Source organism: Methanogenium cariaci JCM 10550, from assembly GCF_001315945.1.
GTDB classification, from domain to species: Archaea; Halobacteriota; Methanomicrobia; order Methanomicrobiales; family Methanomicrobiaceae; genus Methanogenium; species Methanogenium cariaci.
The window spans coordinates 1-45,332 of the sequence record NZ_BBBG01000023.1 but is presented as its reverse complement, the minus strand read 5'-3'; the positions used below and the strand labels follow the sequence as shown (position 1 = coordinate 45,332).

The window sequence follows — 45,332 nt, the reverse complement described above, 5'->3', positions numbered from 1 at the left end:
ATTTTTTAGCATCTGCGGACATGAACCAGATGAATAACAATGCCATACAGGTGAATCTGGATGACGGGCTCCTGAGCGCAATACTTTCAGTTATAGATCTGAAGTATTATCTGATCGCACAGAGTTCTGTGCCGATGGAGGCACTAAATACTCTGCCGGCAACCAATTTTGCGTATGATGAAAATAGTGATCAGTATTTCCAGCTTTATGTTCCGGAGGAAAAGGAGCACCTCTGGATCGATCTCAACTGGGCGGGCAGGGATGTAGCATACAAACTGACAGTATTTTCCCCCCGGATGCAGTTATGGGACCGTTTGAGGATTCTGCTGACGGAAGGATGGATCAGCGAATATATCTGGACATCTCTGCTTCAAAGTACCTGACAGCAGGCATGTGGTATTATCAGGTTACCAACCTGAACGGTGGATATAACAATATTAATTTCACCAATTATTATTGAGTGTGTAAAGGAGGGTTGATATGAGGAAGATCGGATATATTGTGTTGGTCATTGCTGTTCTGGGTCTCTTTTCACCCGGAGTATCAGCCAATCATTATTTTGTTCACTCAGGATATGACCATCCTGCTGAAGGGTCGCCCGTATATCCCCCCCAACCGGTATCGTTCTGGGACTTACCCCCCCTCTGGATCATTATCCTACAGTTCGCCTGTCTGCCCGCAGAGATATTTGCAGTGATGAAATGGTGGGCATTCCTCGGCATCAATCGTGTCAGCGGGGGGGGCAATGTCTTTGAAAATGATACACGCCAAAAAATCTATGAGTGCATCAGGAAGAATCCCGGCATACACCTGCGTGGCATTGTAAAGGAGACGAATGTCAGCCTGGGCACCCTTCGCTATCATATCAATCAGCTGTGTAAGAACCATAACCTTGCGATACTGGAGGGGGGGAAGGGGCATACCCACTATTTCGAAAACAGCGGAACATATTCTGTGTCACAGCAGAACGTGCTTAAGCATATGAGAAATGCAACTACGCGAAATATTCTTGAAGTTCTGGCCGCAAACCCATCTGCCACCCGGAAGGATATCGCAGAATCACTTGGTATTGCCGGTTCCACCATAACATGGCATATGAAACGTCTTGAGGAGGACGGTGTGATTGCTATCCGGAATGAAGGCCGTTTTGTGCAGTATCATATCAGTGAGAGTGCAGTAGTGGCGATGGCAAAAACCCGCCACCCTACCAGCGTTTAGCGAGTAGTAAATTTATGTTATATGGTGTGCAATGGAGATCAATTCGTGATTTGCCATTAAAACATGCGATAAAATAAGTGCTGTTGCATTATGCAGTCGTATCTGTTCCGGTGCGTTTCGGAAAGATATTTTATTTGTTTCATTTTTCCTCCTATCTGATATCCATCCGCATAAACCGCACGTAAGCAAGGCCGAGGAAGAGTGCAGGGAAGGCAATCATTGCGATGATATTTTTCAGAATATCTCCGAATATGTCTGTTACCGTCACTTCAGGCCTGTTGTATCTACCGGGATAATATTTACCTAGACAAATCATTTTGTCTGACACCATCCGCAAATTCTTTGGGGGTGAGAACAGTGTGATTATATCCGATACTGACTGCCGTTTGTTTTGGTATTCATCTGATTTTCTGTTATATTCTTCCCAGATCTTGTAATCTCGTTCCTCAATTACTTTGATGCTGTTTAAATCCGAACCTAAGAGAAGTTCATCCTCCGGTTGTGCAGGCGGATCACCTATAATCTGGTTTATTATCTCTCCCTGTGCCATTCCCATGCATATAATGACGACAAAAATGATCAATGAATAGACAAGGGCAGTGCCGCTATCATTTGCTATGGTGGACATAAAAAGTGATAATGCAAAATAAGAGAGTATCATCAGGAATGTTGCACCCTCATACACAAGAATCTTTAATAGTTCATCACCTTCCGGGACAATTCCTGAGATTATGAGGATGGCAAAGGTGACAATAAACACAATGCCAATTACGATAGCAAGCGCCATAACACCGCCAATAGCTTTTCCGTTTATGACTTCGTCACGATATATTGGATTCGACAGCAACATCTTTAGAGATTTTGTCTCTTTTTCTTTTGATATCAGGTCAAATCCCATTGCAATCCCAAGAATTGCCCCCCCGAAAATGATTGTGATCAGGCTACTGAGTCCCATATAGACTGTCATTATGGAGGGTTTTTGCCATCCACACCTTACTTCTGATTCGTCCTCGTCAATGACGGACTGACGTTCATTATATTTCTGCAGGTCTTTGTTGTAATGTGCTACACCGGTGACCATTCCGAGGACTGTTATGATCAGGAATATGCCGAAAATCAGCAGAAATTTTCTGCTCCTGAAGTGATCTCTGAGTTCTTTTTGTGCGATCACCCACAGTCCGTCTGACTTCACGGTTGTTCATCCCCCCCGGTGTTGTAATATGAGAGAACGTTCTCTTTTTGTGTTGAGAGGCCGGGTGTGACGTGGTGGATATAGCAATTTCAATTTCACCAATTATTATTATTATTATTATCACCATTATTATTTATGATTGCCGTGTAAAGGATTATATAAATATTTTCAGGATAAAATCAGAGTTATCAGTGATATGTATCTGATACCATTCTGAGAGCTATCGGTTGTATATTATGATCCCGGTTCATCTCTGCTTTCGATCCGTTTTATTGCCCAATCAGCTTTTTCACCAATATCAGGATCCGCCAGATATTCTTTCAGCACTTTGAGGACTTCTTCTCCTCCAAACGTCACCAGTGCACCCACCGCTTCGACTTTAACGGTAATCTCTTTGTCATTTAAGCATCGGATGATAGGCCCTCTCGCACGCTCATCCCCGATTAGCACCAGTGCTTTTATGGCAGCAATTCTGACTTTTGTTTTATCGTCTTCCAACAGTCCGATAAGTGGAACAACGGCCCTTGTATCTTTAAGCATCCCGAGACCTGTTGCCGCCCCCTTTTCTCAGCCACTGCTCCTCACTGTCGAGGCAGTCTATCAGCGGTAGGGTTGCCCTCTTGTCACCAAGTTTCCCCAGTGATTTGGCAGCGATCCAGCTTACATCGACATATTCATCCAAAAGGGCTTTGATTAGAGGTTCTAATGCCTCTTTGGCGTGCATATTTCCTAATATTTCAGCTGCTTTCCATCTGGATGTAAGATTGTCACTTTCAAGGAATATGATGAGCTTATGTATGTTATCTTGTCTTTTTTTTCATAATCTTCTTTTGAAAGATCATCTTCTTCAGTGGCTTTAACGGGATGTTGCATCTTGGACCACAACGCCATTATGGTACATGAATATTTAAATATGATCCTAAAACGAGAGAATGATTCAGCTCGGTAAAAATCCGAACATTTTTTTAGAACTCTGTGAATCCGGCAGGGGGGGTGCAAAAAAGGAATAATTGAAAATTACTCCAGCCTGCATGCGGCAACCTCCTTTTTGAAGAGCCAGTTCCTGAAGGCGATCGGTGTTATGACCGTTGTCAGAATACTCATCACAACTATTGACGCATATATATCCTGGCCAATGAGCGAGAGGTTCAGACCAAGGAGTGCGACAATCATTGCCACCTCACCCCCCCTCGGTGACATCCCAAATCCTATTGCAAGAGAATCTCTTTTGGAATAGCCGAGCAGCCGTGCCGGAATACCACAGCCGATCACTTTCGTTCCTATCGCGATCACCGTGATTACGACGATGAACAGAAGCACCGGAACGGTCAGGGCGGTTAAATCGACAAGTACCCCCCCAGCGATACGAAGAAGACTGAAGCAAATATGATATAGAGATATTCCGCACCCTCCGCGATGTCCCGGCTGTGTATCAGATTGATGCCATTAAAGGAAACACCTGCAATGAACGCCCCCCCAATAATGGCAGAAATCCCGATAAACTCTGACATCGCCGCAAAGAGAAATGCAATCATCACTGCAAATATGAACACAAACTCGGGGGGGTAGCGTTTTGCAATCGAACTCCTGTCCATTTTGACGATCATTTTTGAAATGACAAAGAGGCCAATCAGGGCGATTAGAATCAGGAACCCAACCTGTTTTATGACGATAAAGGCAAGGCCCTCTATTGAAAAGCTACCGGATGCAACATCAGCCGTTATTGAAAGTGCAAGAAGGCTGAGGATATCATCAATAACCGCTGTACCGATTATCGCCTTTGCAAATTCGGTGTCCAGAATACACATCTCCTTTAAGACGTTGGCTGTTATTGCAATGGACGTTGCAGTAAGTGCCGTCCCGATAAAAAGAGCGCTTTCATGGCTGAACCCAAAGGCAAGAGAGGCAAAATAACCACCAATCCACGGGACAATGATCCCGATAATGCCGATAATTCCGTACTTCACATTCGTCAGATCCTCGATCTCAAACTCAAACCCAATCACAAACATGAGGATTACCGCACCGAGTCCGGCAATAGCCTGCACGAATTCGGTATAGGTAATCAGTCCGAGAACAGAAGGACCGACGATAAGGCCAAGCAAAATCTCACCCACAACTGCAGACTGGTTGATCTTTGACGCAAGAAGATATCCTGCAAGAGCAAAGAACAGCAGGAGAGTCATCTGAAGTTCCACAGGTGGTAATATCCCGGCACTCATCTCAGTTCATAGGTCAATCTGACATATCAGGTTATGGATAAAAAATCCCCCCCGGAACAGGGAATTGAAAACCGGGTCAATAAATCGGGATGAGATATAACCATACCCAAGATATGGGAAAATACTCACCAGGTTCCCATATAATCCATCAGAATATGATACTCAATATCTACAAATTACCATTTGTTTCACAATCAAATCAAAAAACTCATATATGAGAGAGTATTTAACCAATTAACAGATATAAACAATACCAAAATTTTCAAAAGATTTATCATAACGGCCACAATAATACCCATCCGGAACATGGCAGAAACTGATCTCAACACCAGTATTCACCGCGTCCTCTATGTAGATGACGAAGAAGCCCTGTTATACGTCACGCAACTCTATTTTCAACGAGAGGGGGGCTGTAGCATTGATACTGCCGGTTCTGCAGAGGAAGGCTTCAGAAAAATAGAGGCAGGCCACTACGACGCCATTATCTCTGACTTTGAAATGCCTGATATGAATGGCATTGAATTCCTTTCTGCCCTGCGTTCCACTGGGAATGACACTCCGTTCATTATTTTCACCGGAAAGGGCCGGGAAGAGGTAGTGATTGACGCATTCAATATCGGGGGGGCAGATTATTATCTCCAGAAGGGCGGCCATCCAAAAGCACAGTTTGCCAGACTGCATACTATCATCCAGGAAGCAATTGAAAACAGAAGGGCAGAATCCGAAATTCAGCGAAAAAACGCAGAGATAGAAGCGGTGAACAGGGAACTCACGAAAAAAAGTGAAGAACTTCACCGCAATCTGAATGAACTCATCGAAAGCAGAAACCAATTGCAGGAGAGTGAGCAGCGGGTACGTTCCCTTCTTGATTCCTCTCCCTCAACAACCGTCCTCCTTGACAGTAATGGCATGGTATTGGATTCAAATGAGAGTTACCCTGCCCGCTTCGGGAAAAAACGCGAAGATCTTATCGGGACATCCGTATGGAATCTCTTCCCGGCAGATATCGTAAAAAAACGAAGTCTCTGGCTTGAACAGGTATTTACTACCAAGAAGGCCTTCAAAGAAGAAGTCTCATGGGAAGGAATCTGGGATTACTCCATTGATCCGGTGTTTGATGCAGACGGCGACGTGAAGAGTGTGACTGTACATGCAACCGATATCACCCGGCGCAAACAGATGGAGGATGAAATCCGGACCAGTGAAAACCTCTACCGGACTGTGGTGGAAGACCAGACTGAATTTGTCTGCCGGTTTCTGCCGGATGGCACACACCTATTCGTAAATGATGCATACTGCCATTATTTTAGAAAAAAACGCCAGGAACTTACCAACGTAAGATTCAGACCTGACATCCCGAAAGAAGACAGTCTGCGTATAACAGAGATGCTACAGTCCCTTACCCCGGAACATCCGGTCGCGACCATCAAGCACAGATGCGTGATGCCTGATGGTGACATCCGGTGGCAGCGGTGGAGTGACCGGGCGATATTTGACGAGAAAGGCATAGTAACGGAATACCAGTCTGTAGGCAGGGATATTACCGAGATCAAACATGCAGAGGATGCCATCATAGAAGCAAACAACAAACTCACCCTCCTCCATTCCATCACCCGGCATGATATCCTCAATCAGTTGACCGCCCTTCTTATGCTGGAGGAATTCCTGAAAGAAGACATCACAGAAGGGCAACCGTCGGTCTATGTCGATGCGATAATCGATGTTACCAATAAGATTGAGGAACAGATACAGTTCACCCGTTACTATCAGGAACTGGGAGAGGTTCAGCCTGCATGGCAAAACCTCCGGAAGGTCACAGATACCGCATTTACGCAGTCACCGGCAGGGAAAATCGAGACACATACCGATGTTGCAGACACCTGTGTATATGCAGATCCTATGCTTGAGAAGGTATTCCGGAATCTCTACGACAATGTCGTCCGACATGGTAAATCAGCAACTCAGATCCTTGTATCATTCCGGAAAGAAGAGAATAACGGGATAATAACTGTCAAAGATGACGGCATTGGGGTGCCTGCAGATATGAAGGACAAGATATTTGACCGGCACGTAGGATCAAATACCGGACTGGGACTCTTCCTTGTCTCAGAGATTCTCAAAATAACCGGGATCACAATCCGGGAAACCGGGGGGGTGCCGGGCGAAGGGTGCTGTTTTGAAATATCCGTACCGGAAGGGAACTGGAGACGGGAAACCAAAACTGCTCCTGACCTGCCACACCAGCATTCCTGAACTGACCGCTCCGCTTCAGTATCTGCAAATAAAATCCTCATAATTGCGAAAAAACTGTCCGGATGCACAAATATTCCCGGAAACAAAGGGGGGGGAAATTCACGGATTCACATTTCATCACAGAGCACGGAGTAAACAAATAAATACTGTTCTGTCGATTAGACCACCCATGAGTAACATCACTGTCAGCCCGGACGACTGCACGAGATGCGGGGGGGTGTGCGTGAAGATCTGCCCGGTGTCGATCATCTCAATGAAAGAGGATAAACTGCCAAAGATTGCAAAAGACCTTGAGGACAAGTGCATCAAATGCGGACACTGCGAAAACTTTTGCCTGTTTAATGCCCTGAAAACAAATTTTGAAGGGGATTACCCGTTATCCATGAACGAACGGGCTGCTGATATCAAACCAGAACAGCTCGCAAAGTTTGTTCAGACCCGCAGGTCAATCCGCCACTACCGCAAAAAACCTCTTAACCGTAAACTTATTGAACAGATGCTGGATGTCATCCGCTACAGCCCGACCGCAGCAAACAGCCAGAAGGTGAAATGGATTGTCGTCCATGACCCGGAGAAGGTACAGGAGATAGCTGCTCTTACCGTAGACTGGATGAAGACAGAGGTGGAGAAGAGACCAAACCATCCCTATTCCCTCCAGTACAACGGTATCATCCGAAGATGGGGGGACTGGGCGAGGATGCGGTCTGTCATAACGCACCCCACCTCCTTATCGCCACAATACCGGAAGGGAGCACCTGGGCAAAGGCCGACCCCCATCATTGCACTTGCCTACTTTGAACTGGTTGCAAAGGGATATGGAATCGCGTCCTGCTGGAACGGATTTTTGAAGATCGCAATGGAGGAGTTCGCCCCCATGCGGGAAGAGATGGAAATCCCCGAAGGCTACATGCCCTCATATGCTCTCACCTTCGGATACCCGAAACAGCGGAGCACGGGGGGGGCACCCAAAAGAGATCCGCTGAGCATTAAATGGGTCTGAATATATCTTTTTCTTCACGGAATGGAGAAAAATAAACCCATTTTTAACAAATACTGATGAATTTCCACAATCAGGAGACTGTTTCGGTTATTCCTGAATGCTGCAGCCCATGGGAGAGACAGTTATCAGGATTGTCAAAGGAAATAATCCTGATAAAATAGACCATGCACACGTTTTGAAACGTCCGTTTCAGGATAATTCTTCCAAAAAAGGAAATTAGTTCCGGGATTCTTCCATTCTCCGTTCAGTCTCATCAAAGACCTTCATGACAGAATCACCGGGAGGCGGGGTCATCTTACTGACCACATAAATTGCCAGAATGGAGAAAATAAACCCGGGGGGGATGATCTCATAAATACCGAAGAGCCCCCCCACCTGTTTCCAGATCAGAACAGTCAGGCCACCGACAATAATGCCCGCGAGGGCACCCTGCCGTGTCGTTCTCTTCCAGAAGAGAGCCATCAAAAGGAGCGGGCCAAACGTTGCCCCCCCAAACCCTGCCCAGGCATAGGAGACGATGTTAAAGACAAAACTCTCCGGGTCCAGCCCGAGAAGAATCGCAAGCACCGCTACCACAAGAACGGAGATCCGACTGATCCATATCAGTTCACGGTCGCTTGCCTCCTTTTTGAAAAAGGAGGTATACAGATCCTGTGAGACAGCAGATGCACTCACCAGAAGCTGGGATGAAGCGGTACTCATGATTGCGGCGAGAATTCCGCAGAAGACAATGCCTGCAAGGAACGGGAATAATACCTCACCGGTCATCAGCATGAAAACCGTCTCTGAGTCTGCACCCACCAGAGGCTGACTCAAAAAGACCCGCCCGATAATACCGATTGCAACAGCAGCACACAGTGAGATGATAACCCACACCATTGCAACCTTTCTTGCCTCACTCACCTGTTCTGCCTTCTCGATTGCCATGAATCGCACAAGAATATGAGGCTGGCCAAAATAGCCCAGCCCCCCAGGCAAGCATCGAGACAATCGCAATGATTGTCAGGGGGGGATTTCCATCCGTATCAAGGAACGGATTAAAAAGCGCAGGATTAATATTGCTGATACCAGTCGTAACAATTTCAGGGCCGCCGAGAATCGCAAGGGCAGCCATCGGGACAATCAGCAGTGCAAAGAACATCAGAATACCCTGGATAAAATCCGTCAGGCAGACCGCCTTGAACCCACCGGTAAAAGTATATGCAACGACAATCGCAGACCCAAGGATAAGGCTGTCGTATAGTCAAGGCCAAATACCGTATTGAAGAGTTTGCCGCCTGCCACAAACTGGGCAGAGGTGTATATGAGGAAGAATATCAGGATAAAAACCGCAGATATTCCGCCGATGATGTCTGACTTATCTTCAAACCGGTTTCTGAAAAAATCCGGAAGTGTCAGCGAGTCATTTGCACACTGGGTATAAACTCTCAGGCGCTTTGCAACAAATTTCCAGTTCAGGAATGTTCCGATAATCAGTCCGAGTGCCACCCATCCGGCTGACATACCAGTCAGGTACGCAAGACCAGGCAGGCCAATTAACAGCCATCCGCTCATATCTGAGGCTTCAGCACTCAGCGCTGTGACATACCGGTTCAGACCACGGCCACCAAGAATATAATCGCTCACTGTTGTCGTCCGTTTATAATACAAAAAACCAATCGTAACCATCACGCTGAGATAGACGACAAACGCAGCGAGAATTTCAATATTATTTATTTCCATAGTACACCTCCTAAAATACGTACCTTCGATAGCTGAATCTGTAGTCCGGGAAAAGAATGAGAGACGTGAAACATTCAGCCTGTACATTTTTTTGAGTGATAATACTTAAATGATAATTTACGGCTATTGAAAATAATCCGAAAAAACAGTCAAATCAGGAAAAGTGCTGCAATTCAGTCATATGGTGCGGAAGGAAACACCGGGTTCGGACATTTCCCACGGACAGGGGATACGCATGAGTCAGGTGAAACATTAAGAACCCTCTCTCCATAGAAGAGGATGTTCGTATGTATGAACTGGTCTCCCCGGTGAAACTGCTTATTGTTCTGAAATATCTTTCCGTTCTGGTGATGGGAGCGGGTGGCATGCTGTTAGTGCCCCCCCTCGTTGTCGCCCTGTATTTTGGAGAATATACCGTTGCAGGTATCTACACGATAATCGGGTTCTCTATCATTCTTCTGGGATTTTTCTTCCACCGCCTGCTGCCGGAAGGGGAACTGGAGTGGAAAGAGGCCCTCATCATTGCAGCGGTCATCTTTCCCTTTGCAGCACTGCTGAGCGCCATTCCCTTCACCCTCTCGACAGGAATGCCGTTTCTGGATGCCTATTTCGAGGCAGTCTCCGGGGGGGTGACGACGACCGGTCTTTCTGTTGCTCCGGCAACAGTCGGCCCGGCGTTTCTCTTTGCCCGGTCATGGCTTCAGTGGGTGGGGGGGGCATCGGGATTATTATTATCATCCTCATGGTCTTCATCCCACCGGGCACGAGTGCCCACCGCCTGTATGCGATCAACAGCCCCCCCGGAACGCCCCCCCTGCGGCCAGGAGTTACGGCAACCGCAAAAGTGCTGGTGAAAATTTACTGCCTGCTGACAGCTGTCTCATTTTTCGTCCTCTTTGCAGGGGGGGCATGCCACCCTTTGATGCAGTCTGCCACGCACTCTCCGCAGTATCAACCGGCGGTTTTTCAACACAAACGGAATCTGCAGCCGGGTTTCCCGGACTCACCATCCCGTTTCTCATCACCATCAGCTGCCTGATGGGGGCCTTTAATTTCAGCCTCTATCCCCCCCGACTCATTGAGAATAAGAAAGCCCTTTTTTCAGACATTCAGTTCAGGTACTTCTTGTCTTCGCCACCATTGGTATTCTGCTGTTGTTCTTCACCCTGGCCGGAACAATGAATCCCGCTGAAGGACTTTTTGTCTCCGTCTTTCAGGCATTCTCCGCACTGAGTACTGCAGGATTTTCCACGGTTGACATAAACACTCTCCCTGACGGGTCAAAGGCAGTCCTCACCGCCCTCATGTGGGTGGGCGGATCGGTGGGGTCAACGGCAGGAGGCATTAAGATTCTCAGGCTTATTATCCTCTTAAAAGTGGTGCACCTGGTCTTCATCCGGTATTTCCTGCCCCCCCGTGAAGCACTGACACCGCTCAAACTGGGGGAAGAAGTGATTGAGACCGAGATGGTCTACAATATTCTCACCTTTGTCTTTCTTTATTCAATGGTCCTCGTGGCCTCCAGTTTTCTTTTCATGCTCTATGGTTTCGGACTTGACAATGCCCTCTTCGAGGTCTCGAGTGCCCTTGGAACGGTCGGCCTCTCCTGTGGCATCACCAGTGCCGCGATGCCAGACCTCCTGAAGGGCGTGTTAATCATCGATATGCTCCTCGGAAGAATTGAGATCGTGCCGCTCTTTATTCTGGCATTCCCGAGAACATGGGTGAAGAGGTAGGACGATGGGAATCTTCAACGGTGCATCACATTTCGGTTTGTCCCACCCCCCCGAACAGAAACCGAAGGATACCGCCCATCCCGATATGCATTCCCGCTCACCGACCACTGAACCACGGAGATGTTGCACAGCCGCCAAATCTTTTTATTGCACGATACGTCCATCAGGGAGATACTGACATATGGTGGTAACCGGTGACCCCCCCTGAGATATTCCTCGTTCTCATTGTTCTTGCAGCAACCGTCGTCCTGTTTGTCACAGACAAACTCAGAGTTGATATGATTGCCATCATTATCATGCTCACGCTCGGATGGCTGGGTCTTGTCAGCCCCCCCGCCCAGACGTTCTCCGGGTTTGCCAGCAACGCCGTCATTTCGGTGATGGCGGTGATGATCCTCGGTTACGGGGTGGATCGGACAGGTATGATGATCCAGCTTGCACGAAAGATGGTCAGGATTGCAAATGCAAATGAAAAGAAACTGGTAACCATCGTCTATTCAGTTGTCGGAATTATGTCAGGATTCATGCAGAATATCGGGTCGGCAGCACTCTTTCTCCCTGCAATCCTGCGCATTTCCAAAAAAACCAATCTCCCCCCCCGTTCCCGTCTGATAATGCCGATGGGATTCATGGCAATCCTCGGCGGGACCGTTACGATGGTAGGGTCGTCCCCCCCTCTCATTCTCCTCAACGATCTCATGCTACAGGGAGACCTTGAGCCGTTCGGCATCTTCGCTGTCACCCCCCCGATAGGCCTTGTCCTCCTTCTGACCGGAATCCTGTATTTTCTCCTGCTGGGCAGGCATATACTCCCATCCGGTGATGGAAAGGGAATCACCCCCCCCGGTGCAACAGGAGATCATCGAGACCTGGCAACTCCCGGAGAACATGCACCATTATATTGTTCCCAAAAAAGCCCCTCGTCGGCACAACCAGAGAAGATAACTCCCTCAAATCCCGCTACTCTCTGCATCTTCTGGCGGTAAAGACCGGGAGGGATATTCTCTATGCACCGTGGCGGTATACGGTCTTTGCCGAGGGGGGGCAGGTACTCTCCCTTCTCGGAACAAAGGAGGATGCAGAACAATTTGCGGCAGACTATGAACTCGTCCCTGTGGGGGGGATCCGGAGCGCCACACAGAAGAAATCGGAGAAGAGCATGCCGGATTTGCCGAAATCATCGTGCGGCCCCACTCGCCCTACACCGGAAAGACCGTCCGTGAAGTATCATTCAGAAAACAGCATGGCCTTGAGTTCATCCTCTCCCTGACAAAGGAAGGGGGGGAACACCGGCGGGACATCTCTGATATCCCCCCCATGAATCCGGGGGGGGATACGTTTGTCGTCTTCGGTCCGTGGGAAAAGATCGGCCGTATCGGACAGGGTCCGGAGTTTGTGCTGAGCACCGTCCCCCCCGAAGAGAAGGGAGTTGAACCCACCAAGGGCCCTTTTGCCCTCCTCTGTCTTACAGGCGGCATTTTCCTCACCTTCACCGGCGTCCCGATAGCGCTCGGCCTCCTTACCGGTGCTGTTGCAATGATACTCGGCAGGGTGCTGACCATCAACGAGGCATACCATGCCATTGACTGGCGGACCGTTTTTCTCCTTGCAGGACTGATCCCGTTGGGTATTGCCATGGAACAGACCGGAACAGCGGCCTTTCTTGCAGACGTCATGATGAACCTGCTTGCCATGGCGCACCCGTTCCTCATTCTCCTTGGCATTGCAACACTTGCCACCTTTTTTAGCCTCTTCATGTCAAACGTGGCTGCAACCGTCCTTCTGGTGCCCCCCCTCGTCATCATCATCGGCACCTCTACCGGTCTCGACCCCCCCGTGGGCTGGCCCTTCTTGTCGCACTCTGCGCCTCAAACTCGTTCGTCCTCCCCCCCACGCACCAGGTCAATGCATTCCTGATGACACCCGGAGGCTACCACAATGCCGATTACCTGCGGGCGGGAGGGGGGGAATGACACTCCTCTTTCTGTTCATTGCGACGGGTTTGATTTATATATCATTCGTAGTATAGGATGCAGCATTGAAATCCGGGACGGAGAGAATTATGCTGCTGAAACAATTCTTTATTGAAAAAATTGCTCACAGCTCGTATCTTATCGGGGGGGGTACCACGGCCTGTGCCATCGTTGATCCGAGCCGTGATATTGACTGCTACCTCAAGGCCGCAGAGGCGGAGGGACTAAATATCACCCATATTCTTGAGACGCATCTACATGCGGATTTTGTATCAGGCCATCTGGATCTTGCCGAACAGACAGGCGCAACCATATATGCTCCCGCCGCGGGCCACTGCAGTTTTGCGCATATGCCACTCTCCGATAATGACACCTTCCGCATCGAAGATATGGAATTTCGTGTCCTCGAAACGCCTGGGCACACACCCGACTGCCTCGTCTATGTGGTCACCGACACTTCACGGGGAGACACTCCGGTTGCGGCGTTTACCGGCGATACACTCTTTGTCGGGGATGTCGGGCGTCCCGACCTCTTTCCGGGAAAGGCACGCGAACTGGCAGGAGAGCTGTATGACAGCTTCACACAAAGGTCATGAACCTCCCTCCCGAATGCATGGTATTCCCGGCACATGGTGCGGGGGGGTCACTCTGTGGGAAGGCCATGGATGCGATGCGGTTTTCAACCATCGGGTATGAGATATCCTACAATCCGGCACTCCTGATCACGGATCGGGAGGAATTTATCCGGTCACTCACCGTTGATATGCCTCCGGCACCCGATCACTTCTCCCGGTGCAGCGATATCAACCGCAGGGGGGGGCCGGCACTTGTCAGGAGTCTTGCCCCCCCCTGCGGGCGATGAAACCAGCCGAATTTTACGAGCGGATGATGAATGCAGACACCATCGTGGTGAGCATCCGAAACTATGCCACCTTCGGAGGACAGCATATTCCCGGAAGCTATCATATTGACATGGGCGGCAATTTTTCCACCTTCGCAGGATGGGTGCTGCCACCGGACAGGGAGATCCTCCTTGTAACAGACAGCCCCGAACAGGCCCGTGAGGCGGCAGTCCAGCTTCGGCGGGTCGGCCTCGACCGGACAATCGGCTATCTCAAAGGGGGGGGCACCCACGCATGGGTGAGTGCGGGGTATACCACCGATCATATCCACCAGCTCTCCCCCCCTCGGAAGTGTATGAAAAAATTCAGGACTCCGACACGGTTCTTCTCGATGTCAGATCTTCTGACGAATACCAAGAGCGGCACATACCGGGGGGGCAGTCAACATCCTGGCCATGGATCTCAGGACACGGGCAGATGAACTTGACCCCGAACGGCCCACGATTGCGATGTGCCGGACCGGGCACCGTTCGAGCCTTGCCTGCAGTATCCTGAAACAGCAGGGTTTTTCCGATGTCTACAACGCCGCCGGTGGACTCACCGGCTATATCGCCGCAGGATTCTGTCGAAGAAAGAGTGAAGAGGAGATATAGCAAGGGGGGGGAGGATGGACTGGACACCATATATTGCAGGAGTTGGTATTGGCGTGCTCAGCTGGGTTGCATTTCTGCTCTCAAACAAACCACTTGGGTGTTCAACCGCGTACACGCGGACGAGCGGGATGATTGAACGTATCTTCAGGGGAAAAAAGACGGACGAAAAACCCTACTACCAGACATTTGCTCCTCTTGTTGACTGGGAATGGATGCTGGTCGCAGGAGTGGTTCTGGGAGCGTTTGTTGCATCGGTGATGTTGGGAGGATTCTCGTTCGAATGGGTGCCGACACTCTTCGGCGACACCTTCGGGTATGATACCGGGCTGCGACTTGCCGTCGCTCTTGTGGGCGGCATTCTCATGGGACTTGGCTCACGCTGGGCCGGGGGGGGTGCACGAGCGGCCACGGGATCAGCGGTACCTTCAGCTTGCGATATCCGGCTGGATTGCCGTTGTCGTCTTTTTTGTGTCGGGTATTGTGACAGCGTTCCTTCTCTACGGGGGGGTGCTGTGGTGAGGAGGAAATGATGTTTGAACACCTGCATGAAAACACCCGGCTCCAGCTGGTGATCGGCTTTCTCATCGGTTGCTGCTTTGGAGGTTTTCTCTACATCGGCGGGGGGGTGACCGAGTACAACGTGATCCTCGGCCAGCTTCTCTTAACAGACTTTACCGTCATCAAGGTGATGCTCACCGCAGTGGTGGTGGGGGGGATGATTGGCATCTATGCAATGAAGAGCAAAGGGATCATCGAACTGCACCCCAAACCCGGCTCGATTGGTTCCACAGTCATCGGCGGCATCATCTTCGGGATGGGATTTGCCATCCTCGGCTACTGTCCCGGCACGGTCGCAGGGGCTGTGGGGCACGGGGGGCCCTTGATGCCCTCTTCGGCGGTGTCACCGGCATCCTCATCGGTGCAGGCATCTTTGCGGCGGCCTACCCCCCCACCCTCGATGAGAAGATTCTTTCCAAAGGGGGGGTCTTTCGGTTCCTGACAATTCCCGATTACCTGAAAACAAATCCATGGTACATCATCATCCCGCTCTGCATCCTGATTGGAGCGGTAGTGACAGGGCTGGAGTATTTTGGTCTATAGAACTATTAATCCTATCCCGGACAGTGAATGGAGATTGCTCCGCCCCCAAAGACAATGCATTATTTATAACCTCCGTACCATTCTTTTGCCTATGAGTCTTCTGGCCATAGATGTATACGGCCTCTTTTTTGAGTTCCTTCATATACTCACGTTTTTCTTTGAGGTGACCGGAGCCATTATCATCATCTATGGGGGCCTCACCGCAATCGTGAAGATGCTACTCCTGGAATTCAGGAGGATCAAGATCCCCCCCTATAACCAGATCCGGATGAGTCTGACGAGCAAGATCGTCTTTGGGCTGGAGTTTCTCATTGCAGCGGATATCCTTGCCACCATCGTCGCCCCCCCGACACAGCAGGAACTGATCATGCTCGCCGTGGTCGTCGTCATCAGGACCGTTCTCGGCTACTTCCTTGAAAAGGAAGCTCTTGAATTCGAGATTACGTAATATGGCAATGTCACGGAAAATGAACGCTCAGGATATCCAAACGCAGAGACACGGGATTAACAGTGCTACAATATCAACATTCCTGAAAGGGGTTTGATCGGTGATATGACCTTGAGAAGAGTTGAAAAATAGTGCCGCTGTATATATTGGCATTCACGGGAACACATTGAACTGAAGAGGCAGTAATCATGCGAGTCATCATCGTGGGAGGAAGTGCGCTGGGTATCAATCTGGCACGGACACTTATTCGGACAGGATCTGAAGTCATTCTCATTGAACGAAATCCAAACCGGGCAAAAGAGCTTTCAGAAACCCTTGACTGTAGCGTTATAAATGCAGAAGGCACCCGACCGGATATTCTGGAAAAAGCAGAGATTGAGAAGGCCGATGCCATCGTCGCCTGCACCGGTCATGATCAGGATAATATCATCATCGGGCTGATTGCAAAGCAATTCAGTGTCCCTGAGATCATTATCACTACAGAAGACGTCCAGTTTATGACCGTTGCAAAGCGGCTTGGCTTTCACCACGTCGTCAACTCCCCCCCGCAGACAACGTCCAACAGTATCTTCCATACACTCCGGGGGGGTATCGACACCATCGAACTGTCGACCATGATGCGGGGGGGAGATGTCAGGTTCATCAGCGTCATTGCGGGAAAGAAGTTTGAGGGAACGGAACTCCCCCCCGAGATTACCCTCCCAAAATACAGTGTATTCATCGGCCTCTACAGAAACGACGATTTTCTCCTGTACACCCAAAATCCCGTAATAAAAGAGAGTGACGAAATTATGATCGCCACCCGTGTCGAATTCGTCGACAAAATATATGAGATATTCAAAGACGATGAGAAAGAGGAGATACCATAGAAGGCATGTCCGGACATATTTATCCTCTTTCAATCATTCATATCCGAAATTCCTCTCCTCTGAACCCGGAACAGACGTTGAAAAAGAACCCTGTTTCGGCAATGATGCGGACATACATCACTCTATTTTCCCTTTTAACCGGCCGAATCCCCCCCACTATCATGGACAGTGCCTGTTCCGGGGGGGAGAACGGATCAAATAATGCATGTCATGATATGTAGCACATTTTCAGGATATAACCCACAGAATGCTGCTTTTTTCCCGGAATTCACAATCGTGAACCACAAGCATTAATGTGGGAGAAACCGGTGATGGGTTGATCTTCGGGGGGGCAATCAGCCACAGGCAAAAGCGTGGTCTCAGCAAAATCTAATATTTCTATGATACTGATCTCCCGGATGAGTCTACACCCAACGAAAGACACAGCCTGTCGCCCAAACCCCCCGGAAGGTGATGAAAAGATGGTACAGAAACTCAATCAAATCCCGGCAGAACAACGCTGGGATATTGCAACCCGGTGCGCAGACATCATGCCTTTTGCCTATGACCAGGCATTCAGGAAGGTTGCGCCGGAACAGCTCAGGGAACTTGACCAGGCAGAACGTGAGATCTGGCGCGAGATGGGGGGGAGAAAACAGGGGGGGCTATCGCAAAAAATCTTGGATACTCCACCAACTCGGCATTGGAAGTTGCTGAGGCATTCAGTGAGATATCAGCGATCATGCTGGGGCCGCACCTCCGGGGCCGTGCCGTATCTGAGGGGGGGGTAATTCAGCGACGGTGATTACCGATGAATGCCCGATGCCGGCAAACGCAAAACGCTTCGGGATAGAGACAAAGCATGCATGCGAACTCTGCAATGCCTACGTTACCGCAGCAACCGAGAGTCTGAACCCCCCCAACTACCGCCTCAGATCAGACAGGCACATATGCATGGGCGACTCCTCCTGCCGGATGACCATTGAGAAAATCCAGAGATAATCTATTTTCATCAAAAGAAACCCTTTTCTTTCGTTAACAATTGTGCACGAGGATCGTTTATTTTTCTCTCTTTTCCTGTCCCGGGGGGGCGGACAATGATCATTGTCTGGTTCTGTTCCCGGCTTCACCTGCCTGAAAAGAGCTTCCCCTGCCCGTGAGTTCATGCGATCAGGATTGACTCAGGGGGGGAAGTTCCCATATCAACAAAGAGAATATCCGGGGGGGTTGATTCTCCGATATCCCTGCATAACCGGGAACATTGCACATTGATATTTTTTCTGGATATACTACGAAAAATGCCCGTTGCGTCAGGAAATGAAACTCATCATGCATATCGGGTCGGGAAAATACAGATGAAAAATATTCCTGCCAACGCTTACTGCGTGCATTCTTCATGCAGCTCAGGCTTACAGAAATCGGTTCTGACAATAACAGGGCCTTTCATGTCAACAGCATACCGATCTGGATTTTCGACAAGATCGGCTACATTGATCTTCATGTCGATCAGGTTTTCATAACTGAACAGTTCAGACATCGTGCTGTTCCCGGAGAGGAAGGATACCTGAATTCCGTTAAAACTCTTTGCGGCGTGGATGATCGGATCCATGAACTGGACTATGGTAAAAGATCGTAATAAACATATACCCCCCCTCATCTCCCGGATCCACAGGCAGCACATCGATCACGAGTCAGGAGAGAAACATGCCCGTTATCTGTGGCCCGCTCTTTAAGAGCCGGATCCGTATGATCAAATCATTCACAAGGCGAATAATCGTAAAAATGAAGGGAATAAATCCCTTATTCTGCACCTTTGATTCCCCCCCATTCGACAGGCCCGGCCGGGCACTAGTTATATATTTCACCTACCCAGTTACCCCCCCATCCTCAATGGGGGGAAACGAGACATGAAAAAAGAAGAATTCCGCGGCATTCTCTCAGGTGCCATCGCAAACGAGGTGGAATCATACACATTCTACCGGGGGGGATTGAAAGATGCACAACTGATGAGACGATGAAAAAGATATTCGGAGACCTTGCCAAAGAAGAACAGGGTCACCGGGAAACACTGGAGGATTTCCTCACGCAACCGATTAAGTCATTTCACTTTGACGAAGCACGGGACTACAAGATTTCGGAAACGCTCGACGTCCCGCAACTGACAACGGATCTGAAACCCGTTGAAGGCATCGCCCTTGCCATCAAAAAGGAAGAGGACGCACGGGATATGTACCGGGCACTCGCAGAACTGAGTACCGATACGGATCAAAAGAAGCTATTCACCAACCTTTCCAACATGGAAGCCGGCCACAAGGCACAGCTTGAGGATCTCTATACCAACATGGCATTTCCTGAAGTCTGGTAGATTTTTTTGAATGAACAGGGGGTGCGGGATTACCGTACCTCTGCTCCGGTTCAATTTGAAAAAACGGAACAACCTTTTTTGGGAAACCGATTCATGGTCATTTCAATAAATCCAAACACATAACCGGATCTTCCCGATATATCATTCAATATGGATATTCGGGCCAGTGCAGAGAAGACCTATCGGTCTATGCTGCAGATAATTCCACAAATCATCGGAATTCTGCTCCTTGTAAGCCTTCTTCTGACAGTAATCCCCCCCCGGAATGGTATGGAAAAGTATTTTGCGGCCATCCGCTCGCTGACCCGGTTGCAGGTGCGGCCCTCGGGAGTATTGCTGCCGGAAACCCGGTCACAAGCTATGTCATCGGGGGGGGAGAACTCCTGAATACCGGCATCAGCCTCACCGCGGTGACCGCATTCATCGTTGCGTGGGTCACCGTCGGCATTATTCAGCTGCCCGTGGAGATGAACATCCTCGGGAAACGGTTTGCCATTGCACGCAATCTCTGCGGGTTTATCCTTGCCATTCTTATTGCCATCCTGACGGAAGGCACCCTCTCTCTCCTTGGAGGGATACAGTGAAACAGGGAGAGGGGGGGCAGAAAAGGGAAAAGGGAACGGGAAAAAAAGAACAATTCATCATTCCCCCGTCATCTTCCTCGGGATTGTCATCGGTATCTACTGCATTGTTGCCATGATGGACACCGCCATCGCTCTCCATGCACTGGAGACCTTTGGCGGGATTCTCCGCCAGATCATCCGGTACTGGTGCTGGTCTGTGCCTGATGTTTCTCATCGATCTCTTCATCAAACCAAAAGCAATTGCAAAATACCTCGGGTCAGAATCAGGAATCTTTGGATGGATTGTCGCGATCATCGCCGGTATCATTGCAACGGGCCCTGTCTATGTCTGGTATTCAGTGCTCGCCGACTTCCGGGAAAAAGGGATGCGAACTGCCCTTGCAGGCGTGTTTCTCTATATGCGATCCGTTAAACTCCCGTTTATGCCGGTGATGATCTACTACTTCGGAGGCCTCTATACCGCAGTCCTGACCATATATCTGATTGGGTTCTCTGTCGTGGTCGGGCTGATCTGTGAAGCAGCAGACGGGAAAGAGATAATTCCCGGCCCTACAGAGAAATCATCCCGATAGACCCCCCCAGAAAAAAGCAGAAACCGCGGTTGCCGCCTGCAACGCCCCCCCATACTCTTTTTTTGGTCAAAATATGTCGGTGATGGTCACCGAGTACGGATGAACTCCCGCAGATCAGCATGCAGGAATCTCTCTGCTTCCCGCAGGTCGCCGCCTTCCAGTCTTGCAAAGAAGAATCCGAATACCGGATAGGAGGTGAAATCCACCGGCCGCATCTCCAGCGGATGGGTAAACGATGCGGCAAACCCAGCGTAATCAAACCCGGCAATTGTCTCGGGGGGCATGTCTGCGGGCGGCTTTACGATGAGAATGGCATAGACATCTCCATTGTCATCGGCGAGAAGCGTCTCCCAGTCCGGCACATGCTCTTCGAAGTATGCCCGATATACATTGATGCCATGGGCATACTCCGCGATATCAGTCGTACACCATCCGGCAAACCGCATCGGATTTACTTCAATGGGCACGACATGCCCGTCCGTATCCACACGCAGTTCAATATGCAGGGGAAAATTCCTGATGCCGGTGAGTTGCTGAATCCGGCGAAGAAGGTCCGTCACCGGTGAGAGATATTCTCTGATGATCGCTTTGGATGTCAGATAGACTTTGTCGTCCACATCCGCATCGGATGAGAACATATGGGAGAGGATATTGAGAACAACCGGTTCCCCGTCAGCCGTAAAACAGGCATCCACCGCGAGTTCGGTACCGGGAATATACTCTTCAATAATCCATGTCGCAGCGTTGTACACCTGCGGGGGGGGAAAAGCGAGGAATGTTCTTTCATATCTGATTTCAGTGACTGCAGAACCTCTTCCCATTCCGCATCCGAGGCGACCATGTGCACCCCTGCACTGAAGAAGCCGACTGCCGGTTTGATGATAAAAGGCTTCGGAATACTGCGGATATCCAGACTGTCCAGATCTTCTGCTGCCAGCTCACGGAAGAAAAAATCCGGGAATAGTGGCTGAAGCAGACGCCGGAATGCCACTTTATCCTTGAACTGTGTGATGGTTTCCGGCAGTCCGGTAGATGCCAGATGATCCGCAATCCACTGAAGCGCATGTTCAGAATTGCTGTAGAGTTTCTGTTCGGGATTGTTCTTTATCAAAGCAATACCTGCCGTATCTTCCATGAGAAGGGTACCGTCCGGAAAGCCCTGTTTCAGAGAAGTCTCATTTCTGAGCACAGGCAGACCGGCAGAGATTATGGTTTCTTTCAGGTAACGGGATACATAGGGTTCATCGAGTATGATCACAGGCGATACAGCTCCGGTAGAGCATATTCGGGTCATACCGACAAAATGGTAGCGGAGAGCACAGGGGGGGGTTTGCCTGAAAAGGCCCTTTCCGGCAGCTCACCGGGAACAAAAACCCCCTCATGTCGGGAACGAAATGAATTCCTATTTATGAGAGGAAATATCACACCTATTCTGATCAATTATCGTTTTCGTATAACAACAATCTTTGGCGGCCACCCTCTGCACAGAGACCAACGCCGGGAGATCCATACGGAGAGATACTCAGATTACTCTGACATCAAAGGAGAAGCATATGATACCGACAACCATCGACTGGAACGAATGCTGGAAAGAGCAGTGCAGAAGAATCATGAGACCAACAAGCGCAAAGACACGTCAAGCATGTGGGACGAACAGGATGCCGCCCGCAAGTTTTACCGGATGTCGTATGAAAAGAACGGGGAACGGGTCAACCTGACCCTTGCAGGACTCGCTCTGACACCCGAATCACGGGTTCTTGACGTGGGGGGGTCAGGGCCCGGTGCGATCACCATTCCCCCCCTCGCCCGCAAGGTCAGTCACGTGACCGCGGTGGAACCTTCCGAAGGGATGTTTACCGTGCTCAGGGAGAACCTGGAAGACGAGAAGATCACGAATGCAGACTGCCTACAGAAACGCTGGGAAGACGTGGATGTGGCAGCGGATCTCTCCGGACCCTACGATGTGGTCTTTGCGTCATTCTCTCTGGATGTCCCCCCCGATATGAAAGCCGCGATAACGAAGATGTGCGAGCTTCATCGCAGTATGTCTATATCTACTGGTTTGCCGGAGAGACATCATGGGAGATAATGGCAAAAGACCTCTGGCCGCGTCTCCACGGGTCAGCGTATGTAGCCTCACCCAAATCCGACATTATCTTCAATACTCTGTACCAAATGGGCATCTATCCACATGTCGAGCATTTTGTCTATGAACATATCTACCGGTTTGCAACCGAGGAAGAGGCGGTCGAATACTTCAAACCCCGCCACCTCATCACCACCGCCGAACAGGAAACAATACTCAGAGACTACATTATGCAATCCCTGGAACATGACGGTGATACGGTCACCGTGCCCGGCCATTCCCACCGCATGAAGATCTGGTGGGATGTGAACGATTTTTCTTTGGCTGAATAAGATATCTTTCCTCCAATTTTTTCCGTTCCATAGTCGGCACACCCTGCTCTTAAATCAGGAATGTATGCATCGTTCCTTGAAACCAGAAAATACCCCCCCTAGAATAAAATTTTTAAAAAAAGAAAATAAACATATTCAGCAGGTTTTCACGGAACCAAAAAAACTATTGTACACACCAGTAGGGAGGAAGGAAATGAGATGTAATTCAACCCCCCCTGATGAAGGATTTACCGGATTGGAGGCCGCAATTGTGCTTATTGCATTTGTTGTGACCGCGGCAGTATTCTCCTATGTAGTGCTGGGTGCTGGTTATTTTACCACACAGAAATCTCAGGAAGTTGTCTATACCAGTGTTGATATGGCATCATCCAGTATGCAGGTTATTGGAGACGTATATGCATGGTCTACCGATGGAGGCTCAACAGCTGATGCCATTCGTTTCACTCTTGGTCTTGCGGCCGGTGGCTCACCCGTTGATTTTAATACGGTTCAGGCAGTCTTTGCAACCAGTTCTGATATTGAAATTCTTGATCACCATGATCCTTTTGTTACCAGTGAAGGGATAAATCCTGGAGAGTGGAACATCAGTCATGGTGCTGAAACTGATGATCTGCTCCTTGAAGGAGAGGACAAATTTACCTGTGTTGCCAAACCTTCTACGGGACTGACACAAAACCAGGAGTTCAATCTTGAGATTCGTCCGTCCATAGGTGCCGCAATTGGTTTGAAAAGAACAATTCCTGCAAAGATAAACAAAGTAAATATTCTTTACTGATTTTTTTCACTGCTCCGCTATTCTGCGTTATTTCCATAGTCCGTTTCCGGCACATTATATTCAGGAAAGAATGGAAATTGCCGCACGGCATCAACCAAAAACAGAAAAATATTATTCCCGTAAAAACCGGATCACCTGTTCTGCCACCTCCGGGTTACCCGGCAGGCGGAGATGACAGTAATCCGCAGCGGCCGCATTCAGCACCGTCGGGTTTTCCGGCAGCACGGCCACATCGGCACCGGGCAGGCGGGAATCTGCGTGGGGCACAATCCCATCACCGTGGGCGGTCAGCTGCCAGCCGTCGGGGGGGGAATATGCCCACGTCTGTCCTTTGAAGAGGGGGGGAAAAAATCCGGTGTGCCGGTTACATTTCCCGCCACAATCACCCGATAGCGGATATCATTGCGCAGACCCGCATCCCGCAGTGCCTGCACGAACGGCCCGGTTGACCGGAAATCCTGAACCAGCCGGTCTGTCATGGGATCATACGTGCGTGGCACAAAGGTGCCCGTCAGCTGCCGCAGAATATCGGGTCCGTGAACGGGATCGTTGAAGAGTTCCGCCATTGATGAACCGTTATTCGGCGGGCCGATGCCAATCAGATTTCGCACCGGAATACGGCAGGAGACCCCGTCCATCACCTCCAGCATATACCGGGCCACCGCAGCACCCATGGAATGACAGACCATATCAACCGGTCCGTGATAGGCATACTCCTCCTGCATATCGTGGATATAGCCCATCAGGGCATGACCAATCTCTTCACCACCCGCATCCCGCAGTTTGCTGTGGCTAAAGTTCCAGCATACCACAGACTCCGCTTCCAGCCGTCTGACAAGAGATTTCCAGACCCCCCCGGGGTGGCTCTTCCAGCCATGTACAAGCACAACAGGACAGCACGCATGCATATGCTATATTATTGTCAGTTCTCAGACATGTGTAGATCGATCAACTACCCATGAATGAAGTCGTGAGCTTCCTGTTTGTTTGATCGTAAAAAACGAAAAGACCTAGTGGTCTTCATTATTGTTCACCGGTGAAACCTCGTCCAGTTCATAATTGCCCGGCTCGACCGTGGTATCCTTCATAATATACATTGGAATCGCAAAGACTGCAATGCCGATACAGATGATACCCACGACGATGAGTGCCAGAAGAAGGAACATGAAAAGGCCTACCGCGATGATGCCCAGATTGGCCAGTACAAACAGGATGATGGCAATGATGACACAGGCAAGGAGGATGATTCCCCCTGCCCGTCTGCCGCGACTGTTTGCGTCAGTGCTTTTCTCTGTCATAGGCATATCAGAATTTCAGCTGGAATCCCCACTGTCGCCTCCGGATGACTGGGTCGGGAGGAAAGGCTGTACGGCATCCGCCAGCTGCGGCAGGGTCATGGACTGAATTATTATTTTTCCGGGTCCGGTGAGTGTGGTCATGAAGAGACCTTCCCCCCCACCGAACATCGCCGTCTTAACGCCGCCTGCTGCCTCGATATCGTAGTTGACCGATGGTTCCCAGCCGACCACATGGGCTGTCGACACCTTGTATGTCTGGCCCGGCTTCAGGTCAATTTCCACGAGATCTCCTGCCGCATGTAAAAAGACCATACCCTCACCAGAAAGGTGCTGGAGAATTAATCCTTCACCGCCGAAGAATGTAGAACCCAGACGTTTCTGGAATGCCATCTCCCACTTCACACTCTCTTCGGCGCAGAGAAATGCATCCTTCTGTGCAATAAACTCCTTTCCGGTGATGTCAAGTGCGGCAATCTTTCCCGGACAGTTGCCGCCAAATGAGACCAGTCCCGGACCGCCTGCACTGGAGAAATGCGTCACCATAAAGGATTCGCCTGCAAGGGTGCGTTTCAGACCTTTCAGAAGCCCGCCCTGAAGTTTTGCCTCCATATTGATGTTGCCACTCATGTAGACCAGAGCACCGGCCTCAGCCCAGACCATCTCGCCCGGCTCGATTTCCATCGTGACGAACTGCAGATTATCCCCCTGTCAGATTATATTTCATAATCCACTATGTGCAAAAAATGGTAAAAAGGTTCTTATCTTGTCCCCCAAATTCAGATGATACCGGGAAAAAATGGTGCAACGGGATGGGGGGGTGGCGGGCAACAGCTCTTCCCTCATCTGTCCCCCCCGTTGGGTACCACCACGGGATGACCTGCCACCGTCTCCACATAGACCGGCAGGCCGTACACCTCTTCTATTATGTCAGGCTGGATGATATCATGGCCACCGGCCTCATAAATCGTCCCGTCTTTCAGGAGAATAAACCGGTCTGAAAACCGGATGGCAAGATTGAGGTCATGCATCGTCATGACCGCAGATACCTGGTGGCTCTTCAAGGAGCAGGAGCCGGGGGGGTTCCTGCACCAGGGCACGGGCAATACTCACCTTCTGAAGTTCTCCCCCCCCGCTCATCTCATCAATATAGCGCAGGGAAAGATCCTCAAGCTCCAGCATCCGGACTGCAGCATCAACAATCTTCAGATCGGTATCCGAAATATTCCAGCCCATATGCGGCCGACGGCCCAGAAGAATGGCATCAAAGACGGTCAGGCGTGCCTTCTCGCACTGCTGTGCCACATAGCCGATGCGGCGTGCCACCTCCATACGCGAGAGGGAGAGGATATTCTCATCGCCGACGAGAATATCCCCCCCGGTCTTCGGTGCAAGAATCGCATTAATGCACCGCAGAAGCGTGGTCTTCCCCCCCACCCCCCCGTTTGGCCCGAGAATGGAGACCACCTCTCCGGGATTAACGGCAAAGGATACATCGTGCAGCACATCTGAACTGCGGTAGGTAAACGAGACATCATTTATGTCAAGAATCACTATGAACGCCCCCTGATAATGAGATAGAGGAATATTGGAGCTCCCATAAATGCCGTGAGAATCGCAACCGGCAGGATATGGGGGGGGCGAGTATCAGGCGGGCGGCCGTGTCGGAGGCAAGAAGCAGGAGTGCGCCGCAGACACAGGTGCCAGGGATCAGGTAACGGTGATCATCGCCGATCAACCGGCGCACCATATGCGGGCAGACAAGGCCCACAAACCCGATAACACCCAGGAACGCCACAACGACGGCTGTCACAAACGAGGCGACAAGCATTCCTACAATGCGTTCGCGGTCGACGTTCACGCCAAGTCCCTTTGCCGTCTCATCGCCGGCATCAATCGCATTGTAGTCCCAGCGTTTGAGGATGAAATAGATCATCGCCAATATGACGACGACACTCATCACGATCAGTTCATTCCACCCGGCCCGGCCCACATCTCCAAACGTCCAGAAGACGACAGCAGCAAGCTGCACATCATCAGCGAAGTACTGCAGAAACATCGTCCCTGCGGTAAAGAGTGAACCGATGGCAACACCGGCAAGCACCATCACCTCCGGTGATGATGCCCGGATACGCGATATTGCGATGATGATACCGGTTGCTACCATACAGAAGAGGAAGGCAAAGAAGGTAGTGATGTACGGATTATTAATGGCAATCGCGTCGGCACCGCTGCTGCGCATCGTGCCGGTCCCGAGGATAATGACCGAGAACGCAGCACCGAATGCGGCTGCATGGGAGATACCCAGAGTAAACGGAGATCCCAGGGGGGGATTTCTCAGGACAGACTGCATACCGGCACCGGCAATCGCAAGGCCCGTTCCCGCCACGATCGCGGCAAGCGCCTGCGGCAACCGGATTTTCCAGATGATGCGATCATAGAGGGAATCACCACTCACGGGTTCCACCAGGGTTCCGGCAAAGGAAACATCCGGCAGTTCAAAAACAGAGCTAAGCAGTCCATACACCCAACCCAGGATCGTTTCCACCGCAGTACCCAGCATCCAGTAGATCCGTGCCAGAATAACCTCGACAACCGAAAGAACCGGTATCTCAACCGCACCGACCGCAATGGAGACCACAAGCAGCAGCACAAGCAACAGGATACCTGCTCCGATGACCGCCACCTTTCGCCGGGTATATCTGATATACCTTCCGGAATTTTACCGTCAGCAAAATGCATAGGAAACCCTCCTGCCGGCGGGTGAAACAGCCGGCATGAATATCATCTCTGTGCCGGTGCTAATTTCACAAAAAAAGAATGTGTGGATCATTCCAGGCTGATCCGTTCAAATACCTTATTTTCAAAGAGTCCGTCCATTTTATCGTAGACCGGTTCTCCCACGAGGAAGGTGTAAATCTCATCCGCTTTCTTTGCCGGGTCAACGTCTGAGAATGCATCGGGGTAGAGCACGGTGCCGATAAAGTAGGCATCAGCCATCACTGACCCGTGGTTTGCGGTATACCAGTTATACGGCAGCACACCATACACCTCGCCTGCCTGCACCGCAGTCATCGCGGCGTAGGACGGGTCATCTTTCAGTTCATCAACTGCCGAAGGGCTGGTCTGCAGGGTTGAAAGGTCCACAAAGATGATCTCAGGATCAAAATCAATGATCTTCTCCGGTGCAATATTGGCGTAGGCTGTCTGGGGGTCCTTCAGAGAACATACGGGCATTTACAAAGATAAATGGTGGATAGGTAGGCTGTGTTGACTGGAAACCATGCGGGCCACTGTGGGCAATGCCACCGACAAAGACTGTTTGACGATCTGCTTCTGCAACCCCCCCTGCGGTTCTCTCGTTCAGGTCTGTGGTCATAGTGTCAAAGTAGGTGATCACCGCTTCGGCACGATCGTCGTTGCCCATGACGCTACCCATCAGACGGAGCGACTGATCCATAAGTGCACGATTTTTACTCAGGTCTCCATACTGGAGGGCAACCACCGGAATGCCGGTCTTTTCCTGCAGTTCGTCAGCAACAGACGCCTCGGTGCAGTAGGTCTTGAAGATCACCTGCGGATTGCAGGCCACAACCTTCTCCGGGTCGTCGTTTCCGCGGAATTCACCGATCATCGGCAGAGAGGAGAACTGCGGGTTTGCAAGGGCATACGGCCGTGCATCAAACATGTTCTCTTTAATCTCCATATCGTCCACACCCACAGCATGGTCTTCCGCCTGCAGATATGTCAGATACCGGAGACAACCGGGGGGGCCGGAACAGACTACCCGATCGGGTGCAGCAGGAACCGTAACCGTACGGCCCATGCCGTCTGTGATGGTCATCATACTAGCGGATGAATCTCCTCCAACCGGTGCGGCTGCAGATGATGATGTGCTGGTGCATCCTGCACAGAGGGCAGCAACAAGAACAAGGCCGCACACAGCGGCTGCAAATAATCCAGAATATTTCATGTAATCACTTCACACTTTTATTAACCTATGTAGCACTAATAAAAAAGATTTGCTAATTTGATCACACCAAATTTTACCCACTTACTATTTATATGATTTATTCAGTCATAAAAAACTGAACGTATGTGCATCAACAATCACCGGCTTTCAGGTAAAATACCGGATGTTCCCCACAAGAAGAGCCAAACAGTTCGGGGGGGACACGCAATGACATCACCTAAAGGAGATGCATCCCTATGATGCAGGGATAACCTATTATCTTCCCGGCATACTCCCATGCAGAGAAATAAGCGGGAGCCAAAATACCAACCAGAATATAAATAATTATAAATAGCATCGCGTAAGGAAACTCTCTCGTGAATCATCATGGTGGCACTTGACGTCGGCATGCCGGCACCCGGATTCTGTCTTCCGGACAAAGACAATACGGAGATCTGCCTGAATACGTTTTCCGGGAGATGGCTTGTGGTCTATTTTTATCCGAAGGACAATACTCCCGGATGCACGACCGAGGCAAAAAGTTTTAACGAGGAACTGGAGGCATTTTCCCATCTGAACGCGGAGATCATCGGAATCAGCGCAGACTCCTGTCAGAGCCATGCAAAGTTCGCCGGCACCCATGGTCTGAAGATTATCCTCCTCTCGGATGAATCACATACAGTCATTGAAAAATACGAGGCATGGCAACCAAAAAAGATCCTCGGGCGTGAACTACTGGGTATTGTACGGACCACCTACCTCATCGGCCCGGATGGTCACATCCGCGAGGTCTGGTCGCCGGTCAAGGTGACCGGGCATGTGGAGATCGTGAAAAAACGCCTTGAAGAACTCCAGGCTTCATCTGAATAAGGAACGTGCCCTCTCCCCCTGCAGTCCATCACAGATATTCAGGGCATTTGCAGAATACCTCACTCCCCGGTACAGAGATGCCCCAATGAAAAGACCTTGGTGGTGCCCGACAGATTCATTATACCGGAAAACCATTCAACCCCCATGGTGACAGGATTCCGGTTCCCGAAAATAACTGCAGAGGCGCTTTCCGGGAAGAGAAAGACCCTCCCTGACGCAGCCAGCGGGGGGGCACCGGCACTCATCGTCGTGGCATTTGCCCGCGAGGCACAGGATATGATCGATTCATGGCTCATTCCTGTCAAAGAGGATTTCCAGAGTTCAGAAAGAATCGCAATCTATGAGATCCCGGTGATCAGTTCAGCCATCTGGCGGCCGATGCGAAAAATCATTGACAGTGGTATGCGTTCAGGCATTCCGGACGCTGAACATGACTATGTGATGACCATCTATGGCGGTGCATCCGAACTCACCGGACCGCTGGAGATAACCGACCCGTCATCGGCATATCTCTATCTCATCGACAGAGACGGAATCATCCGCTGGGAAGGAAAAAATTTTGCAGAGACCCAGACGCTGTACCGCCTGAAAGAGATAATACGCAAATGTCTCAGTCAGGGAAAACGCACAAAAGAAGATGCTGAAAGAAGAGAGGAACCGTCTGTTCCTCTCCCATAATGATACAACATCGTATCAATCCGGATTATCGAATTTCCCCCGGTCTGAAACAGACAGATCAGGTATTCTGTGCTTCCGTGTAGGCATCATACATGCTGTAGATCCAGACGATGAGGTACAGGGGGGGAATTGCGATAAGCGTGAACCAGAAGAATGCCAAGACACCTGCTGCAACAAAGAGCAGAATGGCCTTCAGAAACTGCCCGGTATAAAACTGTCCCAGTCCGGGAATGAAAAATGATAATATCAGCGCTAAGAGAGGCGATGCCATGTAGAGAAGTCTCTGCCAGACCTGATGAATCTGTTGATTGGGAGAGATGAGAGCATGACAAAAGGAATATATGACTTTTTTCCAACCCCCCCTCTGGGTGAAAACAGACACGGAACCAATGACCGCAGGTATTCCGGTATTCATTGCAGCAGTGCTCATCTGTGGAACCATCCTTTCCGCAGGGTGCCTTCAGACAGAAGAGTCACCGGCACCCGTCTCCGATGATACAAAAGCACATGCAGAAATGCTCAGTATACTCGGCACGCTCCAGGGTGACATCAACACCCGGCTTCTCGCGCTTGACAAAACAGCGGCAGAGACCGCAGCAGAACTATCCGAAACGGGCCTTGATGCCTCGTGTGCGTGCAATTACGTACCTTTGACAACCCTTCTCTACGCCGACCCCTCGGGCAAAACCGTGATCGCCGTTGACAGGGACGGCACCGTAGTCACAGGCCTTCCGGCAACAAAGACTGAGACCCTCATCGGAAAGAACCTGGGAAACCAGACTGTGGTTCGGCAACTCTTCACCACCCGACAGGCCCTGATGAGCGACATCATTCCACTTGAACAGGGCGGGTATGCCTCGGTCATCGAGTATCCGGTCTTTACCCTGATGACTGCATGACAGCTGGTAAGCCTGGCGTTCGCACCGGATGAGATCATCGGGGAGTATGCGGTTCTCGCTGTTGAAGGCACACCGTATACCATCATGGCAGCCCAGACGGACGGGCGCATTCTCTATGACGCAGACCCGGAAGAAATCGGCAAAGAGACCTTCAATGAATCCCTCTATGATGCATTCCCGGAAATATCCGACTTTGCACGTCATTATGCAGGTAACTGGTCGGGGTATAACACCTATGCATTCTATGACACCGGCTTTGACAGAGTCGTGCAGAAAGAGGCCTACTGGACAACCATCGGGATACATGCCACCGAGTGGCGGCTGATCATCATCCGGGAAATGGAAGATACGGCCTGACGGAAAAATACCCCTAAAAAATATTCCATCTTTTTTTCGCTGAGTGAATGCATCTGCCCCCCCGCACCATTGATAAAACAAAAAACCCATAAGACATGTATGAAAGAAGGACAGACCAGTACACTACACAGAGGTTCAAAGGAATCTGCTGTGCAGGGGGGGTCCATCGGAATCATTCTGATGGTTGCCCTTGCAGCAGTGGCAGCATTCATCGTCGGCACCGTCTGGTTTGGGATATCCGATTCGCTTCTTTTAGAACCTGCACTCTTTTCAGGAACAATGGCAGCATACAGCATCGGCGGCAATGATTCTGCACAAGATATTGCCATCTTCTTCAGAGAAGGCGACACCCTATCTTTCCAGGGCACACAACAGGGCATGCCCGCATCCATCATCCTGACCCGGCCGGACGGCAATACCGCGGAGATACGGTATGGTAACGGAACAGAAGAGTTCAGACCGGGAGATACGCTCTATATCTCCAGACAATCCCGGCAGAACGCCACATATCTTCTGACGAAGGAACAGCCATCCACGGATGTAGCCCTTGAAAATGGCACATGGAAGCTGACCATGATAGATGCCGCCCTGAAGGTTCCCCTCATATCTGCCACCATTGAAGTCACCGGGGGGGAGCCCGGAGAGGATGAACCCGTCCCTCAGATAAACGGATTTAGTGTCGAGAGCTGGGTTCGGTGGAATAAAAACCCGACACCGGCATCAAATAATGAAAATTGGGCCACCATTGTTGTGAAAGGCGATACCAACGATAATCGCCAATACCACCTTGAGCACGATATAGACAACTCAAGATTTGAGTTTGTCGCAGCAACCAACGCAACAGGCGATAAAGTGGTCTTTTCATCCACCCAGCCACAGAAAGATGTCTGGTACCACGTCGTCGGTATCTATGACCAGACAGATGGCACCCTCGCAATTTATGTCAATGGAAATCGGGAAGCATCCATCAATATAGGTACCGGCGGTCTTCGTCCTTCAACAGGCCCCCCCTACCAGGTCGGGGCCCGGATGGGATCTCATTTTATTCCACTACCCATGTCCGCAAGTTTGACGGCACCATCTCAGGACTGAATACATACGGCAGGAGACTGACAGACAATGAAATTTCAGCCCATGCAGCAGCGGGACATCCCTGAAAAAGAGATACAGATAAGAAAGCAGAAGAACCAGTGAGAGGGATGGACACACAGATTGGGATCATCGGGACGGGGGGAGCATGGGATGCATGCTCATCCGGTCATTTATCCGGGGTGGGGGGGCGGCAGTCCCGCACCACATCTCCGCCTCAAACCGGACACCAGAGGCACGAGACGCAATCGCCAGGGAAACCGGGATAGGAATTGCAGACACCAACCGCACACTTGCGAGGGATGCGGACATCATCATTCTCTGTGTCAGGCAGCCGGACGTGGTGCCGGTCATGGAGGAGATCAAAGACCTTTTGACAGACGACAAACTGCTCATATCGATTGCATCGGATGTCGCCCTGAGCGAACTCGAAGCCCTGACACCGGCACGGGTGGTGCGGGTGATACCCTCGGTCACCTCGGAACACCTGAAGGGAGTGTCACTCATGGTCTTTTCCGGGCGCACCACCCCGGCCGACCGGGAACTGGCCCTGTCCCTCTTCGGGGCTATCGCCACCCCCCCGGTCGTCATCGCAGAACAGAATATCGAAGCCTACACCACCCTCACCAGCTGTGCCCCCCCGGCATTCTTTGCAGCGATGGTGCACGAATTTGCCCAATCTGCAACACGGATGACCGGGATTCCTGCAGCAGAGGCAGAACGGCTTGCCTGCGAGACGTTCATCGGAACAGCCGCCCTGCTGGAGACGCCCGGAACCACCTCTCCGGATATCATCCGTCGCGTGGCCACCCCCCCCGGAGGGATCACCGAAGAAGGGGGGGTGAATGTGCTGGCCCATGACTTCCCTGCGGTCTGCGATGAAATATTCAGGGCAACCGCAAGAAAACATGCACAGTTCCGTGACTAGTCTTTCAGAGAATAATGCAACATACGTTTGGGCCTGCAAAGCAATACTCCATGAACACCAAAAACGACCACCCAACAGCTATGACCGAAAAAGATAATTTCAGCGACAGAGACCCTGCCGATACCCGCACCCCCCCATATACTGCGATCATCATCGGAGGCGGCCCTGCCGGTCTCTTCTGTGCCTGCCGTGCTGCAGGAAAAGACCGGCGTATCCTTGTGCTTGAGAAGATGCCCTCCTGCGGGAGAAAACTCTGCATCACCGGAGCGGGCAGATGCAATCTCACCCATACCGGCACAATGGCTGATTTTGTGTCCCATTATGGGGGGGATGGCGGAAAATTTCTCCGGCCTGCTTTGATGAACTTTAAAAACACCGACCTGCTGGCATTCTTCCGGGAACGCGGCATCCCCTTTACCGCCGATGAAAACGGCAAATACTTCCCCCAAAGACGGCACGGCAAAGGATGTCCTCTCCGTCTTATGGCAGAGTGCATGCGTGCAGGGATTGAAATTCGATGCGGGGGGGAGTCCGTCCAGACAATCAAGCCTACAAACGATCTCTTCACGGTCAGTAGCGAAGATGCCACCTATACCGCAGAGCAGGTCGTGCTTGCAACCGGCGGAGCCTCCTACCCTGCGACCGGGTCCACCGGCGACGGATACACGCTTGCAGACCGACTGGGACTGCCCGTCACCGAGACCGGACCGGCACTCGCGGCCGTCCTCATCAGGGACTATCCCTTCCGCGACTTAACCGGCATATCATTTGACGACGTCCCGCTCTCCCTCTACCGGGATAGCAAAAAGACCCGGCAGGTAACAGGAGACATCATCCTCACCGTAAACGGTATATCCGGCCCCCCCGGTGCCCTGCACATCTCCCGGTATGTACGGCCCGGTGACAGCCTGCACGTCGGATTTGTGACCGGCACAAACGAGGAGAGTGCCCGAAAAGATCTGGCTGCCGTCATCGCAGGCGGAAAAAACCGACAGGTGAAGACCGTGCTCGCGGAGACCGGGATCCCAATCCGGTTTCTCATCCGCCTGCTCGAACTCTCCGGCATCCCGCGTGATGCCACCTGCGCCCATCTCACCAAAACCGACCGAAACACCCTCATCCGGTATCTGACCGACTTCCCGTTCACGGTGAAAGGCACCGAAGGCTATGCAACAGCGATGGCGACACGGGGCGGGGTGGCACGGGATGCCATACGTCAGAAGACCATGGAAGCAAAAGAAGTGCCCGGCCTCTTTTGCATCGGAGAGGTTCTGGACATCGACGGGGGGGACACCGGCGGCTACAACCTGCAGGCGGCCTTTTCAACCGCCGCACTCGCCGCAAAGGCCATGGTATCGGGGGGGAAAACCAACAAAAAGAAGTAACACCAGGCAGACCTGCCGCCCTTTAGATTCCCCGAAAAATTACCGGGGGGGAATGATCCCTGCCTATTCCTCTTCATCCAAAATACCGGCAGCCGACCACCGGCCCGATGCACGCCGGTAGACAAGGGCCCCCCCCTCCGCCGGGCAGACCTCAACGCACCGGCCGCACATATAACATTCCGACTTCCGGTCACCCACCTTTGCCTCATTCGTGGGACAGACCCGTTCGCAGCACCCGCATTCAATGCATGCGGGAGTCCGGCGGAACTTGAAGGCACTCACCGCCGCGGTGAGGGAGAGCAGCAGCCCGTAGGGGGGGCAGATGAACCGACAGAACGGTCGGTAGACCACCATTGAGAGCAGCAGCACTCCAAGAAAGACATAAAAGAGAACGGATGTCACATCAAGCGAGAAGAACTCCTGCAGGCCGAAATAATCGATAATGCCGACAGACCATCCGAACGCTGCGGCAAGGACGATGACAAAGACCGCCGCCCGGATGCCACGGGTGATCCCTTTCCAGTTCTGCCCGAATTTCGGCAGGGGCACAAGGGAGGCAAGTTCCTGAACGGCACCCGCCGGGCAGATATGACCGCAGAATATTCGCCCGAAGACGAGAGAAAGGAAAAGCATCAGAAGCAGTCCTGCCGCCGCCACCTGCAGGGAGACGCCCAGTGACGCAACATCACGGAGAATCAGCTGCTGGAAGTTGTGCGGTGCAACCGGTGCGAAGATCAGAAATCCAAAGCCTGTCGAGATGAATAAGAATAGAAACGCCTTTTTGCGATTTATTTTCCCCCCCGTATACCAGAGTATCGCAAGTGCGAATACCGCCACAATGGCATACAAAAATCCTACCGTCCGGGGGATCAGGTTCGCTCCTCCGGCACCGCTACCTCCGCCTGTTCCGCTCATATATCTGTCTCCCTTTCGCACCATCATGCGATAACAACCGATATCCGCCACAGGGGAAATACTTTTACCCGGAGTTTCCCGTCATGAGACCCCCCCGGTAGGGTCTTCTCCGCATTCCCATGAAACCTTTATCATTGTTCAGAGGGAGGATAGAGACAGCCATGCAGGCAGACACCGAGAACGGGAATATCCGAAAACCACCCGCAGAAACCACCCGGTCAGCGGCAGATTCGATATCTCCACCCGCCCGCCTCGCAGCCTCAATAGAGGTGGGGGGGCTCATCGTCACCGAGCACCACTTCACCGCGGGTGCGGTACTGGAGGCAATCAAAAACGTCTTTCTCCGCCTCGACACGATCCTTGCCGACACCCCCTCATTCCTACCGGTTCTTCCTTCCCCCCCACCAGGCGGGACCGGAACACATCATCCTTGAAGCCCTGCTTGCAGACCGTGTCTGGGAAGCAGCGCACCCCCGGAGATTGTCCTCATCCACTGTGGAGAAAATGAACCGGATGATAACCTCTGCCCGTTTGAAGGGAATATAGACCATGGAATCAAAACCATCCATGAAGAGGATGCAACCCCCGGTTACAACCCGGTCCACGATGCGATCATCGACTGCTGCACCCTTGCCCTGCTCGTCGGGGGGGAGTGGGAACGGTGCTGCCCTCTACGGACCGGGGGGGAGTGTCTTCGATCTTGCACGGAATCACGGACGAACGATCATCGCCGTCAACCCAACGAACGGCAGCCAGTATGAACGGTCCCACGACGACATGATCTTCGATTCCTATGCACAGCTCAACCAGTATAATACGGAAGAGGTGAACCTCACCAGGTATACCGCCACGTACCGGCGCTACACCACCTCACTCCGTGAGGAGGCAAAGAAGGCAACGCTGAACGACGATATTCTGGAACCGATATACGGATCGTTGCTCCCCCCCTACTTTACCCGGACCCGCCTTCTGGCAAAGAAGTACCAACGCCTGCACGCAATGACCGGCATATGTGTCTCCCTCCTTGCCGCCCTCGCCGTTGCCACCATCACCTTTCAGACGCTGTTTCTCCCGGAGATGGCCTGGCTGGTATGGGTGGAGGTGTTTGAAATTTCCCTGATCATTTTCCTCATGTATGCATCACGCCACGGGGGGGATTTCCACCGCAGGTGGATTGATTATAACTTCCTCGCCGAACGCCTGCGTGCGGCATTCTTTCTCTGCATCATCTGTATCCAGTGCGAAAAACCGGATACCCCCCCTCATATGAGCATGGCCCACCGCCCCCCCAACGACTGGATCGTGATGGCGTTTGAAGAGATCATTGCCTCCCGACCCATCTATTGCTGCCGTCTGGACATACCCTACGTACCCATCAAGAAGTTCTTCCGGTCTGCATGGATCACAAACCGCCTCTCGTTTTATGAACAGGCGGGGGGGAAATCCGCACGGCGTGCATACACCATGCTGACCTATGCCGGTGTAACGATTTTTTCCGTCACCCTCATCCTCGCGGTTTTTCACGCAACCGGTATCGGTCACTGGGAGACCGAATACCCGTTCCGTGTTCCGATGCTGATGGCCTTTTTCACCATCACGCTCCCTGCCGTAGGTTCGGCCATTGCCGCACTCCGTCTCCAGCGGGAATACCAGCGCAATGCCGAACGGTATGCACACACGGTCCGCCATATCACCGCCATCAGAAACCAGATTCAGCATGCAAAGAACATGGAATTCCTCTGCGAATTTCTGGAAGAGATGAATGAGGTCACTCTCCGGGAACAGCAGGACTGGCGTATCATCTTCCGTTTCCGGCAGGTGGAGGCAGTGTAGAATTACGGTCTGCAACACAGAGTGGAAAACGTCAAAAGGAAAGGCTGGTGACTGTCTCACCAGATCGTTCCAGTTCTTTTGAAACTGTTGGCTGGACAGACATTATATTGAATACCTTTTCTTTGCTTTTCTCAACCGGAAAAGAATATACCAGAGTGCAATTGCCAGAATAAGGAGCAGTTCACCTATGATTAACATCAGAGGATCATGAATCGTACTGGTATCCTGAACGGTATAGCCGCATACATATGAGTGAATAAAAAACAAACCGGCAGTAAGTGTAAAAATTGATGTGCCGAGCAACAATACTATTCTGTATCCTTTTTCCGGATGGAGAATGCGTTGTGCTTTTGAGGTAAGAGAATAGGTACGCCATTTTCTGCTACCATCCATTTTTATAAGCCCACAATCCATTAAAATGCCAAGATGCTGGTGGACAGTAGACCTGGCAAGATCGAGTTCTCCGGCAAGGTCATTTATACTATTCCCTGACCGGTCATCAAGTGCTTTTAATATGGCTATCCGAACATCTGAGGATAAAGCAGTGATGTCTTCCCGGTTGAGTGCAATATCATTCATATCTGAATTATCTCCGAGAGACCCCCCAGGGATATAATAGTATAATATTTTCCGAACAAAGAGTTTTGTGGATTGCATCTTCATTACAATCCCCCATAAATCGGCGGTTCACAGATTGGAGTAAAAATATGGGAATATTACCTCAGGAATTCATAGTGAACTCCCTCCGGGCTAAAGACCAGGGGGGGGTTTTACGCTTTACTAATAAATCCTAGAATAAAATGGTGTGGCAATATCTCAAAAATAGTTGGATGTGGTTGTTTTTTTCACCTTCCACGAATTGTTGGTGCCGATCCCAGTTCCGGTGCATCCTTTCCTTTTAGTATAAATTTTACATCTCCTGATGGCGGCCTTCCATGATTGGAATAATAAGTGCATGAAGTGCTGTTTTTCCCGGTGAAAGTATATGGGGCACGCATTTTGATCGTAAGACGACGAATTTCTTCCTTTTCGGGTTTTAAAAGTTCAGTCACAATCCGTACTTCATCTGATTTTCCGGCTGAAATATTGTCTATACGCACCTCTTTTGTGATGAAAGACACGGTATCCCTCTCTGGATAACCGGTGGTTTCATTCAGGTTTTCTGTCCATGATGTCATATTGAGGATAGCACTCTCACAATCTTTCCCTGCAGTATTCCAGACAATAAAATCAATGCTGAGATTATTACCCTCAACTGTTATATCGGGTGTATACCACATATCTTCCGGGTGTGACATATTGGGGGGGCTGTAGCGGTCTCCGATATTTATTGCCCGGTTCCATTTGTCCTCATCCCGGATATGCCAGCTTCCTCCCTTATCTTCATCATAAATTATGACCGGAAATTTATAATCCGGGTTTCCATAATCCAGACTAAAAGGCATTATCCACCGGATAATTTTGAGAGGTTCCTGCACATGGTTTGATTTTAGATTAAATTCACTGACTATGAAATAATTTGCGGAAATAATGAGAATTATGGTAGCAATAAGGGCTACCCAGATCCAGACCTTTGAACGCATTGTACCATCCTGTGATATACAGTCATTTAGAGGTATGGGCTGGTCATCAGCGCCTCTCCTGTCAATGCATCAATTACTACCAGACCACCCTGAAGGACATAATCCTTAGGCTTACCTTTCATGGTAATTACCCATGTCAGAGACTGAAGGCCGGGTTTTGTATATTCTATGGTTAATTCGGCTGTTTTTTCAGTAACCTCTATGCCAGGAAATTGTTTTTCCGCAATTTTTAAGGCATCTTCCTCTGAGAGCTCAGGTTCAAGTACGCAATTAATCTCTCGCTGAATTCCAATATATGACACTATCCAGCCGGATACAGGATGAATATTTACAACAACGGTATTTGGTGTCAGAACCCCCCCTTCAATATTTTCTCTCCAGATAAATGAATTCTCACTGCCTGCATCACCATGATTTCTTAAATCGGATTTTATAAGCTGCATATTCATGTCAGCAAAGCCGGAGTATTTCTCTTCTGCGTACTCCCTTGCAACCATTTCTACCCCCCCGGCAGAATCAGGCCGAATTTCACCAGATGATTTCCGGGCATCATTAAAAGATGCACGCTCAACCACGCCCGTGTACATATTGACATATACCTGACCATTGCCTGTGCTGAATGTATAATAATCACCTATATTCAGGCATTTGGTATTCTGATACTGTATATTGGCTGATGGATCATTAACAAATTCCTGTACTTTTTCTTTTGCAATGTCCACCCCGATTGGAGCTGTGGCTATAACTGCATACACCGCTGAAATAGTAACAAATATACCCATAATTGCGATAATAAATTCTTTTTTCATTCTCAAATCACCTCTCAATAGACTCCATAACGTGCAGGAGTAAGGTAACTATTGTAACTGCCTGAGATTTCATAGGTATCAACCCATGGTAGCCGGTAGGCCATTGCCAAAAGCAGTCATCTTTTGCATTTCTCGTAGCATCTGAAACGGTCTCACCATTCCGGACACGATCCCAGAAACCTTCGGACCAGCATTTCCCGTTTTCACCTTCTATCACCGTATGATTACCCTGAAGCAATATTCTATTCAGAAGATGAACCGATAAACCCTACGCGGTCGTTCGGAAAAAACCGAACGAATCTTAAATAATTCCATTTACATGCATGGTTGGAAAGGTATGAAAATCTCCAGCACTCCAGCACCAATATAGGAGATAACGCTTCATGAAACCTGACTTTCAGATTATATAAACTCTGCAATGAAAAGTGGGCAAAGGTAATGCTCAGCAATTCAAACCCAAGGAACAATGAACCGTATGACGACTTCTCTGACGGTCTCTGCAGGAATTTCAATATCGAAAGAATCGCTGCAAGACAATCCATAAAACCCATAAATTCAAACGGGGAGTCATTGTAAACGTTCACCGAAAATGGATTCAGTGTGAACATAAGGACATTTCTGCCCGAGCAGAAACTATCATCTGCCGTACATGATACGGGAAATTTGCCGGAAAAAATCCGAAAGAATCACCTGCAATAGACAAAACCGGAATTTTTCCTTCGGTCAAATCAGGATCTGCCTGATCCGCAGTCCGGATTTTCCAGACTAAAAAAATATTTAGTATCTTCTTTTCCGGGAATTTTCATTCTTTGGACAGTCATAGCCGAGAGCTTTCCCGTTGACAAGTTTTGTGCCGCCGATGGATTTGCCTACCATTCCTTCAACGACCTGCTTTGCCTTCTCCTGGGGGGGACTTCCAGCAGGGAGTAGGTGTCAAAGATGCTGATGGCGCCGATCTCCTTGCCGGTAATGCCTGTCTCTCCGGTGATGGCTCCGACAATATCCTTTGGCCGGATACGGTCTTCCCTGCCCAGATTCATGCAGAGCTGAACAATGCCCGAGTGACCGAAACTATCCGCCTGAATGGAAGAGTTGTCATCCGAATCATTGCCGGTATCCAGTTTCATCTTCAGCAGTGCTGCAGCGATATCAAGAGAGGTGTAGCCGTCAACCATGACCTGCTCGACGATCTCGACATACTTGTCGTTCTCACTGTCATCCGCGGTCTCCTTGATCTTCTCTATCAGATTGCGCATGCGGGTACGTTCAACGTCACGGGCAGTGGGCAGGGGGGGAATCGCGGTGATCTTGATATGTGCATACTTCTGGATGCTCCGGAGTTTGTAGATCTCCTTGGGTCCGACAAAGGTGATGGAACGTCCCTGACGTCCTGCACGTGCCGTCCGTCCGATACGGTGGACATAATATTCCACATCCTGCGGGACATCGAAGTTGATGACAAGGTCCACATCATCCACATCAATTCCCCGTGCGGCAACATCGGTTGCGATAAGCACATCAATTGCACCCTTGCGGAACTTTGCCATCACGCGGTCACGCTGTGACTGTTTCATGTCACCGTGAAGTGCCTCTGAGAAGTAGCCGCGTGTCTGCAGCTGGGTCGTCAGTTCATCTACCGCACGCTTGGTGTTGCAGAAGACCAGGCAAGTTCGGGATCGTACATCTCAAGGATACGGCAGAGCACCTCGTTCTTCTCACGGTTGCGCACCTCAAGGTAGAGCTGCTCAATCTGCGGAACGGTCAGTTCACGGTGCTGCACACGCACGAACTCCGGTTTATTCTGGAACCGGCGTGAGATCTCCTTGATCGGGGGGGCGGGAATCGTTGCAGAGAAGAGCACGGTCTGCCGGTCCTTGGGAGTGTCGGCAATGATCTTCTCAATATCCTCGCGGAATCCCATATCGAGCATCTGGTCAGCCTCATCGAGGACGACCATCTTTACATCTTTCAGGGAGAGGGTCCCACGGTCGAGATGGTCCAGCACACGTCCGGGAGTACCGACCACAATCTGCACACCCACTCTCAGCGCACGGAACTGGCGCTCGATGGGCTGGCCACCATAGACAGGGAGAACGTGCAGCTTTTTCATGTATTTTGAAAGCCGGTTGAACTCTTCAGCCGTCTGGATGGCAAGTTCACGGGTCGGTGAGAGCACGATTACCTGGGTCTTTGTGGAGGTCAGGTCAACAGTATGCAGTGCCGGAATACCGAATGCTGCGGTCTTGCCGGTACCGGTCTGTGCCTGTCCGGTCACATCCTTTCCTTCAAGTATGGGGGGGATTGCCTGCGCCTGTATAGGCGTGGGCTCTTCGAATCCCATATCTTCTATTGCTTTGATTATTTCCGGTGATATGGGAAATGTCGAGAATCGAAAAAAGTTTTCCATTCTATAATAATGCGCGCTTATACCACATTATATATCGCATTGCGGAGCTGTCGGAACCACTCCCAATCGCCCGTGAGAAATCAGCAGCAGCAACCTCCCGGATTAAACCAGAATTATTGCCGGAAATGCGCAGATAAACCAGAATACTTAATGGATCACGTGGAGAAGTGTATGATAATTCATGCAGCAGACCGATGAGAGAGGTTCGTCGCATACCGGGATAAACAGCTGAGAAAAACCGTCCCTGTCAAAATAATCCCTCTGCAAACCCTTCTCCGGGACAGGACCTCGGACCATGCGGTCCGACAGCACCGGAAAAATACCATGATACCGAATTTCAACAGGATGTTTCAGACCGTCTACGAGAATTATCCATCCACCTCTATTGCCATAACCTGGTATCTCGTGACCATTATATGTGGTCTCCACCGGATGAATACCACACATCTCCCACCGAAAAAATCTGTCAAAAAATAATACCGATTTTTGAACCGGACGACGATTCTGATATTGTTGTTCAGGCCCTGACTGCCGGGACGAGTGAGTGCTCCATACCTCCGGAGATCAGAAAAATCAGCAGCACATTTATCATTTAAATATAATGACGGGGGGGGAGTAAGGGTATCCATTCACCGAATGGAAGGGGGGGGAAAGAGATGAAAGTACCAGACACACCGGAAAATATGGAGATCTGCAAACAATTCTGCGGGCCCTGTCAGACATTCCGGGAGAACAAACTGATGGATGTAGAACCACATGCACTCTTCTGTGCACGCGGTCCGACAAAAAAGGCAGACTGTGTAAGCAAGGGTTGTAACTGCCCGGAATGTGAAATTTCAAAGAAGTATGGTCTTACCGGCGGATGGTTCTGCCTGCATCCACCAAAAGAAGAGTAAATCCTGAGTATAGCACACCAGACGGATGTTATACATCAGAGAAACGAAGGTATGCAGCCTAAGGGGGAAATGACATACCATGAAAGAAGACATTTGGTATACCGCCCTGCGCAACAGGATGGTTGACGGACAGATTGCGGCCCGGGGCATTTCAGACCCTGCGGTTCTTGATGCCATGCGCCGTCTGCCCCCCCGCCACCTTTTTGTCCCGGAAAACCTGCGGGACAGTGCCTATGATGACTGCCCGCTGCCAATCGGCTACGGGGGGGCAACCATTTCACAGCCCTATATCGTGGGGGGGTTGATGACGGCCCTGATTGAACCAAAACCCGGAGACCGGGTTCTCGAAGTCGGGACAGGATCAGGATATCAGGCAGCAATCCTCGCTCTGATCGGATGCAGGGTCACCACCGTAGAACGCATTCCCGAACTTGCCGACCTCGCACAAGAGAACCTGAAACAGGCAGATGTGGAAGACATCACCGTCATCACCAAAAACGGCACGGCACTGCCAAAGAGTGAAGGGCCGTTTGACGGGATCATCACCACCGCCGCAGCACCGGATGTCCCAACATCACTGACGGCCCTTCTGGCTGACGACGGCAGGATGGTACTCCCGGTCGGAGACAGGGATCTGCAGGTACTGACCTGTATCCACAAAACGGGAGATAAACTGACAGTCTCCCATCATGGTGCAGTCCGGTTTGTCCCCCTCATCGGTGCAGAGGGATGGACACAGATATAATCTTTGCAAAGAACTTTAGTCTGAGAACCTCAGGAGAAATGGCCGGTCAGATCGTTTCCATTTTCTTCCGCGCAAGGGAGCCAAGAGAGCCGAATTACCACGTGCAGCCCTATAACATGGAATTGATGGCCCTGGAAAAGAGGAACAGACACAAACCGGATGAACCCCGGGGGGGAGAGCAGGAGCCCGTCCGTTACAAACCAACCCGCCGGATACTAAGACACATGGTCACCAATCACGGAATAAAAGGCAAAAATTACGAATATTATTCGCCCCCATCATCATGGATGACCTTTTTATCCGAAGAGGGCACATATATATAAAAGGAGTGAGTATTCTGGCAAACCAAAACAGGAAAAAAAATACACAGGCCGCACCACCTGCAATCGTACGGGTGAAACTGCCCAATAAAAGGAACGGAGAGATGTTTGCAGAAGCAGATCTCATGCTCGGTGCAAACCATATCAGGGTACGCTGTTTCGATGGAGTGACCCGTACTGGGCGCATTAAGGGAAAGATCAAAAAGCGGGTATGGATTCGCGAAGGAGACGTGTTAATCGTAGTACCGTGGTCATTCCAGGATGAAAAATGCGATATCATATACCGTTACACCCGGCCACAGCGTGAGTGGTTGCAGCGCAATAAATATCTCTGAAAATACTCGTTCAGGGATAATCTCCCTGAATTCCAACCCCATATTTTTTTCGACAACACGTATTCCATTCACCCGCAGCAGGAGCGAACGCAGTAAAACAGGAACCTCTTTTAA

Annotated in this window: 58 protein-coding genes and 7 pseudogenes; 41 read left to right on the top strand and 24 right to left on the bottom strand. The window is 50.5% G+C overall.

The annotated features are described in order from the left end of the window. Both JCM10550_RS14410 and JCM10550_RS14405 read left to right on the top strand, forming a co-directional pair. The coding region (locus JCM10550_RS14410; RefSeq protein ID WP_218185244.1) for a hypothetical protein at positions 1-383 on the top strand (383 nt) is incomplete at its 5' end. Positions 384-480: 97 nt separating this feature from the next. Continuing rightward, positions 481-1,218: a winged helix-turn-helix transcriptional regulator gene (locus JCM10550_RS14405; protein WP_062400113.1), complete on the top strand. Its 738-nt coding sequence runs from the start codon at positions 481-483 to the stop codon at positions 1,216-1,218. Positions 1,219-1,369: 151 nt separating this feature from the next. Here JCM10550_RS14405 and JCM10550_RS14400 read toward each other — a convergent pair whose 3' ends face one another. From JCM10550_RS14400 to JCM10550_RS14385, 4 genes and pseudogenes are all read right to left on the bottom strand, one after another. Beyond that, positions 1,370-2,410 (bottom strand): ABC transporter permease, encoded by a 1,041-nt coding sequence (locus JCM10550_RS14400; RefSeq protein ID WP_062400111.1) that lies wholly within the window; start codon positions 2,408-2,410, stop codon positions 1,370-1,372. A 234-nt stretch (positions 2,411-2,644) separates the two neighbouring features. Beyond that, complete coding sequence (locus tag JCM10550_RS14395) at positions 2,645-2,950, bottom strand: HEAT repeat domain-containing protein (RefSeq protein ID WP_062400109.1); 306 nt, start codon at positions 2,948-2,950, stop codon at positions 2,645-2,647. Further along, entirely contained in the window at positions 2,943-3,194 is a 252-nt protein-coding gene (locus JCM10550_RS14390; RefSeq protein WP_281175418.1) for a HEAT repeat domain-containing protein, read from the bottom strand. The genes JCM10550_RS14395 and JCM10550_RS14390 overlap by 8 nt, the downstream gene beginning before the upstream one ends. A gap of 233 nt (positions 3,195-3,427) precedes the next feature. Then, positions 3,428-4,632: pseudogene (locus JCM10550_RS14385) on the bottom strand (cation:proton antiporter). 306 nt (positions 4,633-4,938) lie between these two features. Here JCM10550_RS14385 and JCM10550_RS14380 point away from each other — a divergent pair. Then, entirely contained in the window at positions 4,939-6,885 is a 1,947-nt protein-coding gene (locus tag JCM10550_RS14380) for a PAS domain S-box protein (protein WP_062400105.1), read from the top strand. A 169-nt stretch (positions 6,886-7,054) separates the two neighbouring features. Continuing rightward, positions 7,055-7,885: a nitroreductase family protein gene (locus JCM10550_RS14375; RefSeq protein WP_083475542.1), complete on the top strand. Its 831-nt coding sequence runs from the start codon at positions 7,055-7,057 to the stop codon at positions 7,883-7,885. Between the two features lie 216 nt (positions 7,886-8,101). Here the strand turns inward: JCM10550_RS14375 and JCM10550_RS25320 are convergent, their stop codons facing one another. Together JCM10550_RS25320 and JCM10550_RS25315 are read right to left on the bottom strand one after the other, a co-directional pair. Continuing rightward, positions 8,102-8,812, bottom strand: a complete 711-nt coding sequence (locus JCM10550_RS25320; protein ID WP_281175417.1) for a hypothetical protein — start codon at positions 8,810-8,812, stop codon at positions 8,102-8,104. Then, positions 8,781-9,553, bottom strand: a pseudogene (locus tag JCM10550_RS25315) (sodium/proline symporter). Before JCM10550_RS25315 ends, JCM10550_RS25320 begins: the two are co-directional and overlap by 32 nt. A gap of 341 nt (positions 9,554-9,894) precedes the next feature. Here JCM10550_RS25315 and JCM10550_RS20925 point away from each other — a divergent pair. The 17 genes and pseudogenes from JCM10550_RS20925 to JCM10550_RS14320 all read left to right on the top strand — a co-directional run bounded on the left by JCM10550_RS20925 (position 9,895) and on the right by JCM10550_RS14320 (position 18,210). Then, positions 9,895-10,461: a hypothetical protein gene (locus tag JCM10550_RS20925; RefSeq protein ID WP_218185243.1), complete on the top strand. Its 567-nt coding sequence runs from the start codon at positions 9,895-9,897 to the stop codon at positions 10,459-10,461. A 55-nt stretch (positions 10,462-10,516) separates the two neighbouring features. Then, the gene (locus tag JCM10550_RS20920; RefSeq protein ID WP_218185242.1) at positions 10,517-10,789 is read left to right on the top strand and encodes a potassium transporter TrkG; all 273 of its coding nucleotides are present in this window, start codon (positions 10,517-10,519) and stop codon (positions 10,787-10,789) included. Next, positions 10,762-11,343 (top strand): potassium transporter TrkG, encoded by a 582-nt coding sequence (locus tag JCM10550_RS20915; protein ID WP_218185241.1) that lies wholly within the window; start codon positions 10,762-10,764, stop codon positions 11,341-11,343. The genes JCM10550_RS20920 and JCM10550_RS20915 overlap by 28 nt, the downstream gene beginning before the upstream one ends. A 194-nt stretch (positions 11,344-11,537) precedes the next feature. After that, positions 11,538-12,329, top strand: coding sequence for an SLC13 family permease (locus JCM10550_RS20910; RefSeq protein WP_083475541.1), 792 nt, complete (start codon positions 11,538-11,540; stop codon positions 12,327-12,329). After that, on the top strand, positions 12,245-12,613 hold the full coding sequence (locus tag JCM10550_RS20905; RefSeq protein ID WP_218185246.1) for a hypothetical protein: 369 nt from the start codon (positions 12,245-12,247) through the stop codon (positions 12,611-12,613). Before JCM10550_RS20910 ends, JCM10550_RS20905 begins: the two co-directional genes overlap by 85 nt. Continuing rightward, positions 12,526-13,260: an SLC13 family permease gene (locus JCM10550_RS20900; RefSeq protein ID WP_218185240.1), complete on the top strand. Its 735-nt coding sequence runs from the start codon at positions 12,526-12,528 to the stop codon at positions 13,258-13,260. Before JCM10550_RS20905 ends, JCM10550_RS20900 begins: the two co-directional genes overlap by 88 nt. Positions 13,261-13,405: 145 nt before the next feature. After that, entirely contained in the window at positions 13,406-13,912 is a 507-nt protein-coding gene (locus tag JCM10550_RS23585; RefSeq protein ID WP_245619296.1) for an MBL fold metallo-hydrolase, read from the top strand. Positions 13,913-13,929: 17 nt separating this feature from the next. Further along, a complete protein-coding gene (locus JCM10550_RS23580) occupies positions 13,930-14,178 on the top strand; it encodes a hypothetical protein (RefSeq protein ID WP_245619295.1) in 249 nt (82 codons plus the stop codon). After that, the gene (locus JCM10550_RS23575; RefSeq protein WP_245619293.1) at positions 14,175-14,639 is read left to right on the top strand and encodes a rhodanese-like domain-containing protein; all 465 of its coding nucleotides are present in this window, start codon (positions 14,175-14,177) and stop codon (positions 14,637-14,639) included. Before JCM10550_RS23580 ends, JCM10550_RS23575 begins: the two co-directional genes overlap by 4 nt. After that, complete coding sequence (locus tag JCM10550_RS23570) at positions 14,614-14,811, top strand: rhodanese-like domain-containing protein (RefSeq protein WP_245619291.1); 198 nt, start codon at positions 14,614-14,616, stop codon at positions 14,809-14,811. Before JCM10550_RS23575 ends, JCM10550_RS23570 begins: the two co-directional genes overlap by 26 nt. Before the next feature lie 14 nt (positions 14,812-14,825). After that, positions 14,826-15,341 carry a YeeE/YedE thiosulfate transporter family protein gene (locus tag JCM10550_RS14350; protein ID WP_245619290.1) on the top strand — a complete coding sequence of 172 codons (516 nt, stop codon included), beginning with the start codon at positions 14,826-14,828 and terminating at the stop codon, positions 15,339-15,341. Beyond that, positions 15,341-15,912, top strand: a pseudogene (locus JCM10550_RS14345) (YeeE/YedE thiosulfate transporter family protein). Before JCM10550_RS14350 ends, JCM10550_RS14345 begins: the two are co-directional and overlap by 1 nt. 91 nt (positions 15,913-16,003) lie before the next feature. After that, positions 16,004-16,360, top strand: coding sequence for a DUF1622 domain-containing protein (locus tag JCM10550_RS14340; RefSeq protein ID WP_062400101.1), 357 nt, complete (start codon positions 16,004-16,006; stop codon positions 16,358-16,360). A 188-nt stretch (positions 16,361-16,548) separates the two neighbouring features. Then, a complete protein-coding gene (locus JCM10550_RS14335) occupies positions 16,549-17,229 on the top strand; it encodes a TrkA family potassium uptake protein (RefSeq protein ID WP_062400099.1) in 681 nt (226 codons plus the stop codon). Positions 17,230-17,234: 5 nt separating this feature from the next. Next, a complete protein-coding gene (locus tag JCM10550_RS20895; RefSeq protein ID WP_062400097.1) occupies positions 17,235-17,450 on the top strand; it encodes a hypothetical protein in 216 nt (71 codons plus the stop codon). A gap of 240 nt (positions 17,451-17,690) precedes the next feature. After that, complete coding sequence (locus tag JCM10550_RS14325; RefSeq protein ID WP_157200311.1) at positions 17,691-17,999, top strand: hypothetical protein; 309 nt, start codon at positions 17,691-17,693, stop codon at positions 17,997-17,999. Positions 18,000-18,009: 10 nt separating this feature from the next. Further along, positions 18,010-18,210 (top strand): hypothetical protein, encoded by a 201-nt coding sequence (locus JCM10550_RS14320; RefSeq protein ID WP_062400092.1) that lies wholly within the window; start codon positions 18,010-18,012, stop codon positions 18,208-18,210. A 376-nt stretch (positions 18,211-18,586) separates the two neighbouring features. Here the strand turns inward: JCM10550_RS14320 and JCM10550_RS14315 are convergent, their stop codons facing one another. After that, positions 18,587-18,865, bottom strand: a complete 279-nt coding sequence (locus tag JCM10550_RS14315) for a hypothetical protein (RefSeq protein ID WP_245619288.1) — start codon at positions 18,863-18,865, stop codon at positions 18,587-18,589. 357 nt (positions 18,866-19,222) lie between these two features. Here JCM10550_RS14315 and JCM10550_RS14305 point away from each other — a divergent pair, with 357 nt between their 5' ends. From JCM10550_RS14305 to JCM10550_RS14295, 4 genes are all read left to right on the top strand, one after another. Further along, positions 19,223-19,573, top strand: a complete 351-nt coding sequence (locus tag JCM10550_RS14305) for a ferritin family protein (RefSeq protein WP_245619286.1) — start codon at positions 19,223-19,225, stop codon at positions 19,571-19,573. Positions 19,574-19,723: 150 nt separating this feature from the next. After that, positions 19,724-19,960 (top strand): hypothetical protein, encoded by a 237-nt coding sequence (locus JCM10550_RS20890; RefSeq protein ID WP_218185239.1) that lies wholly within the window; start codon positions 19,724-19,726, stop codon positions 19,958-19,960. Between the two features lie 23 nt (positions 19,961-19,983). Continuing rightward, on the top strand, positions 19,984-20,157 hold the full coding sequence (locus tag JCM10550_RS20885; RefSeq protein ID WP_218185238.1) for a hypothetical protein: 174 nt from the start codon (positions 19,984-19,986) through the stop codon (positions 20,155-20,157). A gap of 203 nt (positions 20,158-20,360) precedes the next feature. Beyond that, positions 20,361-20,729, top strand: coding sequence for a hypothetical protein (locus JCM10550_RS14295; protein WP_062400088.1), 369 nt, complete (start codon positions 20,361-20,363; stop codon positions 20,727-20,729). An 86-nt stretch (positions 20,730-20,815) separates the two neighbouring features. Here the strand turns inward: JCM10550_RS14295 and JCM10550_RS20880 are convergent, their stop codons facing one another. Beyond that, positions 20,816-21,550 (bottom strand): ATP-grasp domain-containing protein, encoded by a 735-nt coding sequence (locus JCM10550_RS20880; protein ID WP_281175416.1) that lies wholly within the window; start codon positions 21,548-21,550, stop codon positions 20,816-20,818. Positions 21,551-21,552: 2 nt separating this feature from the next. Continuing rightward, positions 21,553-21,864, bottom strand: a pseudogene (locus JCM10550_RS25310) (hypothetical protein); the annotation flags it as partial. 168 nt (positions 21,865-22,032) lie between these two features. Between JCM10550_RS25310 and JCM10550_RS20870 the strand changes: the two are divergent. The 3 genes from JCM10550_RS20870 (at position 22,033) to JCM10550_RS14275 (ending at position 23,922) form a co-directional block, all read left to right on the top strand. Then, positions 22,033-22,818: a class I SAM-dependent methyltransferase gene (locus tag JCM10550_RS20870; RefSeq protein WP_218185236.1), complete on the top strand. Its 786-nt coding sequence runs from the start codon at positions 22,033-22,035 to the stop codon at positions 22,816-22,818. Then, positions 22,818-23,147, top strand: coding sequence for a hypothetical protein (locus JCM10550_RS20865; protein WP_218185235.1), 330 nt, complete (start codon positions 22,818-22,820; stop codon positions 23,145-23,147). Before JCM10550_RS20870 ends, JCM10550_RS20865 begins: the two co-directional genes overlap by 1 nt. 193 nt (positions 23,148-23,340) lie before the next feature. Next, positions 23,341-23,922 (top strand): archaellin/type IV pilin N-terminal domain-containing protein, encoded by a 582-nt coding sequence (locus JCM10550_RS14275; RefSeq protein WP_062400082.1) that lies wholly within the window; start codon positions 23,341-23,343, stop codon positions 23,920-23,922. A gap of 111 nt (positions 23,923-24,033) precedes the next feature. On the opposite strand, the gene JCM10550_RS23565 is transcribed toward JCM10550_RS14275, so the two are convergent. From JCM10550_RS23565 to JCM10550_RS14245, 7 genes and pseudogenes are all read right to left on the bottom strand, one after another. Continuing rightward, positions 24,034-24,189, bottom strand: a complete 156-nt coding sequence (locus JCM10550_RS23565) for a hypothetical protein (RefSeq protein WP_245619284.1) — start codon at positions 24,187-24,189, stop codon at positions 24,034-24,036. 20 nt (positions 24,190-24,209) lie between these two features. Beyond that, a complete protein-coding gene (locus JCM10550_RS14270; RefSeq protein WP_245619283.1) occupies positions 24,210-24,830 on the bottom strand; it encodes a triacylglycerol lipase in 621 nt (206 codons plus the stop codon). A gap of 102 nt (positions 24,831-24,932) precedes the next feature. Further along, positions 24,933-25,220 (bottom strand): hypothetical protein, encoded by a 288-nt coding sequence (locus JCM10550_RS14265; protein WP_157200310.1) that lies wholly within the window; start codon positions 25,218-25,220, stop codon positions 24,933-24,935. A 15-nt stretch (positions 25,221-25,235) separates the two neighbouring features. Then, positions 25,236-25,901 carry a TIGR00266 family protein gene (locus JCM10550_RS14260; protein WP_062400078.1) on the bottom strand — a complete coding sequence of 222 codons (666 nt, stop codon included), beginning with the start codon at positions 25,899-25,901 and terminating at the stop codon, positions 25,236-25,238. Positions 25,902-26,059: 158 nt separating this feature from the next. Continuing rightward, positions 26,060-26,771 (bottom strand): annotated as a pseudogene (locus tag JCM10550_RS14255) (ABC transporter ATP-binding protein). Further along, positions 26,771-27,959, bottom strand: a pseudogene (locus tag JCM10550_RS14250) (iron ABC transporter permease). Before JCM10550_RS14250 ends, JCM10550_RS14255 begins: the two co-directional pseudogenes overlap by 1 nt. An 87-nt stretch (positions 27,960-28,046) precedes the next feature. Beyond that, positions 28,047-29,190, bottom strand: a pseudogene (locus JCM10550_RS14245) (iron ABC transporter substrate-binding protein). A 366-nt stretch (positions 29,191-29,556) separates the two neighbouring features. Here JCM10550_RS14245 and JCM10550_RS14240 point away from each other — a divergent pair. Both JCM10550_RS14240 and JCM10550_RS14235 read left to right on the top strand, forming a co-directional pair. Beyond that, on the top strand, positions 29,557-30,039 hold the full coding sequence (locus JCM10550_RS14240; RefSeq protein ID WP_062400076.1) for a peroxiredoxin: 483 nt from the start codon (positions 29,557-29,559) through the stop codon (positions 30,037-30,039). Positions 30,040-30,183: 144 nt separating this feature from the next. Beyond that, entirely contained in the window at positions 30,184-30,717 is a 534-nt protein-coding gene (locus JCM10550_RS14235; RefSeq protein ID WP_062400074.1) for a hypothetical protein, read from the top strand. Between the two features lie 58 nt (positions 30,718-30,775). Here JCM10550_RS14235 and JCM10550_RS14230 read toward each other — a convergent pair whose 3' ends face one another. Next, the gene (locus JCM10550_RS14230; protein WP_062400124.1) at positions 30,776-30,988 is read right to left on the bottom strand and encodes a hypothetical protein; all 213 of its coding nucleotides are present in this window, start codon (positions 30,986-30,988) and stop codon (positions 30,776-30,778) included. A gap of 70 nt (positions 30,989-31,058) precedes the next feature. On the opposite strand from JCM10550_RS14230, the gene JCM10550_RS14225 reads away from it, so the two are divergent. From JCM10550_RS14225 to JCM10550_RS14205, 5 genes are all read left to right on the top strand, one after another. Next, entirely contained in the window at positions 31,059-31,616 is a 558-nt protein-coding gene (locus tag JCM10550_RS14225) for a hypothetical protein (RefSeq protein WP_218185234.1), read from the top strand. Positions 31,617-31,700: 84 nt separating this feature from the next. Next, positions 31,701-31,973 carry a hypothetical protein gene (locus JCM10550_RS14220; protein ID WP_062400070.1) on the top strand — a complete coding sequence of 91 codons (273 nt, stop codon included), beginning with the start codon at positions 31,701-31,703 and terminating at the stop codon, positions 31,971-31,973. Between the two features lie 99 nt (positions 31,974-32,072). Next, entirely contained in the window at positions 32,073-33,065 is a 993-nt protein-coding gene (locus tag JCM10550_RS14215) for a LamG domain-containing protein (protein WP_083475540.1), read from the top strand. 145 nt (positions 33,066-33,210) lie between these two features. Further along, positions 33,211-33,990, top strand: coding sequence for a pyrroline-5-carboxylate reductase (locus JCM10550_RS14210; RefSeq protein ID WP_062400066.1), 780 nt, complete (start codon positions 33,211-33,213; stop codon positions 33,988-33,990). A gap of 50 nt (positions 33,991-34,040) precedes the next feature. Further along, positions 34,041-35,375 carry an NAD(P)/FAD-dependent oxidoreductase gene (locus JCM10550_RS14205; RefSeq protein ID WP_245619281.1) on the top strand — a complete coding sequence of 445 codons (1,335 nt, stop codon included), beginning with the start codon at positions 34,041-34,043 and terminating at the stop codon, positions 35,373-35,375. Between the two features lie 63 nt (positions 35,376-35,438). Here JCM10550_RS14205 and JCM10550_RS14200 read toward each other — a convergent pair whose 3' ends face one another. Beyond that, a complete protein-coding gene (locus JCM10550_RS14200) occupies positions 35,439-36,341 on the bottom strand; it encodes a 4Fe-4S binding protein (protein ID WP_245619279.1) in 903 nt (300 codons plus the stop codon). Between the two features lie 110 nt (positions 36,342-36,451). Between JCM10550_RS14200 and JCM10550_RS19160 the strand changes: the two genes are divergently transcribed. Beyond that, positions 36,452-36,724, top strand: coding sequence for a hypothetical protein (locus JCM10550_RS19160; protein ID WP_157200308.1), 273 nt, complete (start codon positions 36,452-36,454; stop codon positions 36,722-36,724). Positions 36,725-36,839: 115 nt separating this feature from the next. Further along, positions 36,840-38,123: a hypothetical protein gene (locus tag JCM10550_RS14185; RefSeq protein WP_157200307.1), complete on the top strand. Its 1,284-nt coding sequence runs from the start codon at positions 36,840-36,842 to the stop codon at positions 38,121-38,123. 102 nt (positions 38,124-38,225) lie between these two features. Here JCM10550_RS14185 and JCM10550_RS14180 read toward each other — a convergent pair whose 3' ends face one another. From JCM10550_RS14180 to JCM10550_RS23555, 5 genes are all read right to left on the bottom strand, one after another. Continuing rightward, a complete protein-coding gene (locus tag JCM10550_RS14180) occupies positions 38,226-38,702 on the bottom strand; it encodes a winged helix-turn-helix domain-containing protein (RefSeq protein ID WP_083475544.1) in 477 nt (158 codons plus the stop codon). A 266-nt stretch (positions 38,703-38,968) separates the two neighbouring features. Beyond that, on the bottom strand, positions 38,969-39,706 hold the full coding sequence (locus JCM10550_RS14175) for a hypothetical protein (RefSeq protein WP_062400057.1): 738 nt from the start codon (positions 39,704-39,706) through the stop codon (positions 38,969-38,971). A 26-nt stretch (positions 39,707-39,732) separates the two neighbouring features. After that, complete coding sequence (locus tag JCM10550_RS14170; RefSeq protein ID WP_062400054.1) at positions 39,733-40,515, bottom strand: PepSY domain-containing protein; 783 nt, start codon at positions 40,513-40,515, stop codon at positions 39,733-39,735. Positions 40,516-41,384: 869 nt separating this feature from the next. Next, on the bottom strand, positions 41,385-42,131 hold the full coding sequence (locus JCM10550_RS23560; RefSeq protein WP_245619298.1) for a DEAD/DEAH box helicase: 747 nt from the start codon (positions 42,129-42,131) through the stop codon (positions 41,385-41,387). A 17-nt stretch (positions 42,132-42,148) separates the two neighbouring features. Then, a complete protein-coding gene (locus JCM10550_RS23555; RefSeq protein ID WP_245619277.1) occupies positions 42,149-42,856 on the bottom strand; it encodes a DEAD/DEAH box helicase in 708 nt (235 codons plus the stop codon). A 722-nt stretch (positions 42,857-43,578) separates the two neighbouring features. Between JCM10550_RS23555 and JCM10550_RS14155 the strand changes: the two genes are divergently transcribed. The 4 genes from JCM10550_RS14155 (at position 43,579) to eif1A (ending at position 45,218) form a co-directional block, all read left to right on the top strand. Further along, positions 43,579-43,818: a DUF2769 domain-containing protein gene (locus JCM10550_RS14155; RefSeq protein WP_062400050.1), complete on the top strand. Its 240-nt coding sequence runs from the start codon at positions 43,579-43,581 to the stop codon at positions 43,816-43,818. Between the two features lie 79 nt (positions 43,819-43,897). Then, positions 43,898-44,563, top strand: coding sequence for a protein-L-isoaspartate(D-aspartate) O-methyltransferase (locus tag JCM10550_RS14150; protein ID WP_062400048.1), 666 nt, complete (start codon positions 43,898-43,900; stop codon positions 44,561-44,563). Further along, positions 44,548-44,886: a hypothetical protein gene (locus JCM10550_RS19900; RefSeq protein ID WP_062400046.1), complete on the top strand. Its 339-nt coding sequence runs from the start codon at positions 44,548-44,550 to the stop codon at positions 44,884-44,886. Before JCM10550_RS14150 ends, JCM10550_RS19900 begins: the two co-directional genes overlap by 16 nt. Next, positions 44,847-45,218 carry a translation initiation factor eIF-1A gene (eif1A, locus tag JCM10550_RS14140; protein WP_083475539.1) on the top strand — a complete coding sequence of 124 codons (372 nt, stop codon included), beginning with the start codon at positions 44,847-44,849 and terminating at the stop codon, positions 45,216-45,218. Before JCM10550_RS19900 ends, eif1A begins: the two co-directional genes overlap by 40 nt. On the opposite strand, the gene JCM10550_RS20860 is transcribed toward eif1A, so the two are convergent. Next, on the bottom strand, positions 45,135-45,332 hold a 198-nt coding region (locus JCM10550_RS20860; protein WP_218185245.1), incomplete at its 5' end, for a hypothetical protein. The two genes, eif1A and JCM10550_RS20860, sit on opposite strands and share 84 nt — an antisense overlap.

Coding starts and splice junctions, on each gene's coding strand:
- JCM10550_RS14405 (WP_062400113.1), top strand. CDS start 481: ATGAGGAAGATCGGATATATTGTGTTGGTCATTGCTGTTCTGGGTCTC.
- JCM10550_RS14395 (WP_062400109.1), bottom strand. CDS start 2,950: ATGCTTAAAGATACAAGGGCCGTTGTTCCACTTATCGGACTGTTGGAA.
- JCM10550_RS14380 (WP_062400105.1), top strand. CDS start 4,939: ATGGCAGAAACTGATCTCAACACCAGTATTCACCGCGTCCTCTATGTA.
- JCM10550_RS14375 (WP_083475542.1), top strand. CDS start 7,055: ATGAGTAACATCACTGTCAGCCCGGACGACTGCACGAGATGCGGGGGG.
- JCM10550_RS25320 (WP_281175417.1), bottom strand. CDS start 8,812: ATGGCAATCGAGAAGGCAGAACAGGTGAGTGAGGCAAGAAAGGTTGCA.
- JCM10550_RS20925 (WP_218185243.1), top strand. CDS start 9,895: ATGTATGAACTGGTCTCCCCGGTGAAACTGCTTATTGTTCTGAAATAT.
- JCM10550_RS20920 (WP_218185242.1), top strand. CDS start 10,517: ATGCCACCCTTTGATGCAGTCTGCCACGCACTCTCCGCAGTATCAACC.
- JCM10550_RS23585 (WP_245619296.1), top strand. CDS start 13,406: ATGCTGCTGAAACAATTCTTTATTGAAAAAATTGCTCACAGCTCGTAT.
- JCM10550_RS23580 (WP_245619295.1), top strand. CDS start 13,930: ATGGTATTCCCGGCACATGGTGCGGGGGGGTCACTCTGTGGGAAGGCC.
- JCM10550_RS23575 (WP_245619293.1), top strand. CDS start 14,175: ATGAAACCAGCCGAATTTTACGAGCGGATGATGAATGCAGACACCATC.
- JCM10550_RS23570 (WP_245619291.1), top strand. CDS start 14,614: ATGGATCTCAGGACACGGGCAGATGAACTTGACCCCGAACGGCCCACG.
- JCM10550_RS14350 (WP_245619290.1), top strand. CDS start 14,826: ATGGACTGGACACCATATATTGCAGGAGTTGGTATTGGCGTGCTCAGC.
- JCM10550_RS14340 (WP_062400101.1), top strand. CDS start 16,004: ATGAGTCTTCTGGCCATAGATGTATACGGCCTCTTTTTTGAGTTCCTT.
- JCM10550_RS14335 (WP_062400099.1), top strand. CDS start 16,549: ATGCGAGTCATCATCGTGGGAGGAAGTGCGCTGGGTATCAATCTGGCA.
- JCM10550_RS20895 (WP_062400097.1), top strand. CDS start 17,235: ATGTCCGGACATATTTATCCTCTTTCAATCATTCATATCCGAAATTCC.
- JCM10550_RS14325 (WP_157200311.1), top strand. CDS start 17,691: ATGGTACAGAAACTCAATCAAATCCCGGCAGAACAACGCTGGGATATT.
- JCM10550_RS14315 (WP_245619288.1), bottom strand. CDS start 18,865: ATGAGGGGGGGTATATGTTTATTACGATCTTTTACCATAGTCCAGTTC.
- JCM10550_RS14305 (WP_245619286.1), top strand. CDS start 19,223: ATGAAAAAGATATTCGGAGACCTTGCCAAAGAAGAACAGGGTCACCGG.
- JCM10550_RS20890 (WP_218185239.1), top strand. CDS start 19,724: ATGGATATTCGGGCCAGTGCAGAGAAGACCTATCGGTCTATGCTGCAG.
- JCM10550_RS14295 (WP_062400088.1), top strand. CDS start 20,361: ATGTTTCTCATCGATCTCTTCATCAAACCAAAAGCAATTGCAAAATAC.
- JCM10550_RS20880 (WP_281175416.1), bottom strand. CDS start 21,550: ATGGGAAGAGGTTCTGCAGTCACTGAAATCAGATATGAAAGAACATTC.
- JCM10550_RS20870 (WP_218185236.1), top strand. CDS start 22,033: ATGGTAGCGGAGAGCACAGGGGGGGGTTTGCCTGAAAAGGCCCTTTCC.
- JCM10550_RS20865 (WP_218185235.1), top strand. CDS start 22,818: ATGGCAAAAGACCTCTGGCCGCGTCTCCACGGGTCAGCGTATGTAGCC.
- JCM10550_RS14275 (WP_062400082.1), top strand. CDS start 23,341: ATGAGATGTAATTCAACCCCCCCTGATGAAGGATTTACCGGATTGGAG.
- JCM10550_RS14270 (WP_245619283.1), bottom strand. CDS start 24,830: ATGCATGCGTGCTGTCCTGTTGTGCTTGTACATGGCTGGAAGAGCCAC.
- JCM10550_RS14265 (WP_157200310.1), bottom strand. CDS start 25,220: ATGACAGAGAAAAGCACTGACGCAAACAGTCGCGGCAGACGGGCAGGG.
- JCM10550_RS14260 (WP_062400078.1), bottom strand. CDS start 25,901: ATGGAAATCGAGCCGGGCGAGATGGTCTGGGCTGAGGCCGGTGCTCTG.
- JCM10550_RS14240 (WP_062400076.1), top strand. CDS start 29,557: ATGGTGGCACTTGACGTCGGCATGCCGGCACCCGGATTCTGTCTTCCG.
- JCM10550_RS14235 (WP_062400074.1), top strand. CDS start 30,184: ATGGTGACAGGATTCCGGTTCCCGAAAATAACTGCAGAGGCGCTTTCC.
- JCM10550_RS14230 (WP_062400124.1), bottom strand. CDS start 30,988: ATGGCATCGCCTCTCTTAGCGCTGATATTATCATTTTTCATTCCCGGA.
- JCM10550_RS14225 (WP_218185234.1), top strand. CDS start 31,059: ATGACTTTTTTCCAACCCCCCCTCTGGGTGAAAACAGACACGGAACCA.
- JCM10550_RS14220 (WP_062400070.1), top strand. CDS start 31,701: ATGGCAGCCCAGACGGACGGGCGCATTCTCTATGACGCAGACCCGGAA.
- JCM10550_RS14215 (WP_083475540.1), top strand. CDS start 32,073: ATGAAAGAAGGACAGACCAGTACACTACACAGAGGTTCAAAGGAATCT.
- JCM10550_RS14210 (WP_062400066.1), top strand. CDS start 33,211: ATGGGATGCATGCTCATCCGGTCATTTATCCGGGGTGGGGGGGCGGCA.
- JCM10550_RS14205 (WP_245619281.1), top strand. CDS start 34,041: ATGAACACCAAAAACGACCACCCAACAGCTATGACCGAAAAAGATAAT.
- JCM10550_RS19160 (WP_157200308.1), top strand. CDS start 36,452: ATGCAGGCAGACACCGAGAACGGGAATATCCGAAAACCACCCGCAGAA.
- JCM10550_RS14185 (WP_157200307.1), top strand. CDS start 36,840: ATGGAATCAAAACCATCCATGAAGAGGATGCAACCCCCGGTTACAACC.
- JCM10550_RS14180 (WP_083475544.1), bottom strand. CDS start 38,702: ATGAATGATATTGCACTCAACCGGGAAGACATCACTGCTTTATCCTCA.
- JCM10550_RS14175 (WP_062400057.1), bottom strand. CDS start 39,706: ATGCGTTCAAAGGTCTGGATCTGGGTAGCCCTTATTGCTACCATAATT.
- JCM10550_RS14170 (WP_062400054.1), bottom strand. CDS start 40,515: ATGAAAAAAGAATTTATTATCGCAATTATGGGTATATTTGTTACTATT.
- JCM10550_RS23555 (WP_245619277.1), bottom strand. CDS start 42,856: ATGGGATTCGAAGAGCCCACGCCTATACAGGCGCAGGCAATCCCCCCC.
- JCM10550_RS14155 (WP_062400050.1), top strand. CDS start 43,579: ATGAAAGTACCAGACACACCGGAAAATATGGAGATCTGCAAACAATTC.
- JCM10550_RS14150 (WP_062400048.1), top strand. CDS start 43,898: ATGAAAGAAGACATTTGGTATACCGCCCTGCGCAACAGGATGGTTGAC.
- JCM10550_RS19900 (WP_062400046.1), top strand. CDS start 44,548: ATGGACACAGATATAATCTTTGCAAAGAACTTTAGTCTGAGAACCTCA.
- eif1A (WP_083475539.1), top strand. CDS start 44,847: ATGGATGACCTTTTTATCCGAAGAGGGCACATATATATAAAAGGAGTG.